Consider the following 43,524-nt stretch of genomic DNA (forward strand, 5'->3'; position numbering starts at 1 on the left):
CTGCGCAAACGCCGGGCCGAGGATCCCGCTGTCCCTGTCAAGCGCCTCTTCGATGAGATCAAGGCCCTCGGCTACACCGGCTGCCTCAACCTGCTTTACAAGTACATCAATCAAGGCCGCGCGGACGCCGACCGCAGCCACTTCTCCCCACGCCGGCTCGCCCGGATGCTCCTCACCAGGCCCGACAACCTCAAGACCGAACACCAGGACCTCCTGGCACGGCTCACCGCAGCCTGCCCCGAGATGACCAAACTTACCGCCCACATTGGGGACTTCGCCCAGCTGTTGACGCCTCGTGAAGGAAACGCCGACGGCCTCTCGCGCTGGATCGACCAGGTCCGCACAACCGATCTTCCCCATCTACACTCCTTCGCCCGAGGAATGGACCGAGACCGGCAAGCAGTGATCGCCGCGCTCACGCTTCCGTACAGCAACGGCCCCACCGAGGGCATCAACACACCCGCACCGCAGGCGTCGGCCGCTTCCGCTCGGAGGCCGCATTCGCCTCCTACTGCGGCGTGGCACCTCTGGAGGTGTCCTCCGGGGACGTGAAGCGACACCGGCTCTCGCGAGCAGGAGACCGGCAGCTGAACTCCGCCCTGCACGTGATGGCCATCACCCAGATCCGCCACCCCACCGCAGGACAGGCCTACTACCAGCGCAAACGCAGCGAGGGCAAAGGCCACAAAGAAGCCCTCCGTTGCCTCAAGCGCCGCCTGGCCGATGTCGTCTACCGCACGATGCTCCGCGACCGGGATACCTCTCTGATCGCCCCCGCTTGACACAGAGAGGTGCCGTTCAATGGACAGACCCGTATCCGGCTCGGGGGCACGCTCCGATCGACACTGACCCTGGTGGTGGCGCCGACACTGGACCTGATCGCGCAGACCGCGCTGGCCTGGCTCAAGGACGGCCGCACCGAGGCCATGGTTGCGGTCTGCTCCATGGACACCTGCTAACGGCAGGAACAAGCAGTGGGCTGCGGTGCGGGGAGTTGGCGCCGACGGTGCTCCGGTGTGCTGCTGGTGCCGGTGGGGGATCTGGTGTTGTGGGGTGGGTGACTGGCTGGTTACGGATTAGAGTTGTCTGGTTGTTGCTGGTCGGGGGGCCGGCGTAGGGGTGGGGTGGGACAACGGTGTCCCTGGGGAGGGCCTGTAGCGTCATGAGTCGTCGCTCTGGTGGGTTGATCGGGATCTGGGCTGAGGCGCAGCGTCAGCAGCAGCGGCAGGTGGAGGCCCAGCAGCGGGCCCGGGTGCAGCAGTTGCGCAGTGCGGAGCGGCAGCAGCGGACGTATGAGCGTGATCTGGCGCGGAGCCGGCGCGAGCAGCAGGCTGCGTACCGGCAGCACCGGGAGGCCGATGCGCAGCGGCGGACGCGTGAGCTGGAAGCCCGTGTCGAGGAGTTGCGGACGTTGCTGGCGTCCGGGTGCCGTACACCGGCGCCCGGCAGCGAACGCGCGCACGAGGAAGCGAACTCCAGCACGACGGATGCGGCCACCAAGGTGACCTCAGCGGCCTGGTCAGCCCACGTGCAGCGTGTCGGCCGTCATCGTCTGCGGTCATGCGCTCGACGAACAACTCCTTCGCCGATGACGGTTCCGCCTGGGACGGCAGCCGGAAGAACTACCGGCCTCGCCGGTTGCTGCGTATCGACGCGGACAGCCCAAGCCGGCTCCTGCGCTCCGCGCAGGGCGGTCGATGCAACGTCTGCGGGAACCACGTCGAGTGGTACCAGCGCCCGGGCGCTACTCCTGTCCCGCTTCACCCCGACGAACTGCCCGCCCGCGCGGTCCCGCCCGGTGAGCGCTGGCATGTCTCCTCCGGCGTCGCCCACTCCGGCCAGGACGGGAGCGCCTGGTGCCGGGTTCGGCATCACGTCGTGTGCCCGGCCGGCCCGGCGGGCAACCAGAGCCCGCTGCTGGCGGAGACGCGGCGAGCGCTGGGCCTGACCTCGCGCCGGCTGCAGGACACCGGAGTGTGCACGCTCCGGCCCGAGGAGCCAGCCCCTCCCGCGCCACTCCTGCCTGCTCGGCCAGTGGTGTGCCTGCTCTACACGCGCTTCCTCGCCCCCGGCCCTCTCGAGCACCTTCAGTGCGTCGCCCACACCCGCACCCGGCGCCGCTGCGGTCTGCCGGTCCTGGATCCCGAGGCTCTACCGGGCACGTGGCGGCTGGAACCGGTGGATCCGCTCCTGCGCCCCGGCGACGGCCGCCTGCCGACAACCCAAGAGGTGATGGCGGTCTATGACCTGACCGGCCTTCCCCACGCGGAGCAGTTGCGCTGGCACAACCAGCGCTGCCCGACCCATGCCGCCATCGATGAGGCCGCGGACCACGCGCGCACCGAATGGGAGCCCTTTCACCCCGGCCGCCACCGCCAGCACATCCGCGAACAGCTTCCCGATCCGTCGCCGGCCCTGAGCCAGGGACACGAATGACCTCGTGCGAGCGACCGCTCCGATCGACTGCTCCGCCTGCGCAGGCTCAACAGCCCCTGCGACCAGGCCCTCCCACAGCACCGGAACCGGCAGCTTCGGCGCATTCCCTGGCCATTCTCGGAGCCCCCCATGTCCAAGACCTTGATCGGCACTCCCGACCCTGATCAGCCCCCGTCCGGGCCTGCGCTGTACGACGAGCGCGCCGAGTACACAGTCCTGGCAGCCGTCCTCCACCACCCCCAGCTCACCCCGTACTTCATGGCAGTCCTGCGTCCCAGGTACTTCAGCAGCCCGGTCCGCCGGGAGGTCTTCTCGGCCGCCGCTGCGGTCTACCGCCACAAGGAGACCTGCACTACGGCAGCCGTCACGGCCGAACTCGGGCAGCAAGCCAACTCCGCAGATGAGACGAAAAGCCTCCTCCACGACTTCACGCGCGCCGCGGTCCCGGCGGAGCCCTTGGTCGTGCACTACGTGGCGATCGTCCGGGACCTGGCCGACCTGCGCCGCCACACGGCTGCGCTCTCCGAGGGTTTGCCGTCGATGCCGATGCGCGGCTTCCTCACCGACGACGACACCTGACCACCCCTGCGCACGCCTGTCGCGCCCTCATAGATCGATACACCTCAACGATGAAGCCCACGGACGAACAGACCGCAGCCGCCGACGCCTTCGCCACCGGGGACCATCTGGTGATCCAGGCCGGTGCCGGCACCGGCAAGACCACCACCCTCACCCAACTCGCCACCAGCACCTCACGCCGGGGCCTGTATGTGGCGTTCAACCGGTCCATCGCCCAGGACGCCGCCGGCCGCTTCCCCGGCACGGTGCTCTGCAAGACCGCGCACTCTCTGGCCTACGCCGCTGTCGGCCATCGTTACCGTGCCCGCCTGAACGGCCCCCGGCTGCCCGGCCGGCACACCGCCAACGCGCTCGGCATCACCAAGCCCATGCGCATCGGCGACCGCGTCCTGTGGCCGGGGACGCTGACCTCGACGGCACAGCGCACCGTCACCCGGTTCTGTCAGTCTGCCGACCCCGTCATCGAACGCCACCATGTGCCCCCGCTCCGTGGCCTGGCCGCAAGCCTGCACGCGGAACTCGCCCGGCGCATTCTGCCCTACGCCTGCGCCGCCTGGGCCGACCTGCAGCACCCCGACACCGGGGCGGTCCGCTTCGAACACGACCACTACTTGAAAATGTGGGCCCTGTCCGACCCGAAACTCCCCACCGACTTCGTGCTCCTGGACGAAGCCCAGGACACCAACCCCGTCCTCGAGCAGGTCCTGCTCAACCAGCGCGGCCACGCCCAACTCGTCATGGTCGGAGACTCCGCGCAGGCCATCTACGGCTGGCGTGGCACGAAAGACGTGATGACCGGCTTCGACGGCACGGCCCTGTCACTCACGCAGTCCTTCCGCTTCGGCCCCATCCTCGCGCTGGAAGCCAACCGGTGGCTGGCGATCGCCAACGCCCCGATCCGCCTGGAAGGCACCCAGACGATCCCCACCGAGGTCGGAAAGGTGACCCAGCCGGACGCGGTGCTGTGCCGCAGCAACATCGGAGCCATGGCCCAGATTCTCCGCTTCCTCGCCAAGGGCCGCAGGGTCGCGCTGGTCGGGGGAGGAGATGCCCTGCGCGCCCTGGCGCTGGCTGCCCGGGACTTGCAGGACGGACGCCGCACCTGCCACCCCGAGCTGGTGCTGTTCACCTCCTGGGGCCAGTTGCAGGACTACGCCGAACACGATCCCGCCGGCAGTGACCTGCAACCGATGGTCGACCTCGTCGACCATCACGGCACCGACGCCGTCCTGGCCGCGGTCAACCGCCTCGTACCCGAGAGCGACGCGCAGGTGACGATTTCCACCGCGCACAAATCCAAGGGCCGCGAATGGCCCCAGGTCGAGATCGCCGACGACTTCTATCCACCCAAGGACAGCGACGAGATCGACGAGCACGGAAGCCCGCTGCCCGGGCCGATCGACGACGCCGACGCACGCCTCGCCTACGTTGCCGTTACCCGCGCGCGCACCCGCCTCGACCTCGGCGGCCTGGAATGGATCAACGAACACCCCGACGGAAACCCCCCGGGGTCACACTCCTGGCCAACCGACGACCTGATCGTTCTTGCAGGGTGATCGCGCCGGCGCGTAAACGGCGAGAGGCCCGAGGCGGTCACTCGCTGTTCGCGTTCGGCGACTTCTGATGTGGCCGGCGCCAGCCGCTGACGACGACGAGGAGGCCACTGTTCGCCGACCGCGGCTTCGATCACGACGGGTAATACCAACGCCTGCTCGAGCACCGACCGCTACGCCCGACGTCTTCGTTTGGCGTGCCCGTGCAGCCGGTGGCGGCCCCGAAAGTGATCGCGGCCACCACCTCTCCGCCTCGCGGTCTCCGTTCCGGCGCCACCCGCTGGAGCAACTTTTGCAGCCCGTCAGGCACCAGACGTTCGACCGTCAACACGGAACCAACTGGCTGGCCTGGCCGAATGAGACAACCTCAAAGCCGGGACGTCATGGCACTCCTGCGGCGCTGTCTGCGACCAGGAGCTCAGGAGTAGAGTGCGGCCGCCCCGTTCCACAGGGCACCGGGGTTAAGGCGCTCGGGGAACAGCTCCAGCATGGCGTTGAAGAAGCTGAGAGCGCTGTCGTGCTGGGGGAGTAGCTCATCAGCGGTGTTGAGGTACTGCCGGGTCTCGTTGATGGCGCGCGTCGCGTCGTCGTCGAGTGCCTTGTTCTTGTGACCGGTGACAATCCAGCGGGGCTGGAGGGCTTCGACGGTGTCGATGGCGCGACGCCATGCATCCAGGCCGCCGTTCTTGGCTTCCACCAGGAACTGGTGCACGCCGTTGTAGATCACGTCGCCGGCGACCACGAGATCCAGGTCGGGGACATGCAGGACGGAGGTGTCGTCGGTGTCAGTGTGGCCGACCTCGACGATCACCATCTCATGGTCTTCGAGCGTGAAGCGGTTGTCGGGCACAGTGACAGCCGTGACGGGAGAGTCGGGGATCTGGCCGGGGAAGAGCTTGTCCCAGAAGCCCGGACGGATCGCCACGTTGTGGTGCATCTGCTTGATCGTGCCCTCCGTCGCAACGACCTGGGCGCCGAACCGCTCGGCCAGGAGGTTGGCGGCGAACCAGTGGTCACCGTGACCGTGGGTCACGAAGATATGGGTCAGGTTCTTGCCGCCGGCCTCAACCCACTGAGCGACCGCCTCGCCCTGAACGGTGGTCATGGGCGGGTCGACCAGTACGGCGTCGCGCTCGCCGTGGATGAGCGTGATGGACAGGGGCGAGAACATCCGCCGGTCGCCGTTGGGGACGAGTTCAGGAACGTTCAGCGGGATCGGGTCGGCGGTGAAAACCTCGTACGCGAGAGCGCTGTTTGTAGACACTACTACCTCTTAATGAGTGATCGATGGTTTTGGGGATGACTGCCTACGGCGCAACAGCTATGCGAGCAAATAACGCTGTCGGAATCGACACAACGGACGACGAGGCGCAGTCGACGAGCCAGCCAGATGGATCAGCGGCCTCCATAAGTCATCCGTGCAGGTAGACAATAACGAAAGGTCACTGAGCTCGGACTACTCCAGGGAGTAGGCATGAAGGACTGGGCGCCGTAGTCGCCAACCTGACTAATGGAAACTATAGCCAACTTACACCCAGGAGCGTAATAGCAAAGTCGGAAGCGGGTGTGATTGATAAGACGCACGATGGGTAAAAGCGCGGTGCACAGGTGGAATAGTCCTGGACCTGGTTCGCATCTGGATCGCCAATGATCCTGGCGCCGAGGTGAAGGTGCGTAAAATCGCCCTTGGACCATTAGGTCAGGGTGGGTGAGCGGCGATGAGGACGCGCAGTCGACATACGATGCGTACGGTTGACTTTCATGCCGCTGCGCCAGCGTCAAGGGCGTGACCGGGGAGTCATATGTCCGACGGTTATGGTTGACGTGATGCCGTGGGCCGGGCGTGCTACACGCCTTGGAGGCTGATGCAGCGGATGTCAAATATGCGATTTGACCTGCTCAGAACCCTAGAAATTCAGATGGCATGATCTTCCGCGGACGCCCGCTTGCGGGCCCGCGAGGCGCGTAGGTTGGCCGGGTTTCCACATGACCGGAGGCTGTGCCAGACCCCAATGTTGTTCCGTGTCCGGTCATAGAACACGGCTACACATACGGGATTTCGGCACGCTTTTAGCCGTCGCCACGTACCCTCCTTCTGTGCATTGAAGGATTCCGCAAGAACCGCAGAAGCTACCCAGTGCCAGCCGTATCCGTTCGGCAGGGCGACAAACGAAGGGCCCGAGGTCGTCGCTACTGTCACTGCGGCCGAGCGAAGTCGGGACGGAGGGGCGGATTCAGCGTCTGCGTCTGCTTGCCCGGAAACGAGTAGTCGGAGCTCGCTTCGCAGTTCCCTGAGAGCCGGGAGGTCTTCCTCGGGCAACGATGGCGGCGAGAAATCGAGTCCGGAGGACTCACTCAGTGCCCTTCCCGCCGAAGTCAGCCAGTTCCGCGCAGATGCGATGTCAGATAGAAGATCATCGTGAGTGTGTCTGGGACCTACCAGGCCGTCAGAGGAAGAGTTCAAGAGGTCCTGGACAAAGGCCAATCCTCCTGGAGCCGGAACCAGTCCGGGAATTCGCTCTGTAGCGATCCACTGCACCATGCGAGACCTCCCTCAACTTAGGTTGATAGGCCAACAGAATTCCGTACTTCGACAGCCGTTCGCACTGAGCCGCATGTTCGGCAGAGGCTACTAGGGCGAGCAATGGCTTAGGGGTGTTCGTCCAGGGGGGGGGCGAGTTCGGAACCGAATCAACCCCCTCGGGTTGATACAGCCAACCACGCAGGGTCACATCCCCCTGCGCTCGGAATTCAACGTCAGTGCGCGTATGAGCCATCTAGTCACTCCTCCCCATAGGGCGCGACACTACTGTAAGGCTGTAGCTAGTGTCGGTCAACCGGTGCGTGCAGAGGTGCCTCCATTCCTACGCCGTTTTGCGCCTCCTCTCGGCCCACCGTCAAACGCTGCGACTGGCCAGCTGTACTGCCCCTCCCACTCGTGGTTCTTCTGGGATCTCAGGCGTTGGCGTTGCGCCACCGCAGGTAAGCCATGGGGCCTGCGGGCGAGCGCGATGTGGTTGGGGTGGTTGGAGATTACGGGGTCTGCATCTCGCCACAGGTGCAGCCGGCGGGTTCTGACAGGGTGCCCGTTCTGGCGGCGAGGCGACTATTCAGCGTCGAGTCCCAAGTCCTGAGGCGCGGCGTCACAGGCCGTGAAGACGGCTGCCCGGATCAAGGGGGCCTTCGACGGTCCGGCGGTGCTGTCAGATGTCTTGAGCACCGACATGCGGGTCGGACTGCGCCGATGGGTCGAGTCCACCTTCCTCGTCCCCGAACGACGGGGCAGGAGCCGCGGCGTGATGGTCGAACTACACCATGATGGAACCGTGGCTATTGCTGTTGACCTCGCTCACGGCCTGGGCCATGGCGGCGGCATTGCCGTCAACACCCAGACTCTGCAGGTAGTGGTCCGGGAGGCCGTCGCATTGGCCGATGCCTTCCGCCGCCACCGCGCGCCGGACAGCTCTCTCGACATCACGGCGACCGTGACCACCGGGACCAAGGGTTCCCGCCTGCTGCCCTTCGGCGGGAACCCATCGGGCTACGCGTTGTACCCGGACACACGTCACCCCCGGCGACTGATGCCCGCCTCCACCGAACTGGCTCCACATGCCGATGACGCGGCGCTGAGGGAGTGTGCGCACGAGCTCTCCACCGGTCTGCTCCACCAGTTCGGAATCAACGTGCACCGATGATCGCCGACGGGGGATCACACGTGCTGTGCCCGGTCTGGCCGGCTAAGGCCAGTCCTGCCCCGGGGCTTCACGGTGGGGCCATGCCACCGGAGGGAGGAAAGTTGGGGGCTGGGCGCTCTGCCGGGCTGCTGATGGGGCAGGGTGGGACCTATGGCGGTAGTGGCGGGAGTGCAGGCGAGTTGTCACCGTTGTCTGCAAACACGCTCCCTGTTCCGATCGCACGGACGGGTTCCGGTGGCGGACGTCTTCGGCGTCTCCCCACGAGCCGGGCAGGCCATCGGCGGCACAGCCCGAACCAGGCCCGAAGGAAGCACGTTGAAGAAGCCACGTCCCCGTTCAGCTGAAGTGCGTCGGCGGCTTGTGGCTGTCCGACGCCAGCGCGGCCAAGCTGGCACGGGCCTCCGCGGCGAGTTCCTCGGGTACCTGTTCTGTCGCAGTGAACAGGGCACGGTACTCCGCGGCCGCCTCTTCGAACAGACCCAGATGGGACAGTGCGTGTCCCAGGTGAAGACGGATCTTGCACTCATTCCGGCCGTAGCCCATGGTCTCCAGGCGCCCACGTAGGGGCGCCAATGCATCAATTGCTTCCTGCCATTCGCCGACGTTGAGGTACACCAGGGAGACGTGGATAGCAGCCGTGATCGTCATGACCTCACGCTGGTTCACTGCCACATGGACACTGTTCCTGGGATCGTTGAGGCCGTCCACGACCTCGCGGTAAGCCTGCACAGCGTCACGGGGCCGACCGGCCTTCTCCCAGAGTCGGATGTTGACAATGCCGGCCCTCAGACAGCCGAGGACGTCCCCGGCTTTGTCGAACAGAGCCGCAGCTCGTGTGCAATGCTCTTCCGCGGTCAGGGCGTCGCCGACCGCGTCATGGAGCACGCTGAACCTGATGTGTGCGCGTGCCTGCTCGATCAGGTCGCCGCACTCTCGCGCCAGAGCAAGAGCGGACGCGGCAGCGTCCAGTGCTTCGGTGTGGCGGGATTCGCACGTCCAGTAGGCCCAGGCGAGGGAATTTTTTGCGGCGTGCCTCCTCGCGCTTGTCGCCCACGGCGGATGCAGCCCGGGCAGCGGCCCCGTAGAGCTCGACCCAGTGACCCCAGGAGATCCATTCGTCGGCGGGCAGTTCGTCTGCTGCCTGGGATATCAGGCTGTGCTCTCCTTCCGCGGCCGCCTCCTGGAAAGCCGCCCACCAGTTCTCGCTCTCCGCCCTGAGCCAGCCCATCGCCTGCCCGCGGTCCTCCAACGGCACCAGAGTGGGCCCGGGCGCTGCGGAGGCATCCGAGTTGCGGTGCCGGCACCCGGCCGCGGCCACCGTCTCCAGTAGCCAGGAGCGCAATACGGCACGAGCCGCCGCCGACTGACCTGCGGTCTCTTGCGAACGGTGCTGCGCTCTGGCGTACAGGCGCAGGAGGTCGTGGAAGCGGTAGCGGTCTTCCCGGACCGTCATCAGCAACCCGGCCTCGAGGAGCTCCTCCAGGAGGTCCTCGGCGACCGGCAGCGACGAGTCGGCGAGAACGGCTGCCAGCGGCAAGCCGAATTCCTGTCCAGGCACCAGGGACAGCAACCGGAACATGCGGGCCGTGGCCGGGGCCAGACGCGAGTACGACAGCGCAAAAGCTGCACTGACACGCAGATCGCCCGCGCTGAGCGAGTCCAGCCGGCGGTCCTCGTCAATGAGCCGGGCGACCAGGCGCTGCAGGCTCCAGTTGGTCCGTGTTGCGGCCCAGTTCGCGGCGATACGCAGGGCCAGCGGCAGGTGCCCGCACAACTCGGCGACCTCATCGGCGGCCTGCGGCTCCGCGTCCACACGCGCCGCACCGACCACCCCCCGCAGCAGCGCCACAGAGTCCCCCGGCGCCAGCACAGCCAGCTCGACCCGGTTCACGCCCTCCAGGTCGGCAAGGGTGTTGCGACTGGTCACCAGCACCAGCAACCGACCCTCGCGCGGCAGCAGGGCCCGCACCTGCTCCTCGGCGGACACGTTGTCCAGCACGAGGACAGCCTGTGTGGCCGCAGCCAGGTCCTGGTAGCGGGCCAGTCTCTGCTCCGCAGTCAGGCGCGCAAGCTCGAGGTCGTCCACCCCCCATGCCCGCAGCATCCGTGACGCCGCCTCCGAGGCTGTCACCGGCCGCAGGTCCAGCCCCCGCATATCCACCAGGAACGCCCCATCGGACAGGTTGCGGGAGAGATCCTCAGCCACGCGAACAGCCATCGTCGTCTTGCCGCTGCCGGGCGCACCGGACACCACCGCCGCCGGCGGCGCCCCTTCGGCGCCGACTCCGGACAGAACTGGAGCAGCCAGCCGCCGCAATGATGCGACCTCACGCTCCCTGCCCACGAAGTCGCGGACCCCCCGTGGCAGGGCTTGCGGGGCAGCAGTCCCCGCCGTCGGCGCACGAGCACCCGCGCGGTCGGACCGTGCCAGAGCCAGCAATTCAGCCCTGGCCTGCTCGTCCAGGGCAAGTCCCTGTGCCAGCGCCGTGACCGTCCCTCGCTGGGGGCGCAGGGTCCTGCCACGCTCCATGTCGCCGATCGCTCGGCCCGAGATCCCCGACGCCTCGGCCAACTCCTCGATCGTCAGACCCCGCAGACTCCGCAACTCACGCAACAGCGAACCGAATCCGCCACTACCGCCCTTCACCGGACACCCCTCTGAACCGGGAACCCCGCCGGCCTCCACGGATCTGGGGCCCCACCCCTGCAACCTGATGCAATCGCGCTGCCGACCCCCGCCTGACCAGCCACCCTACTGGCAAGATCGTCGCATGCCTCGGGTCGCACGGCGGGTACGGGCACGCCGCCAACCTGTCATTGGGCCTCCTGGCAGCCACCGGGGCCGGACCCAGGTGACGACGAGCCAACGAATCAGCGATCGACCCCCTGCACGGTCAACCTTCAAGTCCTGCTGGACGGAGGAACGATCCAAGCTAGGGCCGACCGGCAGGCTCGGGTGTTCTGTTCGCGCACTGGATCCGTCCTCGTAGCGCACCGACCCTTCTCCGGCACCCGTCACTCGGTTATGGCCGCTGTTTCCGTGCGCTGTTGGTACAGCGGTAGTACGCGCGCGAGCGATTACTGCCCGCATTTTGGCTTTAGCGTGGAACAACGGCACCGAGCATGTTGCATGTGATTCGGCGTTTCTCCGGATGAGCCGGCGCAACAGCGAAAGGGCACGACGTGGTGCGCGCTGCCTGTCGGCGCTCTTCCCAAGAATGCGTCGTTCCGTTTGTTGCACCGTCTTGGCCGTGCCCGACACCGTACCTGCGCCGATTTCGTATCGGGGCTCGGGTACTTCACTGACATGGCCCGTGACAGGGCCACCGAAGGGATTTCCATCATGCGATTCCGAGGAAGACGGCTGCACAAGTCCCGTGTGCTGGCCGCTGCATGCGCCCTGGCCGTCGTCGGGGTGGTGCCGGCCACCCAGGTGGTCGCGCAGGCCACCACCGTCGCGAAGGACCGCGGTCCCAAGCCGACGATCGTGCTCGTACACGGTGCGTGGGCGGATGCGTCGAGCTGGAACCCGGTGATCAGCCGCCTCCAGCACGACGGCTACACCGTCGTCGCCCCGCCCAACCCGTTGCGTGGCGTCGACTACGACGCGCAGACCCTGAAGAACTACCTGGCCGGTGTTCAGGGCCCGGTCGTCCTGGTGGGCCACTCCTACGGCGGCATGGTCATCACCAACGCTGCCGCGGGCAATCCCAATGTCAAGGCGCTGGTCTACGACGACGCCTACATCCCCGACAAGGGCGAGACCGTGTTCCAGATCAACGCCGCGCAGCCCGGTTCGTGTGTTACCGCCGACCCGTCGACGTTCCTGAACCTGGTGCAGTATCCCGGCTCCCCCGAGGGTGACTTCGACGCCTACCTGAAGGTTGCGCCCAGCGGTGCCTATCAGGGATTTGCCGACTGCTTCGCCAACGGTGTCCCCAACGCCCAGGCCCGGCTTCTGGCAGCCGGCCAGCGACCCTTCGCTGTCAGTGCCGGATCCGAGCCCTCCGGCACGCCCGCCTGGAAGACCATCCCCTCCTGGGCCGTGGTCGGAACCGCGGACCACGTCATCCCCTCAGCTGAGCAGCTGGCCATGGCCACCCGTGCGGGCGCTCACATCACCAAGGTCAACGCCGGCCATCTGTCCCTCATCACCCGACCCGGCGTGGTGACCGACGTCATCCGCGACGCCGCCCGGGCGGCCGTCCGATCCTGACGCGGTCGCCTCTGGCCTGCATGACGCAGCCGTAGGAGGCACCACGCGCTGTTGTCAGACTTTGGGCCGGGGCCGCCCTGGCGTGCCGGCACTCCTTTGCGAGCCCGTATGCATGGGGCGCCTCCGGCCCACCAAGGACAGCGCGAACGCCTGGGACGCGCCTTTCCCGGGTACGGCGGCACGGTCGATGCTGCCGGGAGGCTCCGGTTCGGTCAGATCCTGGGACGAGGAAGACCAGCACACGCGCCCTGTTGGGCAAGTCACGCCGTCCGCGGCGTTTTGGATTCATCAGCAGAAAAGTTTCTGTGACCTTGTGGGGGAGTGGATGAGACCGCCTCTTACCTCGGTCATGTGTCCGGTGACGGTACAGGTCACCGCTCCGGAACAGCTTCCGGTGCCGCTGCCCGCGCAGTTGCACTACGACATGACCGATCCTTACGCCGTGCGCCTTTCCCTGGGTGCACCAGCGGCGAAACCCGTGAACTGGGTGTTCGCTCGCGACCTGCTCGCCGAGGGCCTGCGCAGACCGGCTGGCACGGGCAACGTGCTCGTCTTTCCCGGACACCGATGCCGACCGCACTTCATGCGCATCCTCCTGCGGTCCACCGCGGGAACGGCGCTGGTGGAGATCTCGACTTCCGAGGTCGCCACGTTTCTACGTCAGACCTTCCTGCTGGTGCCCTCTGGGTCCGAGAGTCTCCACATCGACCTCGACCGTACCGTGGCCGAGCTCACGAGAAGGGGTGACTGAAGCCGATTCGGATCAGTTTGTCCCGTACCCGCCAACGCGCGCTCCGCGAAAGGCACGTTGCCGCATGCCGTGCTCTGTGGGACAGCGGACGGACCGTCTGTTGTCAAACAGCTGATCCTCGGAGATGTCGAAGTCGCGAAGGGGACCAGCACGATGACCGCACCTGACGTTCCGCCCCTTGCACGCCGTCGCCGAGGACAACCTCGCTGCGGCGCGTCCCGATCTGCTGCGCGCGATGGTCGGGACGTTCGCCGGCGCGTCATGTCCGCACAGACCGATGCCCGGTCGGGTCTTCGAGCGCACCTTCGGGATCCCGCCCAGCTATGGCAGGTCAGGCGGCACGGGCACTGCACGATCGTTTCCGAGGAGCTGACGCACTATCTTTCCGGAGGAGCGGTGGACGCCTCCAACTTGGCTCTCACCTGTTCCGCCTCCGGCCGTTCGACTTGCTCGAACAGGTCGGCCGCGCGATGCCACGAGGTGTGGGCTGCGTTCTGGTCGCCGACGGCGGCGTGTGCGTCACCGAGCCGTTCCTGGATGATTGCCCTGTTGTACGCGTCGCCTCCCTCCGGCAACAGGTCAAGAGCCCGGCGGGCGCAGCGAATCGCTGCCTCGAATTCGCCCAGCCCGTAGTGCGCGCTCGCGAGAGTGTCCCAGGCGGCCGCCTCGTGAAACGAGTCGCCGATCTCTCGCGTCAGGCAAATCGCCTCTTTGGAACGTGCGGCGGCCTCCTCGTAATCTCCGAGCTTGGTGTGCAGCCAGCCAATATTGTTCAGGTTCCTGGCCTCGAAGGAACGGAGGCCGATGTTGCGGAAAAGGCGCAACGCTTCAGCAACGTGGTCCCGTGCTTCACCGAATCTCTCCTGTCGTTGCAGGAGCCAGCGCATGCTCGAATGCGTGTGCGCCCGTTCCGCGGGATCGCCGAGTTCCGCAGCCACCTCGAAAGCACGCTCGAGGTGGCTGCCGGCCGCCTCGTACTGGTTCAGATCAGTCAGCGCGCGAGCCAGTTTACGGAGGGTGGTGACTTCTCCGAGCAGGTCGCCGTCCTGCCGCGCGGCATCCACACCAGTGCGCTGGGATGCCGCGATGTCCTGCCAGTGTCCCTGCCGGTCGAGGAAGATATGCATGCAGCAGGGAAGTTGCCAGGCGTGGGTGAGGAACGTCGTCTTCATGGCCTCGGTGACCGCTGCCATCAACGCGCCACGTTCCGCGGTGAACCAGGCCAAAGCCTCGCTGTGGCTGGTGAACGTCTCTGGAAGTGCGTCAGGCTGGGCCCGAGCGAGTCGCAGGGGATTCACGTTCGAGCTCAGTACTTGATCTGCGGCGTACGCGCTGTGCAGATAGTGGTCGAACATCCTGTGCTGAGCGGCACGGCGTTCGGCCGGGGTGTCGGTGAGCTCGGTGAGCTCGGTGGCGAAGAGGCGCAACAGGTCGTGCAGCCCGTACCGGCCCGGTGCGCGTTCCATGACAAGGTTCGCGTTGGCGAGTTCACCCAGTGCCGTGCGCGCTGTCCGCATCGGCAAGGCGGCGAGAGCGGCGGCTGTCCGTACCGCAATGTCGGGCCCAGGGTGCAGTGACAGGAGCCGGAAGACCCGGGCACTGTCGGGCGACAGGAGTCGGTAGGAACAGGCGAAGGCGGTGCGGGCGTCGGTGGCTCCGCCGTCGCCGGAGAAGGCGTCCAGGTTGTCCTGGGACGAGCGGAGTTCGGCGGCGATGGCCGACAGAGCGAAATCCTCATTGTTCTGGATGCGGGCGGCCACGAGAGCCAGAGCCAGCGGAAGGCGTCCGCACTGCTCGATGATGTCGTTGGCGGCCTCCGGTTCGGCGGACAGGCGCTCGGTGCCTGTCCGTAGGGCCAGTACCGCATGGGCGTCCGTGCGGGAGGGCGGCTCCAGGCGCAGCGGGCGGGCCCCGGTGGCGATCAGGCCGGGCAGGGTGTTGCGGCTGGTGACCAGGGTCAGGGAGCCGGGTGAGGAGGGCATCAGCGGACGTACCTGATCGGTGGTGCTGGCGTTCTCCAGGAGTACGAGGACCCGTCGGCCGACGAGCAGACTGCGGAACAGACCCGCGAGTGCGTCTATACCGGTCGGTATGCGGTGCGGTGGCAGTCCCCATGCTTCCAGGATGCCGCTGAGCGCCTCGACGGGGTTCATGGCCGTCCTCGCGGTATCGAACCCGCGCAGGTCCACGTAGAACTGACCGCCCGGGAACCGGTCGGCCACCGTGTGGGCCCAGTGCACCGCCAGCGTGGTCTTCCCCACCCCCGCCATCCCGCTGAGCAGCACCGTCGTAGAGGCTGCGGGCATCGTGGATGTCACCTCGCCGGCGATGTCTCGCAGACGGACGAGTTCGGCCTGCCTGCCGGCGAAGGCCGCCAGACCGGCCGGCAGCTGGGCGGGGCGGGCGAGCGTTTCGAGGACCTCCGGCACTGTCTCCTGGCTCGGACGCGTGGCACGGGCGACCGCCAGCAGTTCGGCATGCGCCGCTTCGTCCAACTGCAGAGCCCGCGCGAGCGCGGCGACCGTCCCACGATGCGGACGCAGACTACGCCCCCGCTCCATATCACCTATCGCGCGTCCCGACACACCCGACGAATCGGCCAGCTCTTCAAGTGTCAGGCCCCGACCTTGTCGCAACTCACGCAATATCTGCCCGAACCGCGTGCCGCTACCGCTTTCCACCACGCTCCCTTAGTCATATGCCACCCCATATTAGTGGATATTCACCTGCTGAACGCTCGCTCCGGCAGGGACGCCGCCGGCATGGCCGACCCGTCACGGTGGGCCGGCCCGGTTGTTCGGTGGGGTGCGTGCCCCGTCGACCGGGCACGTTCCTGCGCGCGTTGACCTGGGGGCACGTGCGACGACTGGAACGCGACACTCGTCGTGACCGGCGGCGCTGCCCCCGGCCTTCGCCGGTCATGGACCAGGCCCTGTGCCGGCCTTCCCCTGCCTGCCGACCGTGCTTGTCCCGACGGGCACGTACCCGGCCGCGTGGGCTTCGGCGCGTCGGGCGGCAGGGTCGACGGTGCCCACACGTCCGTCGGCCGGCTCCCCGGAGTACGGCGATGCCGCACGACGATGTCGCCATGCGCGGCCGCTTCATCGCTCGGATCGGTGTTCGTACGACGCGGCCCGCGTCGCGGCGTCGGGGTTCCGGCTGCTCCGTCATGTGCTCCGCCTGCTCCGGGCCTTGCCGGGCAGGTGCGCCCCCACCGGCGAGGCAGACCGCTTGCTTCCGGCAGGGGCTTCGTACCCGGTCACCCGGCCTGAATCGGTCCGCTGGTTCGACAAGGCCGGTGGTGCGCTGCGGGGCTGCGGCGGTGCGCTCTTGGACAATTCGCGCACGTATCTGCGGGTCTAGCGTGATGAGTGTTTCCGCTTGGGAGGGCCCGGCGGACCGGACGAGACCTCAGGAGAAAACCCATGTCCAATGCCGTAGAGCCGGTCAAGCCGATACTGGAACCGGCGGCAGCTGCTTTCGCGGAGGCCACGGCCAACCCCCCGTATCTGTTCGATCTCGCCCCGGCGGAGGGCCGCAAGGCCGTCGACGAGGTGCAGTCCGGCGACATCGCCAAGCCGGCCGTCGACGAGGAGTGGATCACCATTTCGGGCGGCCCGACGGGCAGTGCCCGGGCTCGCATCGTCAAGCCCGCTGGTGCCGAAGGCTCCCTGCCGGTGATCCTCTACATCCACGGCGCCGGCTGGGTGTTCGGCAACGCCCACACCCACGACCGTCTGGTGCGCGAGCTCGCCGTCGGCGCCGGCGCGGCCGTCGTCTTCCCCGAGTACGACCTCTCTCCCGAAGCCCGGTACCCGGTCGCCATCGAGCAGAATTACGCGGTGGCGCAGTGGGTCGTGGAGCAGGGCGCGTCCAAGGGACTGGACGCTTCCAGGCTGGCCGTGGCCGGCGACTCGGTCGGCGGCAACATGACCGCCGCGCTGACGCTGATGGCCAAGGAGCGCGGCGACGTGACCTTGGTGCAGCAGGTGCTGTTCTACCCGGTCACCGACGCGAACTTCGACACCGGCTCCTACCACCAGTTCGCCGAGGGCTACTTCCTGCGCCGCGACGGCATGCAGTGGTTCTGGGACCAGTACACCACCGACCCCGCGCAGCGTGCCGAGATCACCGCCTCCCCGCTGCGCGCCACCACCGAGCAGCTCACCGGCCTGCCCCCCGCCCTCGTGATCACGGGCGAGGCCGACGTCCTGCGCGACGAGGGCGAGGCCTACGCCAACAAGCTCCGCGAGGCCGGCGTCCCCGTCACCGCCGTCCGCTTCCAGGGCATCATCCACGACTTCGTGATGCTCAACGCCCTGCGCGAGACCCACGCCGCCGAGGCCGCCATCACCATGGCCGTCCACACGCTGCGTACTGCGCTGCACGCCCGCTGACGACCGAAGAGAGAGCGCCAACATGACCACATCCACTCCCACGGTGGTCCTCGTACATGGCGCGTTCGCCGACGCGTCCAGCTGGTCCGGGGTCATCGCCGCACTGCAGAGTGACGGCATTCCCGTCGTGGCGCCCGCGAACCCGCTCCGGGGCCTTGCTTCCGACGCCGCGTACCTGGCGTCCGTGGCCGCCCAGATCGACGGCCCCGTCGTGCTCGTGGGCCACTCCTACGGCGGTGCGCTCATCACCGTGGCCGGTATGACGGAGAACGTCGTCGGGCTGGTCTACGTGGCGGCCTACGTGCTCGACGAGGGCGAGAGCATGGGCGAACTGCAAGGCCGCTTCCCTGACTCCCCGTTGGTCGGCAGCCTGAAGCAGTGGGACTACCCTGGCGCGGACGGCGGCCCGGCCGTCGAACTCACCATCGTCCGGGAGGCGTTCCCGTTGGTCTTCGCCGCCGATGTGCCCGCTGACGTCACCAAGGTGCTGGCTGTGGCGCAGCGTCCGCTCGCCGCCTCCGCTTTCACGGAGACGGCCTCGGTGGCCGCGTGGAAGACGAAGCCGTCCTGGGCGCTCGTGGCCGGCGCGGACCGGGGCATCGCCCCGGAGGTGCAGCGCTTCGCCGCGAAGCGGGCCGGTGCGACCATCGTCGAGGTCGAGTCCGCGTCCCACGCGGTCGCGCTCTCCCAGCCGAAGGAAGTCGCCGACCTCATCCGCGACGCGGTACGCGCCACCAGCTGAGTGAACGGCACAAGCGACTGCGCGGGCGTCTGACAGGTACGCCCGCGCAGTCTCTTTTGTGTGCGCCCGGTGGCCACCGGCATGAGGCAGGCAGGACGGCACGAAGGACAGGCACGGTTGTGGGCGGCCACTTCAGGACCGCCAGGGTACCTCCGCACGTGGTCCAGCTCGCCGTTTCCGGCACGGTCCGCGCCCTCGAACGCGGCGTGCCATGTCCGCAGTCGGCCCGGAGGCTCTGCCGGGGCTGGTCAGGACCCCCGCGGCTTGTCCGCGTGACCGTCGAGCGACGGGATCCACGCAGGCAGCGCTTCCGCGGAGACCGAGTCGCCACGCAAGACGATCCGCGTCAGTCGCTCCCGGACTGGGAGCCGTGCGCGCACAGTCATTCGACGGCTTGTTGCCGAACCTAGGCTCGCCGTCAGTTCAGCCGCGGCAGACAAGCGTCTGCCGCGCGGTCGCCCACCTGAGTGGTGACGCGGCCGTTTCAGCAACAGCAGGGAGTGACCCATATGCAGTTCGGGATCTTCAGCGTCGGTGATCTCACCGCCGACCCCACGACGGGCCGGACGCCGAGCGAGCACGAGCGGATCAAGGCGATGGCCGCGATCGCGCTCAAGGCGGAGGAGGTGGGGCTGGACGTCTTCGCGACCGGGGAGCACCACAATCCGCCCTTCGTGCCGTCGTCGCCGACGACGATGCTGGGCTGGATCGCGGCCCGCACCGAGAAGCTGATCCTGTCCACCTCCACGACGCTGATCACCACGAACGACCCGGTGAAGATCGCCGAGGACTTCGCGATGCTCCAGCACCTTGCGGGCGGCCGGGTCGATGTGATGATGGGGCGCGGCAACACCGGTCCGGTCTATCCCTGGTTCGGTCAGGACATCCGGCAGGGCATCCCGCTGGCGGTGGAGAACTACGCGCTGCTGCACCAGTTGTGGCGGGAGGACGTGGTGGACTGGGAGGGCCGCTTCCGCAGCCCGCTGCAGGGCTTCACCTCCACGCCGCGGCCGCTGGACGGCGTCCCGCCGTTCGTCTGGCACGGCTCCATCCGCTCGCCGGAGATCGCCGAGCAGGCCGCGTACTACGGTGACGGCTTCTTCCACAACAACATCTTCTGGCCGGCCGACCACACCAAGCGGATGGTCGAGCTGTACCGCGCGCGCTTCGCGCACTACGGCCACGGCACGCCGGAGCAAGCGATCGTCGGGCTCGGCGGCCAGGTGTTCATGCGCAAGAACTCGCAGGACGCCGTGCGCGAGTTCCGCCCGTACTTCGACAACGCCCCGGTGTACGGCCACGGGCCGTCGCTGGAGGACTTCACCGAGCAGACCCCGCTGACCGTCGGCTCGCCGCAGCAGGTGATCGAGAAGACGCTGGGCTTCCGCGAGTACGCCGGCGACTACCAGCGCCAGCTGTTCCTGATGGACCACGCGGGACTGCCGCTGAAGACCGTGCTGGAGCAGCTCGACATGCTCGGCGAACAGGTCGTGCCGGTGCTGCGCGAGGAGTTCGCCAAGGGCCGCCCGGCCGGTGTGCCGGACGCGCCGGTCCACGCCGCGCTGCTCGCCCGCCGCGACGCGCAGGCCGCCGCCGAGGACGTCAAGGACGAAGAGGTGCCGGCGTCGTGAAACTGGTCTTGGTTTCGGCGGGGTTGAGCGTGCCGTCCTCCACGCGGCTGCTGGGTGACCGGCTGACAGCAGTGGTGGCGGAGCTCGACGCCGCGGTGCAGGTCCAGGTCGTGGAACTGCGCGAACTGGCCGTGGAGATCGCGCACAACTTCACCAACGGGTTCCCTGGCCGTGCGCTGGCCGCTGCGATCGAGGCGGTCACGGCGGCCGATGGGTTGATCGCGGTGACGCCGGTGTTCTCCGCGTCGTACAGCGGGCTGTTCAAGTCGTTCTTCGACGTGCTGGACATGGAGGCGCTGGAGGGCAAGCCCGTCCTGATCGCGGCGACCGGCGGTACCGCACGGCACTCGCTGGTCCTGGACCACGCCCTGCGTCCGCTCCTGTCCTACCTCCGTGCCGTCGTCGTGCCCACCGGCGTGTACGCGGCCTCCGAGGACTGGGGCGCACAGGGGCTGGCCGAGCGGATCGAACGGGCGGCCGGAGAACTCGTGGCGCTCATGACTGGCATCACGGGCACCCAGCACGTACGTGAGACCGCGGTCGACGACGCGCCGGTCGCGGTCGGTGGCTTTGCAGTGGTGCCCTTCGAGCAACAACTTGCTGCGCTACGACGGGCCGATTGAGTGCCCGATGTCGCGTCTGCTGTGAACCCAGTGCCTTGCGCAGAGCTACGGCCGGCGGCCCAATGCCATGGACCAGGCGAGGGGACGCGCTCTGGCGGGCGCGGCGGATGGCCAGCACACCGCAAGTGTCATCCGCGCCTGCTGCCGGGGTCAGCCCTGTGTCTTAAGTGTCACGGCAGACGGCGGGGGAGGGCATCCGGCTCCTCCGGCTCAAGGACCGGCACGGCGTCCCCCGTCCGGCGCCCCGTGGTTGGAGCGGGGGCCGGACGCGGGGCAGCCGGAGGTCAGGCGCGGACCAGCGGTGTGTCGACCAGGTGCTCGGCCAGGAACCAGGCCTGCAGTTCACCGGTGCGGATCACTTGAGAGACCAGCAGGTCGTTGGTGCCGTCGTCGCCCAGCTCGGCGGCCCTGGCGGCGGCGTCGTGCGCCTGGACGAGGATCGTCTCGTGTGCCTCCAGCAGCCGTGAAAGCATGGCCGGGATCTCCTCCACGCCGTCCGGCGGCCGAGGGATGGAAGTGATCTCGGCGACGTGCCGCGGATCGCCCACGGCCACACCGCCCAGACTCTGTACGCGCTCCGCCAGGGCATCGATCAGCCCCAGTTGCTCCCCGGCGTGCTTGTCCAGCACGAGGTGCAGCTGGTAGAAGGTCGCCCCACGCACCAGCCAGTGGTGCTTCTTGTAGAGGCCGTGGAGGATCTGAGTGTCGGCCAGCACCTTGTTGAGCCGCTGGCAGCCGTACATGCGCGCGTCGTAGGACAACCCGATCGGGAACTGCTTGACGGTGCCGAACTCCTGGATGACTTCACCCTTTTGATGCAGCCATGGCTGGCTGCTGCCAGGGGTGGTGTGCGTGCTCATGCGAAGTGCCTCCTGTGTTGTGTGGGTACGAAGGGCGACGCTAAGCGCCGCGCCGGGGCTCGCGTTGCCCGGGAACGCATGCGGATGTGCCTGGCAGCGCATGGGATTTCCGCGGTGACGCCTGCTTTCCTCGGTGCACTGCCGGGCAACGTCTCGTGCGCCGGCGGACGCGGTGCCTCTGTCGCGGGGACGTACGGTCGGCGCGCGGCCTGTCGGCCGCAGGTACGCGAGATGGCGCACAGGACAGGGGCGGACATGAGCGAGCAGACGGACGTCGTCGTGATCGGGCTGGGGCCGGGCGGGGAATACGTCGCGGGCAGGTTGGCCGAGGCTGGGCTGGATGTGGTCGCGGTGGAGGCCGAACTGGTCGGAGGCGAATGCCCGTACTGGGGTTGTGTGCCCAGCAAGATGATGATCCGCGCCGGCAACCTGCTTGCCGAGGCCCGCCGTGTCCCGGGCCTGGCAGGGGAGGCGTCCGTCCGTCCGGACTGGGGCCAGGTCGCCGGCCGCATCCGGGACGAGGCCACCGACGACTGGAGCGACCGGGCGGCCGCCGACCGCCTGACCGGAAAGGGAGGGCGGCTGGTCCGAGGCACCGGGCGGCTGACCGGGACGCGCCGGGTGGCCGTCGACGACCGCACCTTCCAGGCCCGGCGGGGAGTGGTCCTGGCCACCGGCAGCCGCCCGCGGATCCCTCCGGTGCCGGGTCTGGCCGGCACCCCGTACTGGACCAACCGGGACGCCGTGGCGGCGAAGGAACTTCCTGCCTCGCTGGCCGTGTTGGGCGGCGGGAGCATCGGTGTGGAAATCGCCCAGGTCTTCGCCCGTTTCGGGTGCCGTGTCACAGTCGTCGAAGGCCAGGAACGGCTGCTGTCGGCAGAGGAGCCGGAGGCCGGGCGGCTTGCCGCGGACGTCCTGCGAGCGGAGGGTGTCACCGTTCTGACGGCCGCCCGGGCCGAGCGGGTGAGCCACAACGGCGCAACATTGACCGTCCACCTCGACACGGGGGAGGCGGTCGGCGCGGAGCGACTGCTGGTCGCCACCGGGCGCCGCGTCGACCTGGCCGGACTGGGCGTGGACACGGTCGGCATCGACCCGGCGGCCCACATGGTGAACACCGACGGGCAGATGCGCGCCGGCGACGGCCTGTGGGCGGTGGGCGACATCACCGGCCGGGGCGCCTTCACCCATGTGTCGATGTACCAGGCGCAGATCGCAGTCCGGGACATCCTTGACATTCCCGGTCCGGACGCCGACTACCGGGCGCTGCCCCGCGTGGTCTTCACCGACCCGGAGATCGGCGCGGTGGGGCTTACCGAGCGGCAGGCCCGCGACCGGGGCCTGCGGGTGCGTACCAGCCTCCTCCCGCTGTCCTCCTCCACCCGCGGCTGGATCCACAAGGCGGGCAACGAGGGATTCGTCAAGCTGGTCCAGGACGCCGACCGCGGCGTCCTGGTCGGCGCCACCTCCGTGGGCCCGGCGGCAGGCGAGGTGCTGTTCGGCTTGGAGGTCGCCGTCCACGCGGAGGTGCCGGTCGAGCGGCTGCGGAACATGATCTATGCCTACCCCACCTTCCACCGCACCATCGAAGCCGCCCTCGCGGCCCTGGGCTGAGCGGCGCGCGATGGCCCATCCGGACGCTGAAGCAGGACCGCGGGCCACGCGGATCCGGAATCCGGGCGAGGCGCGCCGGTCGCGACGTGCTGGAACTGCCCTTCGACCTGTGCTCAGTGTTCTTTCGGTCACGGCTCTGGCCGTGCGAGTCCTGCTGGTGGTTCTGGCCGTTGTCACCACGATCGGGCGGCCGTCGGACCAGGAGGGCTGACGGCCGGTCGCTTCAGTGCCGGTCCTCGCTGGTCTCGATCGGCACCCCCGCCCGGACGGCCAGGGTGACCGGGGTGCGTTCGGCGACGTCCAGGAGCCGGGCACGCTGCGGGTCGTCCAGCTCTCCGGCCAGGGCTATCCGTCGAATGATCCGGTCGGCGGCGGGGCCCTTTGCGGTTGCCGGAGCCTTCTCGTAGGCCAGACGCACTCCAAGGCCGCTGAGCGGCCAGCCCTTGCGCTGCGCATACATCCGCAGGGTGATGGCGGTGCATGAGCCGAGAGCGGACAGCAGCAGGCCAAAGGGCGTCGGGCCGGTGTCCGTGCCGCCGAGGGCCTCGGGCTCGTCCGCGGTCAGTGTGTGGTGGCCGGTCCGGATCTCGATCCGGTAGTCCTGGTCGGTGGTGCGGGCGACGGCAAGGGCTACCCGTCGAAGAGCGGTGGTTTCGGTGGCGTCCATGTCTCGGGTCCTGTTCGTGCAGGTGGCGCAGCGGCTGCGGTGCGCCGTGAATGGGGGCTGTGCGTCGCCCTAGCTCCGGGCGCTCAGCGGTTGCCGGGCGCGTGGCTGCAGCCGCAGGGTGTGGGTGGCGGTGAAAGGGATCAGTTCGTGATGCCGGTCAGGTAGGGCGATCACCAGGGCGCTGTCCGGCAGGGCCCGGCGGACACACGTCAGCATCCGCACCGCGGTCCGGCCGTCGAGGCCGGTCGTCGGTTCGTCGAGCAGCAGGACCGCCGGCGCCCGCAGCACTGCCCTGGCGATCGCCAGGCGGCGTCGCTGGCCCTGTGACAGCGCGCTGCCCAGCGGGCCCGTCGGGGTGTGGAGGGGGAGCCCTTGCAGGGCGGCGGCCGTCAGCGCGGCCCGGAGTGTGTCGTCGTCCGCGCCGGGGGCGGCCTGCCGGAGGTTCTCGGCGACGGTCGCGTCGGCGATCCAGTCTTCCGCCTCGACAAGGGTGAGCGTATCGGCGATCACACTGGCGGGCAGGGAGCCGACGGGCGCGCCGGCGAGCAGCACCGACCCGGGAGCCGCAGGGGCGATCCGTCCGGCGAGAGTCTCCAACAGGGTGCTCTTCCCGCTGCCGTTGGGCCCGGTGACGACGACGACGTCACGGCCTCCGATCACCGCCGACCAGCTGGTGCGGTCGTCGCCGACACCCACGGGCACCCGGCGGGCCACCAGGGTCCGCGTCGGCCCCGCGGTCGTCGTCGGGAGCACGGGACGATGGCCCTGCACGAACGGGCGGTTCGCCAGATCCTCCAGCCGCAGCGCGGCATCGGCGGCCAAGCCGTGGTCGCGGAGCACTTGGGGAAGGGTCTCCATCAGTTCGTACGCGGCCGCAACCAGTAGCACCTGTCCGATGGCGTCGGCGGCAGGCTGGGTGAACACGGGACCGGACAGCGCCAGGACCAGGACCGCTGTCTGGCCCGCTATGGCCAGCAGCCGCAGCAGCAGCCGCGCCCGGCGCATCACCACCGCGACCGCTGCCTCCGCGCGCCGGGCCTGGTCAACCGACCGCGCGACCTGGCCGCGCACCATGTCGACCGCGCCCAGGCAGCGCAGTTCGGGGAGCGCAGAGCGCGCGCTGAGCAGCGCGGTGCGGGCCGTGGCGCGGGCATCTGCGGCTATCCGTTGGTGCTTGCGGGTTCGCCGGTCGGCGGCCACTGCCGTGGCCGCCGAGACCACGAGCAGCACCAGCTCGGCGGTGCCTGCCAGAGGACTGGCCACCAGCAGCAGAGCGACGACCACGGTGGCCGTCAGGCCGATCCCGGCCAGCGGCGGAACAACTTGTGCGGGTATCCCGCCCACCGCTTCCACATCGGCAGTGAGCCGGGCCATCAGGGTGCCGTCGCGTCCGTTGCGCAGTTCACGCGCCGGCACGGTGGTCGCGGCGCGGACCAGCCGGGAGCGCAGCGAGACAGTCGCGCCCAGCAGGGCTCCATGGCTGACCAGGCGTTCCGCGTACCGCAGACCGGTGCGGCTCAGGGCGAGAGCGCGGACGGCACCCGAGGGGTACATCCATGACCAGGTGGTGTTCGCCTGTGCGGTGACCACCGCGCAGGCGGTCAGGAACCAGCCGGACACTCCCAGCAGACCGGCCGCGCACAGTTCGGCCGTCCCGGCAAGCGCCACCGCGTACAGCAGGTCGCGTCGTGTGCGGCGGTCTGCCGCCGTCCACAGCAGCTTGAATGCGTTCACAGCGTCCTCCCGGTCCCGGCCAGCCGGCCCTGGCTCAACTGCACGACGTCGTCGGCGACCTTGAGCAGCGCGGGACTGTGTGTGGTGACGACCACGGTGCGGCTGCGCGCCAGCGTCCGTATGGCGGCGATGACGCGGGCCTCGCCGTCGGGATCCAGATGTGCGGTGGGTTCGTCCAGACACAGCAGCGGAGTTTCGTGGAGCAGCACGCGGACCAGCACCAGTTGCTGCATCTGCCCCGAGGACAGCCCCCAGCCGCGCTCGCCGACCGGGGTCTCCAGGCCGTGGGGGAGCGTGGCGAGCAGATCCTCGAAGCCCAAGGCTGTGAAGGCGGAGGTCAGTTGCTCGGTGTCAGCTTCGGGCCGGGCCAGCAGCAGGTTGTCCCGCAGCGTGCCCGGTAGGAGGAAGGAGGGCTGGCCGGCCCACACCGTGACGGCCGGGGAGGCCGGCAGGGTGCCGGAACCCACGCTGTGCAGGCACCGCCCGCTGTCCGGGGCGCGCAGGCCGGCCGCCACGGAGAGCAGGGTGGTCTTGCCCGCGCCACTGGGCCCGCTGATGGCCAGGACCGAACCTGGCCGCACCGTCAAGGTGACGTCGTCCAGGGCGGCCTCGTCCCGGCCCGGGTACCGCACCCCCACTGCCTCCAGGATGACACCGGCAGGGCTGAGTCGACTCCGGCGACGAACGAGGGGCACGTCGGTCACGGGACCACCGGCCGGTGCGTACGGAGCCGGGTCGATGATCTCCGCGATCAGATCGGCCGCCGCGGCGGCCTCGGCGCGGGCGTGGTAGCCGCGGGCGAGGTCCCGGGCGGGGGCGAAGTACGCCGGGGTCAGGACAAGCACGAACAGTGCGGTGTCCAGGCTCATGGTGGATGGCACCACCGGCAGGTCCAGGTAGCCGAGCAGGGCGAGGCCGCAGTACGTGGCGACCACGGCCATGGCCACGGTGATGAGGAGCTCGATCCAGGCGGTCGAGAGGAAGGCCACCCGCAGGACGGTGCGGGTACGCGCGGCCAGTTCCCGGTCGTCGGCCTCGGTGGCGCGTATCGTCTCTTCGCCGGCTCCCAGGCCGACGAGCGTGGGCAGTCCGCGCAGCCGGTCCAGCAGGCGGGTGCTCAGCGTCCGGGTGGCGGTGAGCTGGGCGTGCACGGCGGCGCGGGTGCCCATGCCGATGACCTTGAGGTTGACGGGCAGCAGCGGGGTGGCCAGTACCAGCACCAGAGCGACGGCCCAGCTGCCGGCCGCGATGGAGGCCAGCACGATGCCGCTTCCCAGCAGCATCGACCGCCGGGCGGGGACGTAGGTCGTCAGCCATCCGGTCAGCCGGCCCACCTCACTGTCGAGTGCTTCGCCGAGAGCGGCGTCTGACACCTCCTCGGACGGCGCGCCCTTCGTGGGCAGTGCGGCCCGGAGCAGTCGGGCGCGCAGATGGTCTTGGACCGCGGCCGCTCCGTCGTCGGCCACCCGGTCGGCCACTGCGAGCAGGATCCCGCGCAGCAGCAGCCCGGCGGCGACCATGGCCGCACCGCTGAGCACCGGAGCGAGCGCCACGCCCCGGTACTGCGACCGCAGTGCGGCCTCGGCCGCCCAGCCCAGGCCTGCGGCCCACAGGACATGACCCGTGGCCGCGAGCCCGCGCAGCGTGCCGGCTCGCCGGAACGCCGGTTCGCCGACGGACGCCCATGCGGTGAGCAGCCGGGCTGTCTGTTGCTGACCGTCGTCGTCGCGGCTCAGCCTGGCGAATTGGTCGGCGACGTCGTTCATCGCCCGGCTGCTCGGAGGTCGAATTCGCCGGCTGATGCCGAGCGGCGGTCGGATCGAATCCATACGGCGAGTGCGGTGAGGCAGAACACCGCGATCCCGGTTGGACCGATCCAGGTGGCCACACCGCCGAAGATGTCCTGCGAGACGGCCGCCACCGCAACGGCAAGCAGCGTCAGCAGCACGCGCCGCACCACGAGGGCCACACGCGGACCGCCGCCGCGGGCACGCGACACCGGCGCATCAGCGGTGTGCTCCTCAGCGCCGACGGTGTCGGACCGCCCGGGTGACTGGTCGGTGAGGGCTGCCGGCTGGGTGAACTTCCCGCGGAAGACCCACCACGCGTAGATGTTGTACGCCAGCACGACCGGCATGCACCCGCCCACCCCGATGAGCAGGAACAGCTGCGAACCGTGCGGGCTGGCCGCGGCGTGCACGGTCAGGTCGGGCGGGACGACGACGGGAGCGGTGGCGGCCACGAGCGCGAGCAGGCCCGCGGCCTCCACACCGGCCACGGCGGCGAATGGGCGCCAGTCGGGCCGGCGGCCGAAGCCGTACCACGCGATGGCCCAGCAGACCACGGCAGCGGCCACAGCCAGGCCGAACAAGGTGGTGCGGAGCGGCTCGTCAAAACGGAAGCGCTGCGGGTCGGCGCCCGAGAGCCCGAGCGCCAGGACCACGCCGGCCACCGCGACCGTCACCAGCAGCGGCCGGCCCAGCCGGCCCGCCCGGTGATGGGCGGTCCCCACGGTCTTGTCCTGCAGCCATGCGGCGCCGGCCAGCAGATGCACGGCCGCCAGCCCCAGGGCACAAAGCACGCTGTACGGCGTGAACCAGTCGAAGGTGCCCCCGGTGAACACCCCACCGCGATGGGGCAGCCCGGACAGGACGCCTCCGGCCACGAGCCCCTGGCACAGCGAGGCCACCAGGGAGGAGAGCCCGAAGACGAGGCCCCAGCCGCGCCGGTAGCCAGGAGCGGCGCTCTGCAGCTCGATGGCCGCGCCGCGCAGCACGATGGCCAGCAGCATGACCACGAGCGGCAGGTAGACGCCGGGCAGCACGGTGGCGTAGACACCGGGCAGGCCCGCCCACAACGCCACCCCGGCCAGAATGATCCAACTCTCGTTGGCATCCCAGGCAGTGGCGATCAGCTCGTTGTACTCCTTGCGCCGCCGGTCGCTGCGGTCGAACAAGCTCAGAATGCCGATGCCCAGGTCGTAGCCGTCGAGCAGCAGATAGGCACCGAGCGCGAACAGGACCAAGGCGTATGACGCGTACTCAAACATGATTCACCCCGGACGGGTTGATGGTGGGGCTGGCGTCCGCCACCAGGTGTTCGGGGCCTGTGCGCACCGTGCGGACGATGTAGCGGATCCACAGCCCAAGCAGCAGCGCGTAGACGCTGACGAAGCCGATGAGGCTGGCGAGCGCCGCGCCGAGGGAGAGCTGGGAGACGGCGTCACTGGTGCGGATCAGGCCGTAGACCACCCAGGGCTGCCGGCCGGTCTCCGCCGTGATCCAGCCGCCGCTGATCGCGATGACACCGGCGGGGGCCATCCAGACCATCAGCCGGTGGAACCGCCGGGCGGCGTACAGCCTGCCGCGCAGCCGCAGCACCACTCCGGCGAAGGCCATGGCGAACATCGCCAGAGCGGTGAAGTACATCGCCCGGAAGCCGTAGAAAGCCGACCACATGTTGGGGCGATCGCCCTTCGGGGTCTGCAGCAGCCCGGGAACCTTCGCCTGGCCGGTCAGATCCTTGCCGATGACGGCACCCAGGTGCGGGATCTCGACGTGGAACTCGTTCTCGCCCTTGGCCGTGTCCGGCACCACGAGCAGGTTGTAGCCGTTGTTGTCGGTCTTCCAGTTGCCCTCGAAGGCCTGGAGCTTCGCCGGCTGGTGCGCGCCCATGAACGCAGCGGTCGCGTCCCCCACGTACAGCTGTACGGGCATCAGAATGGCCAGCACTCCCAGGGCGATGGACAGGGTGCGGCGCGCGAAAGGCAGCGCCCGCTGCTTGACCAGGTACCACGCGGCGATCCCGCCGATGAACCAGCAGGCGCTGATCAGCACGGCAAGCAGGATGTGCGGGTACCTGTAGGAGAACGCCGGGTTGAACAGCACGTGCCACCAGTCGCTCGCCCGGAACTGGCCGTTGACCTCGGTGAACCCCACGGGATCCTGCATCCAGCTGTTGGCCGACAGGATCCACGTCGTGGACAGCAGGGTGCCGACGACGATCATCCAGCAGGCGAACGCCATGGTGCGGGGGCGCACCCGTCCGTCGCCGTACAGCACGATGCCGATGAACCCGGCCTCCAGAAAGAAGGCCGTGATGACCTCCATGCCGATCGTGACACCGAGGATCGGCCCGACAGCATGGGCGTAACTTCCCCAATTGAGACCGAATTCGAAGGTCATGACGGTTCCGGCAACCACACCGAGGCCGAACCCGACCGCGAATATCTTCTTCCAGAAACGGAACACCTGAAGGTACAGAGGATTTCCGGTCCTGACGTAGACCGTGTACATCACCGCCAGGAAGAGGGAAAGTCCAACGGTCAATGCGGGGAAACTCATGTGAAACACTGCGGTGATGGCGAATTGCCATCGAGAGATCTCCACCACTGCGGGCGTGGCCACGGAAGTCTCCTTTCGGTCGATTTCGGGGGCCGGCAGCCCTGGTGGTGAGGCTCGAAACGGACCCGCCCGTGTCCGGCCCGGGGCAACGGCTGGGGCGCCGCCGTGCATGAGGGGAAGCGACCGGATCAGCCGGCTCCTGACGTCACCTTAGAACCGCCGGTGGGCATGTCTTTCCCGACGGTGCACCGCGACTGTTCTCGCAGCGCAATAAGCGCGAGATGCGCCTACCCCCAGTGCACCTCCGGTGCAACGCAGTGCGCTGCCAGGCAACATGCCGATGTCGGGGAGCCCTAACGTAATGCTCGAGTGCGGATCGGACCTGTTCTTCCCCCGTATCAACCACTCGGCCGGCACGGCCGCCCGCACATGATGGAACCGGGCCTTTCAATCGGAATCCGCTATCGTCCTTTGGAGTCTTTCGAGGTGCCTACAATGCCGGTCGGCGGGTTGATTCCCCGCGCCGCCGACGATGCCGCTGACGTAATCGTCCGCAATGCGAAGATCTACACCGGAGACAGCAGCCGCCCGCACGCCGGAGCTCTCGCCATCCGCGACGGGCGCATCTCGGTTGTGGGTGACGACGCGGACGTCGCTCCCTTCGTCGGGCCCGCCACCACGGTCGTCGACGCCCTGGGCCGGCGCGTGGTCCCCGGCCTCAACGACGCCCACCTGCACGTGATCCGAGGAGGCCTGAACTACGTCCTCGAACTGCGCTGGGACGGCGTGACATCGCTGCGCCAGGGCCTGGCGATGCTCCGCGAACAGGCGGCCCGGACCCCCAAGGGCCAGTGGGTACGCGTGGTGGGCGGATGGTCCGCCGAGCAGTTCGCCGAACGGCGGCTGCCCACCCCCGCCGAGCTGAACGCGGCCGCACCGGACACTCCCGTGTTCGTCCTGCACCTGTACCAGGCGGCGATCCTGAACCGGGCGGCGCTTCAGGCCGTCGGCTACACCAAGGCCGCCCCTGACCCCAAGGGCGGCCAGATCGTACGCGGCAGGAACGGTGAGCCCAACGGCATGCTCCTGGCTGCCCCGAGCGCGCTGATCCTCTACTCCACTCTCGCCAAGGCTCCGACGCTGGAGGGTGAGGACAAGAAGACCTCCACCCGGCACTTCCTGCGCGAGCTGAACCGATTCGGGCTGACCTCCGCGATCGACGCTGCCGGAGGTTTCCAGAACTTTCCCGACAACTACGGCACGGTGACGGAGCTGGCCAAGGAGGGCCGGCTGTCGCTGCGCATCGCCTACCACCTGTTCCCGCAGACCCCCGGCCAGGAACTGGACGACCTGGTCCGCTGGATCGAGATGGTCCGCCCCGAGGACGGGGACGAGTGGCTGCGGTTGAACGGCGCCGGTGAGAACCTGATCTGGGCCGCTGCCGACTTCGAGAACTTTGCCGAGCCCCGCCCCGAACTGAGCGGCGACTACGAGGCCGAGTTCGAGAAGGCGGTCCGCCTCCTCATGGAGCACGGCTGGGGCTTTCGTCTGCATGCGACGTATGACGAGACCATCAGGCGGGACCTGGCGGTGTTCGAGAAGCTTGCCGCGGAGGGGCTGTTCCCGGCCGGGAACAGGTGGCTGTTCGACCATGCGGAGACCGTCTCCCGGGACAGCCTCGACCGCGTCGCGGCCCTCGGCGGGGCGATGTCCGTGCAGAACAGGATGTCGTTCCAGGGCGAGGCGTTCACCCGGCGGTACGGCCTCGGCGCCGCCGCGGAAGCCCCGCCCTTGCGGGCCATGCTGGAGCGTGGGCTCACCGTCGGCGCAGGCAGCGACGCCACCCGGGTGTCCACCTACAACCCCTGGGTCGCCCTGCACTGGCTGGTCACCGGTCGGACGGTCGGCGGCACGGTCCTGCGGCCGCCGCAGAACCGTGCCGACCGGGAGACCGCACTGGCCATGTACACCAGGGCCGGTGCCGCACTGACCGGCGAGGAGGATGTCAAGGGCGTTCTGCGGCCCGGCTTCCTCGGCGACCTGGCGGTCCTGTCCCACGACTACTTCACCGTGCCGGAGCAGGACATCCCGCACATCGAGTCGGTGCTGACCGTCGTCGGCGGCCGGATCGTGCACGCCGCCGCCGAGTACGAGGGCCTCGACGAGGAACTGCCCTCCATCAGCCCCGCGTGGAGCCCCGTGGCGCACTTCGGCGGCTACCAGGCCACCCCCCGGGCGGGACTGCCGGGCGTTCGCCAGGCGGAGTCGATCAGCGAGGCCGTCGCGGAGTCGGAGCAGCACCGTCAGTGGCGGGCACATCGCGGCCTCGTCCCGGAAACCGCGGGCACGTTCGCCGACCCCTGCTTCACCCTCTGAACTCCCCCGGGGGCCAGGCACTTCAGCCAACCCTCCCCGGGTCCCCCCCCAAGGCTCCGTCCACAGGACGGTTCCTGCCGCGGCGCGGACAGCCGTCCGCGTCACCACTCATGGAAAGGTTCCACCCTCATGGTCGACATCGCCGAGGTCACCGCGGCTCCCAGCCCCGACCTGCTCACCCCCGACAACTGCGCGGTGCTGTTCGTGGACCACCAGCCGCAGATGTTCTTCGGCACCGGCAGCGGCGACCGCACCGCGATCGTCAACGCCACCGTGGGCCTGGCGAAGGCCGCCAAGGTCTTCGATGTCCCCGTCGTTTTGAGCACCGTGGCCGCCGAGTCCTTCTCCGGCCCGATCATGCCGCAACTGCCGGCCGTCTTCCCCGACCACAAGATCATCGACCGCAGCACGATGAATGCGTGGGAGGACGTCGCCTTCGTCGAGGCCGTCAAGGCGACCGGTCGCAAGAAGCTCGTCATCGCCGGACTGTGGACCGAGGTCTGCGTCGTTCTGCCCACGCTCTCCGCCCTGTGCCAGGGCTACGAGGTCTTCGTGGTGACCGACGCGTCCGGCGGTGTCAGCCCGCAGGCCCACGAATACGCCGTCCAGCGCATGGTCCAGGCCGGCGCCGTACCGGTGACCTGGGTGCAGGTACTGCTGGAGCTGCAGCGGGACTGGGCGCGTACGGAGACGTACGGCCCCGTCACCGACGTGGTCAAGGAACACGGCGGCGCCTACGGCCTCGGAATCGTCTACGCGCAGGCCGTCATCGGCGCGCACGCCGCCGGCTGACCCCCTCCCGCCACAGGACTGAGACCCAGGAACAGGAACGACACGCAATGGACACCGGACTGCTTATCCTCCGGGTGGTGATGGGCCTGCTCATCGCCGGCCACGGAGTGCAGAAGGTGAGCTTCCGACTGGGAGGCCATGGTCTGGCAGGGGGAACCGAGGAGTTCCGCCGCGATGGGTTTCGCGGTGGCTCCCTCACCGCGCTGGCGGCCGGAACCGGCCAGATCGGTTCGGGCCTGTTCCTGGTGCTCGGGGCACTCACACCGGTGGCGGCCATGGTCGCCATCGGTGTGATGACCGTCGCGATCACCGTCAAGTGGCGGCACGGGCTGTGGGTGCAGAACGACGGCTACGAGTACCCCCTGGCGCTGGTCGTCGTCACCGGGGCGCTGTCCCTCACGGGCCCCGGCCGCTGGTCCGCCGACCACGCGGCCGGCCTGAACTCCTGGCCGGTGTGGCTGTCGGCTGCGGCGATCGCGCTCGGCCTGGCGAGCGGCCTCCTCACTCGCGCAATCCTGCACCGCCCGCTTGCACACGAGAGGACGACAGTCGATGCGCGCACTGCTGACTGACGCGGCCCGCACCCTCATGCCGCCCCGTGCCGACCGGCACGGCCCGCTGCCGCCGCTGATGCTGATGCTGACCGTGGTCACCGGCGTGGTCGACGCGGTGACCTACCTCGGACTCGGACATGTCTTCGTCGCCAACATGACCGGCAACGTGGTCTTCCTCGGCTTCGCGCTGGCCGGAGCCCAGGGATTGTCCGTCCTGGCGTCCGTCGTGTCACTGGCGGCATTCCTGGCCGGTGCACTCGCCGGAGGCCGGCTCGGCGTCCGGCTGGCGGCCCACCGCGGACGCCTGCTGGCCGTATCCACCGGCACACAGACGGCCTTGGTTGCCGCGGCCACCATCACCGCCATCGTCACCGACAGCCGCGTCACCACTGCGGTCCAGTACACCCTGATCGTGCTGCTGGGCCTGGGCATGGGGCTGCAGAACGCCGTTGCCCGGCGCCTCGGCATCCCCGACATGACCACCACCGTGCTCACCCTCACCCTGACCGGACTCGCAGCCGACTCCACCCTGGCCGGAGGTACGGCCCCACGGCCCGGCCGACGGATCCTGGCCGTGCTGGCGATGTTCCTCGGCGCCCTTGCCGGCGCACAGCTCGTCCTGCACGGGCAGTTGGCGGCGGCCCTCGGACTGGCCCTTCTCCTGCTCCTGGTCACCACGGTGACCACCTACCGGCTCGCGGTACCCAATGCCCCCTGGGCGCCGCCGCTCACCTGAGGCGTGCGGGTCGGGCCTGCGGAGTGCGGGACGGGCGGTCACGGGAGGCTCGCGCCGGCTGCTGCTGCCGACCGCACGCATGTAGTGGTTACGTCCGGTCGCCCCCGTGCTTGAGCCTGAGGCGTGGGCGTTCGCTGAAGCGCGGCGAATCCGCCATCCCCGTTTGAACTCACCCCGGCTGAAGGCTGCAAGGGCCGTCCGGCGGGGCGTTGCCCGTCGGGCCGCCCCGCCGCCCCGGCGGCCCAATAATGATCCGAGGACAGCAATGTCTCAACACCGCTTTCCGGTCCGCCGGTTCTCCCGTTCGGAGACGGCCCGTGCCGAGACCTTCAGCGACGGCATCTTCGCGATCGCGGTCACCATCCTGGTGCTCGGCCTGACCGCCCCCGCGCACCGACCCGGCCGGCTCGCGCACGCCCTTGAGTCGCAATGGCCCGCCTACGTCGGCTACTTCGCGTCCTTCAGCTATGTCGCTGTGATCTGGCTCAACCATCACCAGGCCTTTGTGCGGATCCGCAGCATGGACCGGGGCCTGCACGCGGCCAACTTCTTCGTGCTGTTCACCACGGCGGCGCTCGCCTTCCCCACAGGCGTCGTCGCCGATGCGCTGCAATCCGACGTCTCCGGCGTAGATGCGCGGGTGGCGGTCGCTTTGTACGCGTCCCTGGCATCGGTGATGTGTCTGAGCTGGCTGGTCCTCTACCATCACCTGGGCCGCCACCCCGAGCTCATGGACCCAGAAGTCGAGCCCACTTATGTGCCGCATGGCCTCCTTCGCTCCTGGGCCGGAGCGCTGGTCTACGCCGTCGCCGGAGTCTTGGGCTGCCTCATCTCCCCGCTGATCGCACTGGGTGTCTTCATCGTTCTGCCCGCGTTCTACTTCGTTTCCAGCGAAGGGCTGCCGGCAGGGCGGGGCCTCGCCGGCGATACGGGGGCGTGACGTCGGCTCTGCGACTTCAGGTGGCACCACATCGCGCTGTACGCCGCAAGAACTGCACATGGGCGCCGCCTACGGGGGCAACGCCGCCAGCCTGTGCCATGTCTGGCCGAGTCAGGAGGGCGGGGGCTGCGGTATCGCCTTCCTTCTGGCGGGCCGAACGTGCATCTGCCGGCCGCCTGTCACTCGAAGCGTGTGGGCAGCAACGGCCGACCGGCGGCAAGGGCGTCGAGGCCTGCTATTTCGCGAGCGCGGCCCAGTTCGCATACCTGGCCTCCACCCGCGGCCGTGCGATGCGGCATGGTCCGTGGACGGCTGGACCGGTCCTGCAGCCCTGCACGCCTTCCGTCCGCCAGCGGCGGACCGAATTGTGGGCAGTGGCGCGCGAGATGCCCATCTCATCCGCGACATGTACGAAAGGCCGACTCCGAGCAGGTCCGGTCGACCAGCAGTCGTCTGCCGTGAACGATCAGCCGGGCCTCTACGGTGCGACACGAAAGACCTCCGGTGCGGTGCAGTCCTAGACAGCTCCACCGCACCGGAGGTCTTGCCATGATCAAGCACCAACCAGTGTCAACAATGTCCCAGGTCAATGCACCTAGGCGCAGCTCCGGCGGTTCCTCGGTGCCGAGATCGGCGTTGATGTCGAAGCCGACCGCACCGTGCGACACCCCCGGATGTCCGATGTCGGCACCCAAGTCGAAAGCGGCCCCACCGACCACCTCGGCCAGTTCCTTCTCCTCACGCTGCCGCACAGCGTGGTCGTGGTGCTCGCCGATCCGTTCGACAAAGTTCTGTATGTGTCCGTGGTGTCGCCTGTCGGTCTGCTCAGCATCGCTCATGATAAAGATCCTTCGCATATTGCCTCAGGCCCGGCAACTGCGCCGGGTGAAAGGGCTGGTGATGTTGTACGTTCCGGACCTACACCCCCGCCCGTCGTACTGGGTGATGCCGACGTGCGAAGTCCTGTTCGGGGCCGTCAGAGCATGCGGACTCGGTCCGCCTCCGACAGGCCACCCCATACGCCGTACCGCTCCTGGGTGTCGAGCGCCATGCGTGCGCATTCCTGCCGGACCGCGCAGGTGTCGCATACACGACGGGCTCTCTCTTCGCGCTCTCTGCGCTGCCGGCCGCGCTCGCCACTGGGTGAGAAGAACACAGAGCTGTCCATGCCGCTGCAGGCAGCGAAGTGCTGCCAGTCCCACAGGCGGCTCAAGGGCCTGAGTCGGTCCAAGTACTTAGGCGTCTTTGGCATGGGCGAGCCCCTTCGCAGAATGTCCTCGTCGGGCTTGTTCGGGATTCAGGAAAGGTTGACAGGCTGGTTGATCCCAGCTGACAGGTAACCGAAAGCTGTCGCCGGCGCACGCTGTCGGCGGGCAGAAGAGCCAACTCAGCGGATGGCACGGACGGCACGCAGGATCAGCTTCGCGACGACACTGGGCGCGCTCAGCCCCATCGGCATGGGGTGCGCGAACCCGCACCGTGTGGGCACGGGCGTGATCAGCCATCCACTGTTCGGCGGCAGGAGGAATGTTGCACGAGGCACCAGCGCTCGGAAAGGCCTTCCAAGCCGCAGCGGTGGCCTTCTCCTGCAGAGCCTTGACGGTGACCGACCGCTGACTCATAACCATCATCTGAGTGAGTGTCGACCGGGACTCCTGCGGCGAACTGTTTACGGAAGAGAGCCTGCCTGATGAGCAGTTCCTCGGCGACCGCCGACCGGCAGCGGATAGAACCGGGTGGCGGCCTGTGCCAAAGGTGCTGCGGGGAAATCTGCTGGTGAGATCCAGAACGCCTTCCCCACCTCAGGCACGACGGCCGCAATGTATACCAGTGCCTTGACCCGAGGATTTCCACTTGGGGCGTGGCTGATAGCACGGCCGGTTGCGGGCGTCGACGAGACCTGCAACCGGCCGGCAAGTCGTCAGCGGATGCTGGCTGTGACGGCCTCGTGGATGAACTCCGCGACGCGCTTGGGATGGGCGAGCATGACCAGGTGGGAGGAATCGACCTCGGCGGTGGTCATGCCGGCCCGACGGTAGCCATAGCGCTCCACATCAGGGTTGATGGTGTGGTCGGAAGAGCACACCAACCCCCAGGAAGGCTTCGTCCGCCACGCCGCGACCGGAGCCTTCTCCGCGAACGCCAACGCTGCCAGCGGGCGTTGGGACACAGCCAGGACGGTCGCGAGGTCGCGGTCGACATCTGCCGCGAAGATGTCCGGGAAGGCGTCGGGTCGGACAGAGACGTCGGTGCCGGGCTCACTCGAACCCTCGACCGGGAACGGCGTGTACACGAGCACGGAGGCCAGATCGGAGTCCGGGAACCGGCCCTGCAACTCACCGAGGCTTTCCCCTTCTTCCAGGGCGTAGCCCGCCAGGTACACCAGCGCCTGGACGTTGTCCTCCGCGCCGGCCACGGTGATGACGGCACCCCCGTAGGAATGACCAACCAGGACGACCGGTCCGGGTACCTGGCGCACGACCGAAGCGATGTATTCGGCGTCTCCGAGCAGACTGCGGTTGGGGACCGCCGGAGCCACCACGTTCAGGCCCCGGGCAATGAGCTCAGGGATGACACGGGCGAAACTCGAAGCGTCGGCGAAGGCGCCGTGAACCAGAACGACGGTCGGGGTGGCAGAGCTGGACATAGCAAGCTCCTCAAGGCAGAGGGTGGGAAGGGGGGACGGCCTCACAGCCTGAAGCGGTGGGCCTGCTCGAAACGCTAGGGGAGCCTGGCTGGTCAGCCTTGCCTGTTCGTGCTCCGCGGTTGCCCCTCTGTGCTTACCTACACCGAGGACACGGGCTCAGCCAGATGTGGCGCTCTGAGCTGATCGGCTTCACGTTCATCCGACACTCACAGCCGATGCACAAGGAGGTTTTGCGCCGCGATTCTTCCTCCGATTCTTCCTGGACGGCACAACGACGGAGTGGTGACATCGTCAGGGCCGCACCGCGGCTCCCACCGCCGGTCGATCAGATGCCCCTAGGGGAAGCCTCGTGTCCATCGCCCTTTCCACGTCCGCCCTTTCCACGTCGCAGTTGTCCGCCTCCGACCGGGCGGAGTGCTGGCACGAAGTGGTGGCACGCACCTTCATACCGCTCGATGTCAACCTCCTAGAAGATGAGCCGTCACCTGGAACGATTGTCAGCAATCAGCTTGGCCCAGTGCGGGTCTCGCGTGTCCAGGCAGGACCGCAAGTAGTGACGCGCAGTAAACGCCTCATCGCTCGGGATGGTCAAAGATTTCTTACCCTCAGCCTTCAACAGCGAGGTACCGCAATACAGGAGCAGGACGGGCGAGAATCTCTAATAAAACCGCGCGAGTTCACCATATCCGATTCCTCTCGCCTGTTCAGAAAAAAACTTCAGAGCGACTTTTGTTTCACCTCCTTTCACTTCCCTCGGGAAGAGCTTTGCGTGCGGGACGAGGACCTGCGGGCGCTGACTGCGACAGCCTTCACGAGCGACACGGGAAGTGCCGCACTGGTGGCGACCTACTTCGCGCGCATGGCGCGCGAAGCAGCGGGCTTCGACGCCGCAGTCGGTCGTCAGGTCGCCGCCACTGGGCTCGACCTGCTGACGATCTTGATCGACGAGCGGCGCGGTCGCTTCACTTCCCAAGCTCCGGAGCTCGCCGCGGCCACGCTTGTGCGGGTGAAGGACCACATCATGCGAAACCTTTCCGACCCCGACCTGTCACCCTCCACGATTGCCGCAGCGCACTTCATGTCGGTTCGCTATTTGCACAAGTTGTTCGGGCTCGAGGGGACCACGGTGGGCGGCTGGATCCGGATGCAGCGCCTGGAACGATGCCGCAGGGATCTTCTGCGGCCCGCGGCCGTGGGCATCGGGGTGGCAGCCGTGGCCCGACGCTGGGGTTTTGTGAGCCCCAGCCACTTCAGCCGTGTCTTCCGGGCGGCTTACGGTATGACGCCTCGCGAATGGCAGGTTTATGGCCTGCCCGGTGAGCGGCGCACCACTGAGGGGCTTTGAGGTGTGCCTTTCCTCTCCGCTCTGGACGTGACCGACGGCAGAAACTGCGGTGCGACCAACGGCAGTGCAGCCGCCTCTCCATCACGCCGTTTCGCCCGCTGAGAGTCCGGATTGGGCCAAGATGGGGACGCGCATGGCCTGGTCCGCTACCTTGACGGAACGGGTCTTGGACGCTCGGGTACGGCCTGATCATGGGGGAGGGGCCGATGCGAAGTCTTGCGCGTCTTCCGCTGGAGGGTGGGGGTTCAATCCTGTTCGAGGCCCCGGAGATATCCGACGGGCCGGTGAAGGCCGGACGGGTCAGCGAGGCGATTCACGACCTGCCGCAGACTCTGCAGGAGGCCCTCGGACCGGTCACCGACATGGCCCGGGCCGCGCTGGAACAGCTGCGGAAGGCTGGCCCGGACGAGGTCGAAGTCGAGTTCGGGGTTGACCTGTCGGCCCAGGCCGGCGCGGTGATCGCCAAGAGCGAGGCCAGTTGTCACCTGCGGGTGACCGTGACCTGGCACCGCGCACCTGGCGCAGACGCTCCCTGACCCCAAGGGGCTTCGGTGACATCGACGAACGCCGTTGCTTCGGCCCCCGGCAGCGGGCCCGGGCCCAGAATCCAGGCGGCGGTTGCCCAGATCCTGTCCGCCGAAGGCGGCGTGGTCGGGGCGGGGTTCCTGATCGGCCCGGACGTGGTGGTCACCTGCGCGCACGTGGTGCGTGCTGGCGGCCACGGCCCCGGCGACAGGGTGCAGCTGGTCTTCCCTCGCGCGGAATGGGCTCCGCAGGCCGAGGGACAGGTGCTGATCGGGCCGTGGAGGGCCTCGGACGCCGACGACGTGGCCATCATCCGCCTGAGCGACGTACCGGCGACGGTGGAGCCCTTGCCGGTGGGGTCGGCGGCCGGGTGCCGCGGGCATTGGGTGCGCTCCTTCGGGTTTCCCGCCCAAGCCCCGCCGGGTGGGCACTTCGGCTACGCAACGGCCGGTGACCTCCTGCCCCCCACCGACGCGGACGGCGGGGGCGGGCTGCTGCAGCTGACCGGAGCCAACGACCTGACCCAAGGCTTCAGCGGCGGCCCCGTCGTCGATGAGGTGACCGGCCTGGTGATCGGCATGGTCACCGCCATCACCGCACCCGACGGCCACCTTCGCGGCCAGAGCATCGCCTACGCCACACCCACCGAGATCCTGCGCGACGTCTGGCCCGACCTGGTCCAGCGCGAGGTGAGCCCCTACCGGGGCCTGGAACCCTTCACCGCAGAACACACGGCATGGTTCCACGGGCGAGACACCGCGGTGGACACGGTGCTGTCGGCCCTCGCCGAGAACCGGCGCGCCCTGCTGCTGCTCGGCCCCTCCGGGTCGGGCAAGTCCTCCCTGATGCAGGCGGGAGTTTTGCCCGCGCTTGAAAGCGGCCGGCTGCCCGGCAGCGACCGGTGGCTGCCGGTCCTCGTCCCCCGCCCCGGCCGGGATCTGCTGACCGAACTGGAACGCCACGGCCTGCCCGGCGCCGAACACCCTGACGGAAACCCCTAGGACTCGTCCGGCTGGCCATGGTCGGAGCCAGATGGCGAGTACTGCTGCGATGGCTGCACCGAGGAGGATGTAGCTGCGCTTGCCGTATCCGTTGGCCACGGCCGCGGGTTGTCTGAGCTGGCTGAGACTTTCGCGCGGTGGTGTTGTGTACCGCTCTTCGGCGAAGCCTAGTGGGCGTCCGCCGCGGGGGCCGTAGCTCTCGGTTTTCTCTGGGATGCTGTGCCGGATGCCCCTACGTCGTAGGTACTGCCCGGGCTCCCCAGGGCTGTGGTGGCAACGTGCGCAGGTCTTCCTGGGCCGCCCGAAACCTCGTCGGAGAACCGCGGCGTCACGCTGTCGAGCCGTCGTCGACGGGGCAAGTGGCCTGTAGTGCCGTCGTGTTGTGCAGTTTGTCCGATCAACTACGGCGCATGCAGGGCTGATTGACGGCCGTCGCTTGGCACTTTCCGAAGCCCTCGGAAACCTTCCTGGCGTCCGGCGACAGAACATCCCATCACTGATCATGTGACCTGGGAAAAGTGCGATTTGACGAGAATATGCGGATTCGTTTTTCGCACACTGTGTCGCTATGGTCACGCACAGAGACGCGCGCAGGTCCTCACAGGGCTACAGACCACGTACGAGGGCCTGCGCGCGCTCCTCAACTACAGCTCTAAGGAGACCCGATGGCTCGATCCCCTCGTCGCCAAGGCGCGACACCAGTTGCCCGGAAGGCGCCTGGAAAGCAGATTAACAGGGGCGACGAAATTGCTGCTCGCGTTGCCAAAGCGGGCAAGGCAACCTTCGTTCGGTTCCTTGCGGTACCTGTCTTGCTGATCCTGCTGATCTTCGGCAAGGCTCTGGGTGCCCAGACTCTCGCCGAACTGGCCTCGCAGGTGCTGGGCGGTGTGCTCGCGGGAGTGCTCACAGGTGCCCTGATCTGCTGCGGAAAGCATAGGCAGCGCTGCTGAACGCGCTGTGGTCCGGTTCGGGTTCAGGCCCGGACCGGACCACCCCGGGGCCCGCCCGCGCCGGCGACGAAACGCCAGCGTGCCCCGTCCGAACAACGAAGCACACCGGTCATTCGGGGCCGGTCTACGCGACGTAATTAGCGACAACACCCTCTGACCGACAGGAGGAAAAGCCGTGACCTGCTGCGCCTTCTGCCTTTCACCCTTGCCGGCAGTGCCCAGAGTGGGACGCCCCCAGAAGTACTGCTCGACCACATGCCGCCAAGCCGCCCACCGAGCACGTCGCCAGAGCGGCCTGGCACCACAGGCCGAGGCTGTCCCCGCATCCGCCTCAGCTACGAGCCCATCCAAAGCGTCGCCTAACGCTGCACTGCCGCAGCGAACGCCTCCAGGACGCTTGGAAGGACTCCTCCACGTCGTCATTCAAGACTTCCAGGACGACGCACGCGTACTGCTTCGCCAGCTGGGGTCCGCAGACCCCGAGCACCTTCTCGACCAGGTGCGGCAAATGCGGACGCGGCTGGAGTGCCTCACAGCCGGTCTCGTCGGCAATGCGCGGCTGCGTCAAACCACGTGGAGCCGCGTCGGGCAGGCTCTGGCCATCAGCGAAGACACCGCCCGGCATCGCTACACCGACGACTACATCCTGCGCCGCCTGAACCAGGTCGCCCATCCGCCGTCAGCGCCCACCTCGCTACGCGCCTTGTATCAGGAGCCGCCGCGGCACGGCGTCGAGGAACCAGGCCAAGATGACGAGATTCCGGCAGTGGTCGAAGGCAGCAGCGCAGCCTATAACCAGCTTGCCCCGGTCCTCTCCAGACTGGCCCGGGCCTCCCAACTCCCGCTACAGAACCTGGCACGGCAAGCCCGCTGCTCGCCCTCGTACCTCAGTCGCGTCCTGAGCGGACAGAGGGTTCCCTCCTGGGTGATCACCGAGCGTTTCGCAAGAGCCTGCGGCGCCGATCCCGCCGTACTAAGGGAGGTGTGGGAATCTGAGCAGTTGCGGCGGCGGCCGTCACGCGACCCCGCCGGCGAAATCGATTCACTAGCTGGCATCAGCACCCGTACCCAAGCGCTTCAGCGGCTGATGGCAGCCCTGCGCACCCTGCACGTGCGAGCCGGACAGCCCTCCGCGCGGCAAATCAGTCGTGCCTCCCAGTGGGGGCTACAACCTTCCCAGGTCACTTCCATCCTGGACGGCGCCGAGCCGTGCGACTGGCCCACGCTCCTTCGCTTGCTGGATGTACTGGGCGGATCTCCCACATACTTCCACCCCCTATGGCTTGCTGCCGCTCAACTGCCCAAGGATCGCGGCAGCTCAGGCTCGGACAACTACGTTCCCGGCGCGTCAAGACGGGTCGAACCAGCTCATGCTGCTCCCACTCCTTAAATGTCCTCAGGCTCCCTCGAACTGTGTCGCCGAGCGATCTTGCCTCATCGTTGACAGATCGCTTTGGCTCCGGGGTCCAACCGGGGGAGGAGGGAGGGGATGCTGCTCTCCAGCAGGATCCCTGCCCACGCAAGTGGTGATCTCCAGTGGGAAACGCCAATGCGGCGCTCTTGCTCAGCCGGCGGCGCGGCAACGCGATGGTGACATGTCTTCGTGGGACCGAACAGTCTCCCGACACCTGCGCCATCTGGCGGTCTGCGCTCGACGTGCGGCTTGGCAGAGCCGCCCGAGGGCCCATGAGCTGCTGTGATTACTGCTGATGGCGATCGTGGCTAGTGTCCTGAGTCGTTGTTTCGCTGCGTAAGTCGGTGGTGGTTCGTCATGATGGGCGGATGGCGAGGACGGGACGGCCGAAGGCCGAGTTGGT

Annotated in this window: 35 protein-coding genes and 4 pseudogenes (1 of these 39 only partly in view); 25 read left to right on the forward strand and 14 right to left on the reverse strand. The window is 68.3% G+C overall.

Features of this window, described 5'->3' with window-relative positions; all coding sequences use genetic code 11:
• The 6 genes and pseudogenes from ABZ312_RS24390 to ABZ312_RS24415 form a co-directional block, all read left to right on the forward strand.
• A pseudogene (locus ABZ312_RS24390) lies at window positions 1-459 on the forward strand (ISL3 family transposase); its annotated part reaches 987 nt to the left of the window's first position; the annotation flags it as partial.
• A 59-nt stretch (window positions 460-518) separates the two neighbouring features.
• Window positions 519-599: pseudogene (locus tag ABZ312_RS24395) on the forward strand (transposase); the annotation flags it as partial.
• Window positions 600-608: 9 nt separating this feature from the next.
• Complete coding sequence (locus ABZ312_RS24400; RefSeq protein ID WP_500360048.1) at window positions 609-782, forward strand: hypothetical protein; 174 nt, start codon at window positions 609-611, stop codon at window positions 780-782.
• A 778-nt stretch (window positions 783-1,560) separates the two neighbouring features.
• A complete protein-coding gene (locus ABZ312_RS24405) occupies window positions 1,561-2,436 on the forward strand; it encodes a DUF6083 domain-containing protein (RefSeq protein WP_500438770.1) in 876 nt (291 codons plus the stop codon).
• Between the two features lie 129 nt (window positions 2,437-2,565).
• A complete protein-coding gene (locus ABZ312_RS24410) occupies window positions 2,566-3,015 on the forward strand; it encodes a DnaB-like helicase N-terminal domain-containing protein (RefSeq protein WP_500438771.1) in 450 nt (149 codons plus the stop codon).
• 50 nt (window positions 3,016-3,065) lie between these two features.
• Window positions 3,066-4,571 carry a UvrD-helicase domain-containing protein gene (locus ABZ312_RS24415; RefSeq protein WP_500438772.1) on the forward strand — a complete coding sequence of 502 codons (1,506 nt, stop codon included), beginning with the start codon at window positions 3,066-3,068 and terminating at the stop codon, window positions 4,569-4,571.
• 415 nt (window positions 4,572-4,986) lie between these two features.
• Here ABZ312_RS24415 and ABZ312_RS24420 read toward each other — a convergent pair whose 3' ends face one another.
• Both ABZ312_RS24420 and ABZ312_RS24425 read right to left on the reverse strand, forming a co-directional pair.
• Window positions 4,987-5,832: an MBL fold metallo-hydrolase gene (locus ABZ312_RS24420; protein WP_500438773.1), complete on the reverse strand. Its 846-nt coding sequence runs from the start codon at window positions 5,830-5,832 to the stop codon at window positions 4,987-4,989.
• Window positions 5,833-6,483: 651 nt separating this feature from the next.
• Window positions 6,484-7,110, reverse strand: a complete 627-nt coding sequence (locus tag ABZ312_RS24425) for a CGNR zinc finger domain-containing protein (protein WP_500438774.1) — start codon at window positions 7,108-7,110, stop codon at window positions 6,484-6,486.
• A gap of 610 nt (window positions 7,111-7,720) precedes the next feature.
• Between ABZ312_RS24425 and ABZ312_RS24430 the strand changes: the two genes are divergently transcribed.
• The gene (locus ABZ312_RS24430; protein ID WP_500438775.1) at window positions 7,721-8,263 is read left to right on the forward strand and encodes a hypothetical protein; all 543 of its coding nucleotides are present in this window, start codon (window positions 7,721-7,723) and stop codon (window positions 8,261-8,263) included.
• Between the two features lie 336 nt (window positions 8,264-8,599).
• On the opposite strand, the gene ABZ312_RS24435 is transcribed toward ABZ312_RS24430, so the two are convergent.
• Together ABZ312_RS24435 and ABZ312_RS24440 are read right to left on the reverse strand one after the other, a co-directional pair.
• A complete protein-coding gene (locus tag ABZ312_RS24435; protein WP_500438776.1) occupies window positions 8,600-9,148 on the reverse strand; it encodes a hypothetical protein in 549 nt (182 codons plus the stop codon).
• On the reverse strand, window positions 9,138-10,910 hold the full coding sequence (locus ABZ312_RS24440) for a helix-turn-helix domain-containing protein (protein WP_500438777.1): 1,773 nt from the start codon (window positions 10,908-10,910) through the stop codon (window positions 9,138-9,140). Before ABZ312_RS24440 ends, ABZ312_RS24435 begins: the two co-directional genes overlap by 11 nt.
• 696 nt (window positions 10,911-11,606) lie before the next feature.
• Between ABZ312_RS24440 and ABZ312_RS24445 the strand changes: the two genes are divergently transcribed.
• The 3 genes and pseudogenes from ABZ312_RS24445 to ABZ312_RS24455 form a co-directional block, all read left to right on the forward strand.
• Entirely contained in the window at window positions 11,607-12,479 is an 873-nt protein-coding gene (locus ABZ312_RS24445; protein ID WP_500438778.1) for an alpha/beta fold hydrolase, read from the forward strand.
• A gap of 349 nt (window positions 12,480-12,828) precedes the next feature.
• A complete protein-coding gene (locus ABZ312_RS24450; RefSeq protein WP_500438779.1) occupies window positions 12,829-13,230 on the forward strand; it encodes an SsgA family sporulation/cell division regulator in 402 nt (133 codons plus the stop codon).
• 153 nt (window positions 13,231-13,383) lie between these two features.
• Window positions 13,384-13,512, forward strand: a pseudogene (locus ABZ312_RS24455) (IS256 family transposase); the annotation flags it as partial.
• A 95-nt stretch (window positions 13,513-13,607) separates the two neighbouring features.
• Here the strand turns inward: ABZ312_RS24455 and ABZ312_RS24460 are convergent.
• Window positions 13,608-15,911: a tetratricopeptide repeat protein gene (locus ABZ312_RS24460; RefSeq protein ID WP_500438780.1), complete on the reverse strand. Its 2,304-nt coding sequence runs from the start codon at window positions 15,909-15,911 to the stop codon at window positions 13,608-13,610.
• 744 nt (window positions 15,912-16,655) lie between these two features.
• Here ABZ312_RS24460 and ABZ312_RS24465 point away from each other — a divergent pair.
• From ABZ312_RS24465 to ABZ312_RS24480, 4 genes are all read left to right on the forward strand, one after another.
• Window positions 16,656-17,627, forward strand: a complete 972-nt coding sequence (locus ABZ312_RS24465; protein ID WP_500438781.1) for an alpha/beta hydrolase — start codon at window positions 16,656-16,658, stop codon at window positions 17,625-17,627.
• A gap of 22 nt (window positions 17,628-17,649) precedes the next feature.
• Window positions 17,650-18,369, forward strand: a complete 720-nt coding sequence (locus ABZ312_RS24470) for an alpha/beta fold hydrolase (protein ID WP_500438782.1) — start codon at window positions 17,650-17,652, stop codon at window positions 18,367-18,369.
• Between the two features lie 509 nt (window positions 18,370-18,878).
• Window positions 18,879-20,000 (forward strand): LLM class flavin-dependent oxidoreductase, encoded by a 1,122-nt coding sequence (locus ABZ312_RS24475; RefSeq protein ID WP_500438783.1) that lies wholly within the window; start codon window positions 18,879-18,881, stop codon window positions 19,998-20,000.
• Window positions 19,997-20,623 (forward strand): CE1759 family FMN reductase, encoded by a 627-nt coding sequence (locus ABZ312_RS24480; protein ID WP_500438784.1) that lies wholly within the window; start codon window positions 19,997-19,999, stop codon window positions 20,621-20,623. Before ABZ312_RS24475 ends, ABZ312_RS24480 begins: the two co-directional genes overlap by 4 nt.
• 284 nt (window positions 20,624-20,907) lie before the next feature.
• Here the strand turns inward: ABZ312_RS24480 and ABZ312_RS24485 are convergent, their stop codons facing one another.
• Window positions 20,908-21,483: a Dps family protein gene (locus ABZ312_RS24485; RefSeq protein ID WP_500438785.1), complete on the reverse strand. Its 576-nt coding sequence runs from the start codon at window positions 21,481-21,483 to the stop codon at window positions 20,908-20,910.
• 255 nt (window positions 21,484-21,738) lie between these two features.
• Between ABZ312_RS24485 and ABZ312_RS24490 the strand changes: the two genes are divergently transcribed.
• Window positions 21,739-23,097: a dihydrolipoyl dehydrogenase family protein gene (locus tag ABZ312_RS24490; protein WP_500438786.1), complete on the forward strand. Its 1,359-nt coding sequence runs from the start codon at window positions 21,739-21,741 to the stop codon at window positions 23,095-23,097.
• A 223-nt stretch (window positions 23,098-23,320) separates the two neighbouring features.
• On the opposite strand, the gene ABZ312_RS24495 is transcribed toward ABZ312_RS24490, so the two are convergent.
• The 5 genes from ABZ312_RS24495 to ABZ312_RS24515 form a co-directional block, all read right to left on the reverse strand.
• Complete coding sequence (locus ABZ312_RS24495; protein WP_500438787.1) at window positions 23,321-23,764, reverse strand: OsmC family protein; 444 nt, start codon at window positions 23,762-23,764, stop codon at window positions 23,321-23,323.
• Between the two features lie 69 nt (window positions 23,765-23,833).
• Window positions 23,834-25,498 carry an ATP-binding cassette domain-containing protein gene (locus ABZ312_RS24500; protein WP_500438788.1) on the reverse strand — a complete coding sequence of 555 codons (1,665 nt, stop codon included), beginning with the start codon at window positions 25,496-25,498 and terminating at the stop codon, window positions 23,834-23,836.
• Window positions 25,495-27,264 (reverse strand): ABC transporter ATP-binding protein/permease, encoded by a 1,770-nt coding sequence (locus ABZ312_RS24505; RefSeq protein WP_500438789.1) that lies wholly within the window; start codon window positions 27,262-27,264, stop codon window positions 25,495-25,497. The genes ABZ312_RS24500 and ABZ312_RS24505 overlap by 4 nt, the downstream gene beginning before the upstream one ends.
• Window positions 27,261-28,547: a cytochrome d ubiquinol oxidase subunit II gene (locus ABZ312_RS24510; RefSeq protein WP_500438790.1), complete on the reverse strand. Its 1,287-nt coding sequence runs from the start codon at window positions 28,545-28,547 to the stop codon at window positions 27,261-27,263. The genes ABZ312_RS24505 and ABZ312_RS24510 overlap by 4 nt, the downstream gene beginning before the upstream one ends.
• The gene (locus tag ABZ312_RS24515) at window positions 28,540-29,904 is read right to left on the reverse strand and encodes a cytochrome ubiquinol oxidase subunit I (protein WP_500438791.1); all 1,365 of its coding nucleotides are present in this window, start codon (window positions 29,902-29,904) and stop codon (window positions 28,540-28,542) included. Before ABZ312_RS24515 ends, ABZ312_RS24510 begins: the two co-directional genes overlap by 8 nt.
• Before the next feature lie 432 nt (window positions 29,905-30,336).
• Between ABZ312_RS24515 and ABZ312_RS24520 the strand changes: the two genes are divergently transcribed.
• The 5 genes from ABZ312_RS24520 to ABZ312_RS24540 all read left to right on the forward strand — a co-directional run bounded on the left by ABZ312_RS24520 (window position 30,337) and on the right by ABZ312_RS24540 (window position 35,239).
• Window positions 30,337-32,217: an amidohydrolase gene (locus ABZ312_RS24520; RefSeq protein WP_500438792.1), complete on the forward strand. Its 1,881-nt coding sequence runs from the start codon at window positions 30,337-30,339 to the stop codon at window positions 32,215-32,217.
• Window positions 32,218-32,346: 129 nt separating this feature from the next.
• Entirely contained in the window at window positions 32,347-33,009 is a 663-nt protein-coding gene (locus ABZ312_RS24525; RefSeq protein ID WP_500438793.1) for a hydrolase, read from the forward strand.
• A 47-nt stretch (window positions 33,010-33,056) separates the two neighbouring features.
• On the forward strand, window positions 33,057-33,581 hold the full coding sequence (locus ABZ312_RS24530) for a DoxX family protein (RefSeq protein ID WP_500438794.1): 525 nt from the start codon (window positions 33,057-33,059) through the stop codon (window positions 33,579-33,581).
• Entirely contained in the window at window positions 33,562-34,299 is a 738-nt protein-coding gene (locus ABZ312_RS24535) for a YoaK family protein (RefSeq protein ID WP_500438795.1), read from the forward strand. Before ABZ312_RS24530 ends, ABZ312_RS24535 begins: the two co-directional genes overlap by 20 nt.
• 265 nt (window positions 34,300-34,564) lie before the next feature.
• Window positions 34,565-35,239, forward strand: coding sequence for a TMEM175 family protein (locus ABZ312_RS24540; protein WP_500438796.1), 675 nt, complete (start codon window positions 34,565-34,567; stop codon window positions 35,237-35,239).
• Window positions 35,240-35,475: 236 nt separating this feature from the next.
• Here the strand turns inward: ABZ312_RS24540 and ABZ312_RS24545 are convergent.
• The 3 genes and pseudogenes from ABZ312_RS24545 to ABZ312_RS24555 form a co-directional block, all read right to left on the reverse strand.
• Window positions 35,476-35,754: pseudogene (locus ABZ312_RS24545) on the reverse strand (helix-turn-helix domain-containing protein); the annotation flags it as partial.
• A 461-nt stretch (window positions 35,755-36,215) separates the two neighbouring features.
• Window positions 36,216-36,491: a WhiB family transcriptional regulator gene (locus ABZ312_RS24550; protein WP_500438797.1), complete on the reverse strand. Its 276-nt coding sequence runs from the start codon at window positions 36,489-36,491 to the stop codon at window positions 36,216-36,218.
• Window positions 36,492-37,160: 669 nt separating this feature from the next.
• A complete protein-coding gene (locus ABZ312_RS24555) occupies window positions 37,161-37,886 on the reverse strand; it encodes an alpha/beta fold hydrolase (protein WP_500438798.1) in 726 nt (241 codons plus the stop codon).
• Window positions 37,887-38,235: 349 nt separating this feature from the next.
• Here ABZ312_RS24555 and ABZ312_RS24560 point away from each other — a divergent pair, with 349 nt between their 5' ends.
• The 5 genes from ABZ312_RS24560 (at window position 38,236) to ABZ312_RS24580 (ending at window position 43,097) form a co-directional block, all read left to right on the forward strand.
• On the forward strand, window positions 38,236-39,231 hold the full coding sequence (locus ABZ312_RS24560) for an AraC-like ligand-binding domain-containing protein (RefSeq protein WP_500438799.1): 996 nt from the start codon (window positions 38,236-38,238) through the stop codon (window positions 39,229-39,231).
• 206 nt (window positions 39,232-39,437) lie between these two features.
• The gene (locus ABZ312_RS24565) at window positions 39,438-39,767 is read left to right on the forward strand and encodes a CU044_2847 family protein (RefSeq protein ID WP_500438800.1); all 330 of its coding nucleotides are present in this window, start codon (window positions 39,438-39,440) and stop codon (window positions 39,765-39,767) included.
• Between the two features lie 15 nt (window positions 39,768-39,782).
• Entirely contained in the window at window positions 39,783-40,757 is a 975-nt protein-coding gene (locus tag ABZ312_RS24570; RefSeq protein ID WP_500438801.1) for a S1 family peptidase, read from the forward strand.
• Between the two features lie 665 nt (window positions 40,758-41,422).
• A complete protein-coding gene (locus ABZ312_RS24575) occupies window positions 41,423-41,707 on the forward strand; it encodes a hypothetical protein (RefSeq protein WP_500438802.1) in 285 nt (94 codons plus the stop codon).
• A 397-nt stretch (window positions 41,708-42,104) separates the two neighbouring features.
• Window positions 42,105-43,097, forward strand: a complete 993-nt coding sequence (locus ABZ312_RS24580; protein ID WP_500438803.1) for a helix-turn-helix domain-containing protein — start codon at window positions 42,105-42,107, stop codon at window positions 43,095-43,097.
• The last annotated feature ends 427 nt before the right edge of the window (window positions 43,098-43,524 follow it).

Source organism: Streptomyces sp. NPDC006207, assembly GCF_040613835.1.
GTDB lineage: Bacteria > Actinomycetota > Actinomycetes > Streptomycetales > Streptomycetaceae > Actinacidiphila.

Coding starts and splice junctions, on each gene's coding strand:
- ABZ312_RS24400 (WP_500360048.1), top strand. CDS start 609: ATGGCCATCACCCAGATCCGCCACCCCACCGCAGGACAGGCCTACTAC.
- ABZ312_RS24405 (WP_500438770.1), top strand. CDS start 1,561: ATGCGCTCGACGAACAACTCCTTCGCCGATGACGGTTCCGCCTGGGAC.
- ABZ312_RS24410 (WP_500438771.1), top strand. CDS start 2,566: ATGTCCAAGACCTTGATCGGCACTCCCGACCCTGATCAGCCCCCGTCC.
- ABZ312_RS24415 (WP_500438772.1), top strand. CDS start 3,066: ATGAAGCCCACGGACGAACAGACCGCAGCCGCCGACGCCTTCGCCACC.
- ABZ312_RS24425 (WP_500438774.1), bottom strand. CDS start 7,110: ATGGTGCAGTGGATCGCTACAGAGCGAATTCCCGGACTGGTTCCGGCT.
- ABZ312_RS24445 (WP_500438778.1), top strand. CDS start 11,607: ATGCGATTCCGAGGAAGACGGCTGCACAAGTCCCGTGTGCTGGCCGCT.
- ABZ312_RS24450 (WP_500438779.1), top strand. CDS start 12,829: ATGTGTCCGGTGACGGTACAGGTCACCGCTCCGGAACAGCTTCCGGTG.
- ABZ312_RS24465 (WP_500438781.1), top strand. CDS start 16,656: ATGTCCAATGCCGTAGAGCCGGTCAAGCCGATACTGGAACCGGCGGCA.
- ABZ312_RS24470 (WP_500438782.1), top strand. CDS start 17,650: ATGACCACATCCACTCCCACGGTGGTCCTCGTACATGGCGCGTTCGCC.
- ABZ312_RS24475 (WP_500438783.1), top strand. CDS start 18,879: ATGCAGTTCGGGATCTTCAGCGTCGGTGATCTCACCGCCGACCCCACG.
- ABZ312_RS24485 (WP_500438785.1), bottom strand. CDS start 21,483: ATGAGCACGCACACCACCCCTGGCAGCAGCCAGCCATGGCTGCATCAA.
- ABZ312_RS24490 (WP_500438786.1), top strand. CDS start 21,739: ATGAGCGAGCAGACGGACGTCGTCGTGATCGGGCTGGGGCCGGGCGGG.
- ABZ312_RS24495 (WP_500438787.1), bottom strand. CDS start 23,764: ATGGACGCCACCGAAACCACCGCTCTTCGACGGGTAGCCCTTGCCGTC.
- ABZ312_RS24505 (WP_500438789.1), bottom strand. CDS start 27,264: ATGAACGACGTCGCCGACCAATTCGCCAGGCTGAGCCGCGACGACGAC.
- ABZ312_RS24510 (WP_500438790.1), bottom strand. CDS start 28,547: ATGTTTGAGTACGCGTCATACGCCTTGGTCCTGTTCGCGCTCGGTGCC.
- ABZ312_RS24520 (WP_500438792.1), top strand. CDS start 30,337: ATGCCGGTCGGCGGGTTGATTCCCCGCGCCGCCGACGATGCCGCTGAC.
- ABZ312_RS24525 (WP_500438793.1), top strand. CDS start 32,347: ATGGTCGACATCGCCGAGGTCACCGCGGCTCCCAGCCCCGACCTGCTC.
- ABZ312_RS24530 (WP_500438794.1), top strand. CDS start 33,057: ATGGACACCGGACTGCTTATCCTCCGGGTGGTGATGGGCCTGCTCATC.
- ABZ312_RS24535 (WP_500438795.1), top strand. CDS start 33,562: ATGCGCGCACTGCTGACTGACGCGGCCCGCACCCTCATGCCGCCCCGT.
- ABZ312_RS24540 (WP_500438796.1), top strand. CDS start 34,565: ATGTCTCAACACCGCTTTCCGGTCCGCCGGTTCTCCCGTTCGGAGACG.
- ABZ312_RS24550 (WP_500438797.1), bottom strand. CDS start 36,491: ATGCCAAAGACGCCTAAGTACTTGGACCGACTCAGGCCCTTGAGCCGC.
- ABZ312_RS24555 (WP_500438798.1), bottom strand. CDS start 37,886: ATGTCCAGCTCTGCCACCCCGACCGTCGTTCTGGTTCACGGCGCCTTC.
- ABZ312_RS24565 (WP_500438800.1), top strand. CDS start 39,438: ATGCGAAGTCTTGCGCGTCTTCCGCTGGAGGGTGGGGGTTCAATCCTG.
- ABZ312_RS24575 (WP_500438802.1), top strand. CDS start 41,423: ATGGCTCGATCCCCTCGTCGCCAAGGCGCGACACCAGTTGCCCGGAAG.